At 35.3% G+C, this 57,671-nt stretch carries 59 protein-coding genes, 3 pseudogenes and 2 riboswitches (1 of these 64 running past the window's edge); of the genes and pseudogenes, 17 read left to right on the forward strand and 45 right to left on the reverse strand.

From position 1 onward, the window contains the following. From AC1DIT_RS05820 to AC1DIT_RS05885, 14 genes and pseudogenes are all read right to left on the reverse strand, one after another. Positions 1–574 (reverse strand): CaiB/BaiF CoA transferase family protein (locus AC1DIT_RS05820; protein WP_476998100.1); only part of this gene is annotated, 574 nt, incomplete at its 3' end. Positions 575–676: 102 nt separating this feature from the next. Further along, a complete protein-coding gene (locus AC1DIT_RS05825) occupies positions 677–2,056 on the reverse strand; it encodes a putrescine aminotransferase (protein ID WP_016132628.1) in 1,380 nt (459 codons plus the stop codon). Next, positions 2,057–3,550, reverse strand: a complete 1,494-nt coding sequence (locus AC1DIT_RS05830; RefSeq protein ID WP_016132627.1) for an aldehyde dehydrogenase family protein — start codon at positions 3,548–3,550, stop codon at positions 2,057–2,059. Between the two features lie 203 nt (positions 3,551–3,753). Next, entirely contained in the window at positions 3,754–5,883 is a 2,130-nt protein-coding gene (locus AC1DIT_RS05835; protein ID WP_016113954.1) for a sigma 54-interacting transcriptional regulator, read from the reverse strand. Between the two features lie 138 nt (positions 5,884–6,021). Beyond that, positions 6,022–6,270, reverse strand: a complete 249-nt coding sequence (locus AC1DIT_RS05840) for a biotin/lipoyl attachment domain-containing protein (RefSeq protein WP_016113953.1) — start codon at positions 6,268–6,270, stop codon at positions 6,022–6,024. A 27-nt stretch (positions 6,271–6,297) separates the two neighbouring features. Continuing rightward, on the reverse strand, positions 6,298–6,588 hold the full coding sequence (locus AC1DIT_RS05845) for an SAV0927 family protein (RefSeq protein ID WP_016113952.1): 291 nt from the start codon (positions 6,586–6,588) through the stop codon (positions 6,298–6,300). 18 nt (positions 6,589–6,606) lie between these two features. Next, complete coding sequence (locus tag AC1DIT_RS05850; RefSeq protein ID WP_016113951.1) at positions 6,607–7,905, reverse strand: Glu/Leu/Phe/Val family dehydrogenase; 1,299 nt, start codon at positions 7,903–7,905, stop codon at positions 6,607–6,609. Between the two features lie 219 nt (positions 7,906–8,124). Beyond that, the gene (locus AC1DIT_RS05855) at positions 8,125–9,474 is read right to left on the reverse strand and encodes an APC family permease (protein WP_016113950.1); all 1,350 of its coding nucleotides are present in this window, start codon (positions 9,472–9,474) and stop codon (positions 8,125–8,127) included. Positions 9,475–9,887: 413 nt separating this feature from the next. Then, positions 9,888–10,856, reverse strand: coding sequence for a class 1b ribonucleoside-diphosphate reductase subunit beta (nrdF, locus tag AC1DIT_RS05860; protein ID WP_016113949.1), 969 nt, complete (start codon positions 10,854–10,856; stop codon positions 9,888–9,890). 183 nt (positions 10,857–11,039) lie between these two features. Beyond that, a complete protein-coding gene (locus AC1DIT_RS05865) occupies positions 11,040–11,990 on the reverse strand; it encodes a ribonucleotide reductase large subunit (protein ID WP_306471790.1) in 951 nt (316 codons plus the stop codon). A gap of 383 nt (positions 11,991–12,373) precedes the next feature. Further along, positions 12,374–13,501: pseudogene (locus tag AC1DIT_RS05870) on the reverse strand (ribonucleotide reductase N-terminal alpha domain-containing protein); the annotation flags it as partial. Then, complete coding sequence (gene nrdI / locus AC1DIT_RS05875) at positions 13,488–13,847, reverse strand: class Ib ribonucleoside-diphosphate reductase assembly flavoprotein NrdI (RefSeq protein WP_016113946.1); 360 nt, start codon at positions 13,845–13,847, stop codon at positions 13,488–13,490. The gene nrdI and the pseudogene AC1DIT_RS05870, both read right to left, overlap by 14 nt. A 545-nt stretch (positions 13,848–14,392) precedes the next feature. Continuing rightward, positions 14,393–14,704, reverse strand: coding sequence for a hypothetical protein (locus AC1DIT_RS05880; RefSeq protein WP_016132626.1), 312 nt, complete (start codon positions 14,702–14,704; stop codon positions 14,393–14,395). Positions 14,705–14,728: 24 nt separating this feature from the next. Beyond that, complete coding sequence (locus tag AC1DIT_RS05885; protein WP_016113944.1) at positions 14,729–14,923, reverse strand: hypothetical protein; 195 nt, start codon at positions 14,921–14,923, stop codon at positions 14,729–14,731. 217 nt (positions 14,924–15,140) lie between these two features. Between AC1DIT_RS05885 and AC1DIT_RS05890 the strand changes: the two genes are divergently transcribed. Then, entirely contained in the window at positions 15,141–15,719 is a 579-nt protein-coding gene (locus AC1DIT_RS05890) for a GNAT family N-acetyltransferase (protein WP_016113943.1), read from the forward strand. Positions 15,720–15,756: 37 nt separating this feature from the next. On the opposite strand, the gene AC1DIT_RS05895 is transcribed toward AC1DIT_RS05890, so the two are convergent. Further along, positions 15,757–16,359 (reverse strand): histidine phosphatase family protein, encoded by a 603-nt coding sequence (locus AC1DIT_RS05895; RefSeq protein ID WP_016113942.1) that lies wholly within the window; start codon positions 16,357–16,359, stop codon positions 15,757–15,759. 94 nt (positions 16,360–16,453) lie between these two features. Further along, the gene (locus AC1DIT_RS05900; RefSeq protein ID WP_476998101.1) at positions 16,454–16,612 is read right to left on the reverse strand and encodes a hypothetical protein; all 159 of its coding nucleotides are present in this window, start codon (positions 16,610–16,612) and stop codon (positions 16,454–16,456) included. Between the two features lie 232 nt (positions 16,613–16,844). Between AC1DIT_RS05900 and AC1DIT_RS05905 the strand changes: the two genes are divergently transcribed. Continuing rightward, the gene (locus AC1DIT_RS05905) at positions 16,845–17,030 is read left to right on the forward strand and encodes a YkvS family protein (RefSeq protein WP_003196089.1); all 186 of its coding nucleotides are present in this window, start codon (positions 16,845–16,847) and stop codon (positions 17,028–17,030) included. 48 nt (positions 17,031–17,078) lie between these two features. Here AC1DIT_RS05905 and queF read toward each other — a convergent pair whose 3' ends face one another. The 4 genes from queF to queC are packed head-to-tail and all read right to left on the reverse strand — an operon-like array spanning position 17,079 to position 19,470. Then, positions 17,079–17,576 (reverse strand): preQ(1) synthase, encoded by a 498-nt coding sequence (gene queF / locus AC1DIT_RS05910; RefSeq protein WP_016113940.1) that lies wholly within the window; start codon positions 17,574–17,576, stop codon positions 17,079–17,081. 28 nt (positions 17,577–17,604) lie between these two features. Beyond that, complete coding sequence (gene queE / locus AC1DIT_RS05915) at positions 17,605–18,321, reverse strand: 7-carboxy-7-deazaguanine synthase QueE (protein ID WP_016113939.1); 717 nt, start codon at positions 18,319–18,321, stop codon at positions 17,605–17,607. After that, the gene (queD, locus tag AC1DIT_RS05920; protein WP_016113938.1) at positions 18,314–18,808 is read right to left on the reverse strand and encodes a 6-carboxytetrahydropterin synthase QueD; all 495 of its coding nucleotides are present in this window, start codon (positions 18,806–18,808) and stop codon (positions 18,314–18,316) included. Before queD ends, queE begins: the two co-directional genes overlap by 8 nt. Beyond that, entirely contained in the window at positions 18,808–19,470 is a 663-nt protein-coding gene (gene queC / locus AC1DIT_RS05925; RefSeq protein ID WP_016113937.1) for a 7-cyano-7-deazaguanine synthase QueC, read from the reverse strand. The genes queD and queC overlap by 1 nt, the downstream gene beginning before the upstream one ends. 93 nt (positions 19,471–19,563) lie before the next feature. Beyond that, a riboswitch (PreQ1 riboswitch) is annotated at positions 19,564–19,607 on the reverse strand. A 420-nt stretch (positions 19,608–20,027) separates the two neighbouring features. On the opposite strand from queC, the gene AC1DIT_RS05930 reads away from it, so the two are divergent. Further along, the gene (locus AC1DIT_RS05930; protein WP_476998105.1) at positions 20,028–21,236 is read left to right on the forward strand and encodes an ATP-binding protein; all 1,209 of its coding nucleotides are present in this window, start codon (positions 20,028–20,030) and stop codon (positions 21,234–21,236) included. 8 nt (positions 21,237–21,244) lie between these two features. Here AC1DIT_RS05930 and AC1DIT_RS05935 read toward each other — a convergent pair whose 3' ends face one another. The 4 genes from AC1DIT_RS05935 to AC1DIT_RS05950 all read right to left on the reverse strand — a co-directional run bounded on the left by AC1DIT_RS05935 (position 21,245) and on the right by AC1DIT_RS05950 (position 24,698). Continuing rightward, positions 21,245–21,361 (reverse strand): DUF6254 family protein, encoded by a 117-nt coding sequence (locus tag AC1DIT_RS05935; protein WP_000018497.1) that lies wholly within the window; start codon positions 21,359–21,361, stop codon positions 21,245–21,247. Positions 21,362–21,637: 276 nt separating this feature from the next. Then, complete coding sequence (locus AC1DIT_RS05940) at positions 21,638–22,171, reverse strand: DinB family protein (protein WP_016113935.1); 534 nt, start codon at positions 22,169–22,171, stop codon at positions 21,638–21,640. 139 nt (positions 22,172–22,310) lie between these two features. Then, positions 22,311–24,005: a M3 family oligoendopeptidase gene (locus tag AC1DIT_RS05945; RefSeq protein ID WP_016131266.1), complete on the reverse strand. Its 1,695-nt coding sequence runs from the start codon at positions 24,003–24,005 to the stop codon at positions 22,311–22,313. A gap of 246 nt (positions 24,006–24,251) precedes the next feature. After that, positions 24,252–24,698, reverse strand: a complete 447-nt coding sequence (locus AC1DIT_RS05950) for a MarR family winged helix-turn-helix transcriptional regulator (RefSeq protein WP_016113933.1) — start codon at positions 24,696–24,698, stop codon at positions 24,252–24,254. Positions 24,699–24,880: 182 nt separating this feature from the next. Between AC1DIT_RS05950 and AC1DIT_RS05955 the strand changes: the two are divergent. Further along, positions 24,881–26,432 (forward strand): annotated as a pseudogene (locus tag AC1DIT_RS05955) (DUF3149 domain-containing protein). A 29-nt stretch (positions 26,433–26,461) separates the two neighbouring features. Here AC1DIT_RS05955 and AC1DIT_RS05960 read toward each other — a convergent pair. Next, positions 26,462–26,743, reverse strand: a complete 282-nt coding sequence (locus AC1DIT_RS05960) for an aspartyl-phosphate phosphatase Spo0E family protein (protein WP_016113931.1) — start codon at positions 26,741–26,743, stop codon at positions 26,462–26,464. Positions 26,744–27,296: 553 nt separating this feature from the next. Between AC1DIT_RS05960 and AC1DIT_RS05965 the strand changes: the two genes are divergently transcribed. Continuing rightward, entirely contained in the window at positions 27,297–28,064 is a 768-nt protein-coding gene (locus tag AC1DIT_RS05965) for a divergent polysaccharide deacetylase family protein (protein WP_016113930.1), read from the forward strand. Between the two features lie 41 nt (positions 28,065–28,105). Here the strand turns inward: AC1DIT_RS05965 and cbpA are convergent, their stop codons facing one another. The 5 genes and pseudogenes from cbpA to AC1DIT_RS05990 all read right to left on the reverse strand — a co-directional run bounded on the left by cbpA (position 28,106) and on the right by AC1DIT_RS05990 (position 31,715). Further along, positions 28,106–28,729: a cyclic di-AMP binding protein CbpA gene (cbpA, locus tag AC1DIT_RS05970; RefSeq protein WP_016113929.1), complete on the reverse strand. Its 624-nt coding sequence runs from the start codon at positions 28,727–28,729 to the stop codon at positions 28,106–28,108. Positions 28,730–28,851: 122 nt separating this feature from the next. Continuing rightward, a complete protein-coding gene (locus AC1DIT_RS05975) occupies positions 28,852–29,481 on the reverse strand; it encodes a class II aldolase/adducin family protein (RefSeq protein WP_003196074.1) in 630 nt (209 codons plus the stop codon). 472 nt (positions 29,482–29,953) lie between these two features. Further along, a complete protein-coding gene (locus tag AC1DIT_RS05980) occupies positions 29,954–30,736 on the reverse strand; it encodes a DeoR/GlpR family DNA-binding transcription regulator (RefSeq protein WP_016131264.1) in 783 nt (260 codons plus the stop codon). Between the two features lie 26 nt (positions 30,737–30,762). Continuing rightward, positions 30,763–31,383 (reverse strand): annotated as a pseudogene (locus tag AC1DIT_RS05985) (type 2 periplasmic-binding domain-containing protein). A 179-nt stretch (positions 31,384–31,562) separates the two neighbouring features. After that, positions 31,563–31,715 carry a hypothetical protein gene (locus AC1DIT_RS05990; protein ID WP_000240797.1) on the reverse strand — a complete coding sequence of 51 codons (153 nt, stop codon included), beginning with the start codon at positions 31,713–31,715 and terminating at the stop codon, positions 31,563–31,565. Positions 31,716–31,888: 173 nt separating this feature from the next. Between AC1DIT_RS05990 and AC1DIT_RS05995 the strand changes: the two genes are divergently transcribed. Further along, positions 31,889–32,224, forward strand: coding sequence for a DUF3905 domain-containing protein (locus tag AC1DIT_RS05995; RefSeq protein ID WP_016113926.1), 336 nt, complete (start codon positions 31,889–31,891; stop codon positions 32,222–32,224). A gap of 37 nt (positions 32,225–32,261) precedes the next feature. Here the strand turns inward: AC1DIT_RS05995 and AC1DIT_RS06000 are convergent, their stop codons facing one another. The 5 genes from AC1DIT_RS06000 to phaR all read right to left on the reverse strand — a co-directional run bounded on the left by AC1DIT_RS06000 (position 32,262) and on the right by phaR (position 37,533). After that, the gene (locus AC1DIT_RS06000; RefSeq protein WP_016113925.1) at positions 32,262–33,611 is read right to left on the reverse strand and encodes a TrkH family potassium uptake protein; all 1,350 of its coding nucleotides are present in this window, start codon (positions 33,609–33,611) and stop codon (positions 32,262–32,264) included. 23 nt (positions 33,612–33,634) lie between these two features. Next, the gene (locus AC1DIT_RS06005; RefSeq protein ID WP_476998102.1) at positions 33,635–34,828 is read right to left on the reverse strand and encodes an NAD(P)/FAD-dependent oxidoreductase; all 1,194 of its coding nucleotides are present in this window, start codon (positions 34,826–34,828) and stop codon (positions 33,635–33,637) included. 149 nt (positions 34,829–34,977) lie between these two features. Then, positions 34,978–36,063 carry a class III poly(R)-hydroxyalkanoic acid synthase subunit PhaC gene (gene phaC / locus AC1DIT_RS06010; RefSeq protein WP_016113923.1) on the reverse strand — a complete coding sequence of 362 codons (1,086 nt, stop codon included), beginning with the start codon at positions 36,061–36,063 and terminating at the stop codon, positions 34,978–34,980. 83 nt (positions 36,064–36,146) lie between these two features. After that, positions 36,147–36,890, reverse strand: coding sequence for an acetoacetyl-CoA reductase (locus tag AC1DIT_RS06015; protein WP_016131263.1), 744 nt, complete (start codon positions 36,888–36,890; stop codon positions 36,147–36,149). A gap of 160 nt (positions 36,891–37,050) precedes the next feature. Continuing rightward, complete coding sequence (gene phaR, locus AC1DIT_RS06020) at positions 37,051–37,533, reverse strand: polyhydroxyalkanoic acid synthase subunit PhaR (RefSeq protein WP_016113921.1); 483 nt, start codon at positions 37,531–37,533, stop codon at positions 37,051–37,053. Between the two features lie 198 nt (positions 37,534–37,731). On the opposite strand from phaR, the gene phaQ reads away from it, so the two are divergent. The 7 genes from phaQ (at position 37,732) to AC1DIT_RS06055 (ending at position 43,366) form a co-directional block, all read left to right on the forward strand. Beyond that, the gene (gene phaQ / locus AC1DIT_RS06025; protein WP_003196063.1) at positions 37,732–38,184 is read left to right on the forward strand and encodes a poly-beta-hydroxybutyrate-responsive repressor; all 453 of its coding nucleotides are present in this window, start codon (positions 37,732–37,734) and stop codon (positions 38,182–38,184) included. A 42-nt stretch (positions 38,185–38,226) separates the two neighbouring features. Beyond that, positions 38,227–38,751: a polyhydroxyalkanoic acid inclusion protein PhaP gene (gene phaP, locus AC1DIT_RS06030; protein ID WP_016113920.1), complete on the forward strand. Its 525-nt coding sequence runs from the start codon at positions 38,227–38,229 to the stop codon at positions 38,749–38,751. A 101-nt stretch (positions 38,752–38,852) separates the two neighbouring features. Next, positions 38,853–39,296, forward strand: coding sequence for a MaoC family dehydratase (locus tag AC1DIT_RS06035; protein ID WP_016131262.1), 444 nt, complete (start codon positions 38,853–38,855; stop codon positions 39,294–39,296). Between the two features lie 185 nt (positions 39,297–39,481). Beyond that, positions 39,482–39,667, forward strand: a complete 186-nt coding sequence (locus AC1DIT_RS06040) for an alpha/beta-type small acid-soluble spore protein (protein WP_000241213.1) — start codon at positions 39,482–39,484, stop codon at positions 39,665–39,667. Between the two features lie 115 nt (positions 39,668–39,782). Next, positions 39,783–41,102, forward strand: a complete 1,320-nt coding sequence (locus tag AC1DIT_RS06045; RefSeq protein WP_476998103.1) for a TrkH family potassium uptake protein — start codon at positions 39,783–39,785, stop codon at positions 41,100–41,102. A gap of 38 nt (positions 41,103–41,140) precedes the next feature. Continuing rightward, positions 41,141–41,315: riboswitch (yybP-ykoY riboswitch) on the forward strand. Between the two features lie 83 nt (positions 41,316–41,398). Continuing rightward, positions 41,399–42,196, forward strand: a complete 798-nt coding sequence (locus tag AC1DIT_RS06050) for a TerC family protein (RefSeq protein WP_016113917.1) — start codon at positions 41,399–41,401, stop codon at positions 42,194–42,196. Positions 42,197–42,514: 318 nt separating this feature from the next. After that, positions 42,515–43,366, forward strand: a complete 852-nt coding sequence (locus AC1DIT_RS06055; protein WP_016113916.1) for a formate/nitrite transporter family protein — start codon at positions 42,515–42,517, stop codon at positions 43,364–43,366. Positions 43,367–43,395: 29 nt separating this feature from the next. Here AC1DIT_RS06055 and AC1DIT_RS06060 read toward each other — a convergent pair whose 3' ends face one another. From AC1DIT_RS06060 to AC1DIT_RS06100, 9 genes are all read right to left on the reverse strand, one after another. Beyond that, positions 43,396–43,707: a cyclic-phosphate processing receiver domain-containing protein gene (locus AC1DIT_RS06060; protein WP_016113915.1), complete on the reverse strand. Its 312-nt coding sequence runs from the start codon at positions 43,705–43,707 to the stop codon at positions 43,396–43,398. Between the two features lie 64 nt (positions 43,708–43,771). Further along, positions 43,772–44,554 carry a prepilin peptidase gene (locus AC1DIT_RS06065; RefSeq protein ID WP_044880796.1) on the reverse strand — a complete coding sequence of 261 codons (783 nt, stop codon included), beginning with the start codon at positions 44,552–44,554 and terminating at the stop codon, positions 43,772–43,774. Between the two features lie 53 nt (positions 44,555–44,607). Beyond that, the gene (locus AC1DIT_RS06070; RefSeq protein ID WP_016131260.1) at positions 44,608–45,318 is read right to left on the reverse strand and encodes a LutC/YkgG family protein; all 711 of its coding nucleotides are present in this window, start codon (positions 45,316–45,318) and stop codon (positions 44,608–44,610) included. After that, positions 45,318–46,739, reverse strand: coding sequence for a LutB/LldF family L-lactate oxidation iron-sulfur protein (locus AC1DIT_RS06075; RefSeq protein WP_016113912.1), 1,422 nt, complete (start codon positions 46,737–46,739; stop codon positions 45,318–45,320). The genes AC1DIT_RS06070 and AC1DIT_RS06075 overlap by 1 nt, the downstream gene beginning before the upstream one ends. A 16-nt stretch (positions 46,740–46,755) precedes the next feature. Next, complete coding sequence (locus AC1DIT_RS06080) at positions 46,756–47,475, reverse strand: (Fe-S)-binding protein (RefSeq protein ID WP_016113911.1); 720 nt, start codon at positions 47,473–47,475, stop codon at positions 46,756–46,758. 171 nt (positions 47,476–47,646) lie between these two features. Beyond that, on the reverse strand, positions 47,647–48,336 hold the full coding sequence (locus AC1DIT_RS06085; protein WP_255254994.1) for a FadR/GntR family transcriptional regulator: 690 nt from the start codon (positions 48,334–48,336) through the stop codon (positions 47,647–47,649). Positions 48,337–48,652: 316 nt separating this feature from the next. Continuing rightward, a complete protein-coding gene (locus AC1DIT_RS06090) occupies positions 48,653–50,053 on the reverse strand; it encodes a sensor histidine kinase (protein ID WP_016113909.1) in 1,401 nt (466 codons plus the stop codon). 1 nt (position 50,054) lies between these two features. Beyond that, a complete protein-coding gene (locus tag AC1DIT_RS06095) occupies positions 50,055–50,726 on the reverse strand; it encodes a response regulator transcription factor (RefSeq protein WP_016113908.1) in 672 nt (223 codons plus the stop codon). Beyond that, on the reverse strand, positions 50,723–51,700 hold the full coding sequence (locus tag AC1DIT_RS06100) for a YncE family protein (RefSeq protein ID WP_016113907.1): 978 nt from the start codon (positions 51,698–51,700) through the stop codon (positions 50,723–50,725). The genes AC1DIT_RS06095 and AC1DIT_RS06100 overlap by 4 nt, the downstream gene beginning before the upstream one ends. 136 nt (positions 51,701–51,836) lie before the next feature. Between AC1DIT_RS06100 and AC1DIT_RS06105 the strand changes: the two genes are divergently transcribed. The 4 genes from AC1DIT_RS06105 to AC1DIT_RS06120 all read left to right on the forward strand — a co-directional run bounded on the left by AC1DIT_RS06105 (position 51,837) and on the right by AC1DIT_RS06120 (position 57,163). After that, complete coding sequence (locus AC1DIT_RS06105; protein ID WP_016113906.1) at positions 51,837–52,952, forward strand: CdaR family transcriptional regulator; 1,116 nt, start codon at positions 51,837–51,839, stop codon at positions 52,950–52,952. A gap of 190 nt (positions 52,953–53,142) precedes the next feature. Beyond that, positions 53,143–54,555 (forward strand): glycolate oxidase subunit GlcD, encoded by a 1,413-nt coding sequence (gene glcD, locus AC1DIT_RS06110; RefSeq protein WP_016113905.1) that lies wholly within the window; start codon positions 53,143–53,145, stop codon positions 54,553–54,555. Then, positions 54,552–55,880 carry a (Fe-S)-binding protein gene (locus AC1DIT_RS06115; RefSeq protein ID WP_016113904.1) on the forward strand — a complete coding sequence of 443 codons (1,329 nt, stop codon included), beginning with the start codon at positions 54,552–54,554 and terminating at the stop codon, positions 55,878–55,880. Before glcD ends, AC1DIT_RS06115 begins: the two co-directional genes overlap by 4 nt. Before the next feature lie 458 nt (positions 55,881–56,338). Further along, complete coding sequence (locus AC1DIT_RS06120) at positions 56,339–57,163, forward strand: CAP domain-containing protein (RefSeq protein ID WP_016132622.1); 825 nt, start codon at positions 56,339–56,341, stop codon at positions 57,161–57,163. A 367-nt stretch (positions 57,164–57,530) separates the two neighbouring features. Here the strand turns inward: AC1DIT_RS06120 and AC1DIT_RS06125 are convergent, their stop codons facing one another. Next, a protein-coding gene (locus AC1DIT_RS06125) for a DUF1648 domain-containing protein (protein ID WP_016113902.1) crosses the window boundary here: on the reverse strand, positions 57,531–57,671 show its final stretch. The gene runs 465 nt beyond the window's last position; only the last 141 of its 606 coding nucleotides appear in the window; the start codon falls outside the window, past its right edge — the gene reads right to left on this strand; the stop codon is at positions 57,531–57,533.

Consider the following 57,671-nt stretch of genomic DNA (forward strand, 5'->3'; position numbering starts at 1 on the left):
CTCCCGTTCTATTCCGGTGCTGCAGAGCCGCTAAAATCCCGATACACGTAAAAAGACCTGTGAGAACATCTGAAATGGCAACCCCTACTTTTGCAGGCTCTTCATCCTTTCCTCCTGTTATACTCATAAGCCCACTCATTGCTTGAATCATATAATCATAGCCAGGAAGATGTGAAGCAGGACCCTTTTGACCAAACCCACTAATAGAAGCTAGAATAATGTCTCCCTTCACTTCCTGTAACACATCATAACCAAGTCCCATTCTTTCAAGTGTCCCAGGCTTGAAGTTTTGCACAACGATATCAGCATGAGAAACAAGCTTTTTCAAAATATCCTTTCCCATTTCTGATTTTAAATTTAATGTAAGCGACTCTTTATTGCGATTCGCACAAAGAAAATAAGCACTTTCTCCTTCTACAAAAGGCGGTCCCCATCCTCTTGTATCATCACCATTTCCTATATTCTCAACTTTAATTACCTCAGCCCCTAAATCACCGAGAATCATCGTACAAAAAGGACCGGCAAGAACCCGAGATAAATCAATAATTTTGATTCCGTGTAATGCTCCCTCCAACCCCTTCTCCTCCTATAGTAAAAACCAGTAAAACCAATGAGAAAAAAAGGAGACATGTTGGTTTTACTGGTTTGTATTTACACGCTATTGTATAAAATATTATTATGCTTTTACTTGTGATAATACGGATTTGAATGCATTGATCACTGTATCTACTTCTTCATAACTAATTGTAAGCGATGGTTCGATACGAATTGTTTTCGAATTGATTAATGTTCCTGCAACAAGAATTCCTTGATCAAACATCGCCTTCGATACTTCATAACCAATTTCATCCTTATGGAACTCAATACCAATCATTAAACCTTGGCCACGGATTTCAAATACTTTGTCTTCATGTCCTTCCGCTGCCTTTTTCAACCCTTTTAAGAAATACTCCCCAACTTCCGCAGCTCGTTCTGGTAATTTATCTTCCAATAATACATGGATTGTTGCAATTGCAGCAGCACATGCAAGTGGATTTCCACCAAACGTTGTTGTATGCATGAATGGATTTTCAAACCAGCTTTTGAATACTTTTTCTTTAGCAACAATTGCACCCGCTGGCATTACGCCCCCGCCAAATGCCTTTGCAAGACAAATAATATCCGGTACAACATCATATAATTCTGCAGCAAACATTTTCCCAGTGCGTCCCATTCCTGTTTGTACTTCATCAAAAATAAGTAGTGATCCGAATTCATCACAAAGCTCTCTCACTTGTTTCAAATAATTTTCTGGAGGTAAAATAATACCGCCCTCTCCTTGGATTGGTTCTAAAATAACAGCTGCAACATCTTCTCCAACTAACGCGCATGTTTCAAATGTTTTTCTCATCATATCAATATCACCAAATGGGACGTGACGGAAGCCTGGAATTAATGGTAAGAATGGTTTACGGAACATTCCTTTTGCTGTTCCAGATAAAGAACCAAGACTCTTACCGTGGAAAGCACGTGTTGTGGAAATGAAAGTTGTTCGCTCACTATACATTTTTGCTAATTTTAATGCTGCCTCTACACTTTCTGTCCCACTATTTGTAAAGAAAGCATATTTCAAATCACCAGGTGTAATATCCGCTAAAATTTTTGCAAGAATCGCACGAAGTGGATCTAGTAAGTCCTGACTATGCAATGCTTGACGCTTTAACTGATCCGTTACAGCTTTTACCACTTTGGGATTACGGTGTCCAACATTATAAATTCCGAATCCACCTAAACAATCAATATATTTTTTACCATTGATATCCATGAAGCAAGATCCTTCATCAGACCATTCTACTGCTGCAAATTGCCCATCTTTTGTTACTGTTTTTCTATATGCGAGGAAGCCAGGATTTACGTGTTCTCTAAATCCATCTACTGTTTCTTTTTGGATCCAGTTCGCCTCTTCTGCAGAAACTTTCTCTTTTTCAATTAGCTGCAGTACTTTTGTAATATAATCATTTACACTCGTATTCTTCACATCTTGTTCGTTAGATTTATTTTTCACATTCGTTCCCATCTATTTCACCTCTACAGTCTTTTTATTTGCAAACCAACCAATTGGTTCTACTTCTAGATTTATATTAATCTGCTTAATTTCTTGGAATTCCTCTAAACCAAACGTTCCTAAGCTACGACCGATACCACTTTGTTTATATCCGCCCCAAGGCGCCTCGTTGTATGTTGGGTGGTAACTATTAATCCACGTAATTCCTGCGCGGAGCTTACGGATTACACGCATCGCTTTAGCACCCTCAACTGTAAATACACCTCCAGCTAAGCCGTAATCTGTACCGTTTGCTAGTTCAATTGCTTCCTGTTCATTTTTGAATTTTTGGATAACTACAACAGGACCAAAAATTTCTTCCTGCACAATACGCATATCAGGTTTTACATTGACAAAGACCGTTGGTTCAATAAAGAAACCATCACCTTTCCCATCCGCCAGTATACGCTTTCCTCCGCAAACAATTTCTGCTCCTTCATCTTTTCCAATCTCTATATAGCGTAATACTTTTTCCATATGCTCTTGACTTACAAGTGGCCCCATCTCTGATTCTGGGTTATCACCAGGTCCAACATTAATTTGCTTTGCTCGTTCTACGAAACGATTAACAAATCTATCGTAAACGCTTTCTTCTACAAGAATTCTTGATCCTGCTGAACATACTTGTCCAGCACCTGCATAAATACCAAACAGAGCATAATCAACAGCTGTTTCAAAATCTGCATCTGCAAAAATAATATTTGGAGATTTCCCGCCAAGTTCTAGCGAAATCTTTTTCATATTATCTGCCGCTGTTCTCATAATGTGCTTTCCTGTTTTTGTTCCGCCCGTAAAGGAGATCATATCAACTTTATTACTTGCTGCGATCTCATTTCCTACTGTTGGCCCGGCACCCATTACCATATTGGCAACACCTTTTGGCAGCTCTACATTTTCCATTATTTCGAATAATTTTGTTGCAGTGATTGGTGTCACTTCAGAAGGTTTAAACACAATCGTGTTTCCAGCTGCTAAAGCAGGTGCAATTTTCCAGACACTCATTAATAATGGGTAATTCCAAGGAACGATTAAACCACAAACACCCACTGGCTCTCTCACTACCATAGCTTGCATCGGATCAGCTACATGATACGTTTGCCCATCCGGCTTTGTAATCAGCCCAGCATAATAGCGGAAACAAGCTGCTGCATCTCCAATATCTCCTTCAGCCTCTCGATATGTTTTTCCATTATCCATTGTTTCCAGACGCGCAAGTTCTTCCAAATTTTTATCAATTTCATCTGCTATTTTAAATAAATAAGATGCTCTTTCAGCAGCGGATGTTTCTGACCAAATCCCGCTATCAAAAGTAGCTCTTGCCACTTCAATCGCGTATTTCGCATCCTCGATCGTTCCTTCAGGTGCATATGCGATAACCTTGCCATTCGCAGGGTTAATAATCGGTCTTTTCTCTTGATTACTAGAATCTCTCCATTCACCGTTTAGATACATTTTTAAATCTAGCACTGTATATAATCCCCCTTTGTCAATCATTCATATATTATATAAGCAATAATTGTGCCAACATTTGAAATACGAAGCAATCATACAAAAACTGACGATTTCCTTAAATAACCTATACAAAGTTATGCATTTTCGCATAGATTATTACATTTCGCATAATTACAACAAAGAGAAGGGGCAGTCTATGTAGACTCCCCCTTTCTCCTTTAAAAATACGAAATTGTATCAACCGTTATTTCCTGTTCATTCATGATTTTTTGATATTTACGACTAACAGAAGACTGGCTTATCCCAAGAGCCTTCGCTGCCTTTGTTGTTGTTTTATACTGCTTCATCGCAAGTAAAATTAATTGTTCTTCTACAGAATGTAACGCTTCTTGTAATGGTAAAACTCTTGTAATCACCGGCTTTGATTTTTTAAAATCATATCCAGGAGTTAGAAATTTACTAACAAATTCAGCATCAATGACTGAATCATCTGCTGATACTACTAAACGTTCAATCATATTCTGTAATTCTCTTACATTTCCTGGCCAGGAATAAAACTCTAGTAAATTTAGTGCATCAGGAGTTAAATGATAGTTTTTATTATATTTTTCATTTAACTCTTGTAAAAAATGAAACGCGAGTAGTGGAACATCTTCCATTCGTTCTCTAAGTGGGGGAACTTGCAGCGGAATTACATTTAAGCGATAAAATAAATCTTCTCGGAACGTGCCCGCTTCGACCATTTTTTCAAGGCGTTTATTCGTGGCAGCAATAATTTGAACATTGATTTTCGTAGGTATTGTGCTTCCAATTGGAATTACCTCTTGTTCTTGCAATACTCTGAGTAATTTTACTTGCAGATGTAAAGGCATTTCTCCAATCTCATCCAAAAATAAAATCCCTTGATCCGCTCGCTTAAAATATCCTTCTTTTCCATTTTTATCAGCACCAGTAAAAGCACCTTTCGTATAACCGAACAGTTCGCTTTCTAACAACGTCTCTGGAATCGCACCGCAGTTTAATTTTAAAAACGGCTTTGAAGATCTGTTTCCAAGTTGATGAATCGCTTGTGCAATCACTTCTTTCCCAACACCTGATTCTCCAGAAATAAGAACATTTGAAGAAAAATCAGCTATTTTTTTTGCTTGAGTAATAATTTGCTCCATTTTCGGACTACAATAAATCAATTTCTTCAGAAAGCGATCTTTATTTTTAAAGCTGTCCAACTCTTTCTTATATTGTTCGGATATCTTTTTTATCTCATGCAATTCCGTCTTTAACCTTGTTGCTTCTGTAATATCTCTTGAGGCAATAATAATACGATGAAGCTCTCCATTTTCGTTAAACACAGGATTTCCAACGGCTAATATCTTTCTACCACTTTTTGTCTCTTGTACAATTGATACCTTTTTCTTTTGTTCTAGCACCAATCGCGTGACAGATGGACTAAATAATCCCTTCTTCTCTAAATCTAAAAGATTTTTTCCTAAAAGATCTTTCAAATCCCCTCCCCAAAAATCATTGATAATGGTTTCACTATAACGGATTAATTCCCCTTTATGATTAACTACTAATATTTCATCATAAATGCTAGATAAAATTGCATGTAAATCTTTATTTAAATCCTTTATATATTCAATTTCCATAGCCATATCCTCAACCATCGGTAAATCTTGCACAATAATGACCATTCCTTCAATTCTTTGATCGAAGTTTGGGATAGGACTGTAGTCAACTAATACCCCCATCTCATTTGTTATTTGTAATTGATTTAAAATCGTTTTTCCGGTTGCAAATACATTGCGAATATGTTCCCCATTAAAAATCTGTTCTGCTGGCACATTCATTACTTTTTCAGGAGTAGATTTAATCATCTTCAAACCAGATTCATTACAATTCACAATTTTCTTTTCACGGTCTACTACAAAAATCCCCATTGGAATAGACGTTAAGATGATTTTTAGTATATCTACACTTTTATTTTCTTGCTTAAATAATTCTGCAAAAACATCCTCTCTTCTTATGTATCCTGTTAACTCTCCTCTTTCATTTTTCACTATGGCAATAGGTGCCCCAATAATTTGAAAGAGAGCTGTTAAGGAAATGTTTTTGCTAAGATGACATATTGTATCTAGTGAAACAGCATTTGAAAGTAACATTTTAGTCGTTAAGCGCTTACTTCTTGATAGCAGCTCCTTAACATGGACGTATGCAAATAATTGATCTTCTCTTTTTAAAAACAGAAAAGATTCTTTCATATTTTCAGCATCTATATTCCATTCCTGTTCAGATTGATCGATCGATATGGAAACAATAGGTCTAATTTTGTTATGAGCAATGGAAAACATTCTGTTACTCCTCCTTTAAACTGCTTAACTTGTATTGTATCATTAAAATCTGATTTTTTTAATTAATCTGACAATATACTTTTTTTACTTACTTTAATAAAAAAAGGAAGATGAATAGTTCCATCTTCCTCCCTAAAATCAATCACTCCCACTAATTAAAAGATCTTCTTGAATATACGCTAATACCATACCTGGAATTACTTTATCTCCTGCTTCTACCTCTAAAGATTGTACTTCCCCACTACATCCCATTTTAATTACTTCTAGCTTACCATTCATATCTTTAATAGCAAACAATGGTTCCCATTCATAAATTCGAGAGTCCTTATCAATAGCAACTTTTTCAACTGTTCCATAGCATGGGCTCGTAACTATTTCATAATACAAAATGAATCATTCCCTTCCTTTATTCTATTAATATTGCTCTGCCAACATTTGTGACTGGAGAATCATATGAAAAAAGCTTTGAAAATCTTCTACATCTTCTATTTCAATTCCTAGCTTAGGTGCCCAGTATTGCTCTTCTTCGATATCTTCCTGACTTAATAAAATCATTCTTCCATTTTGAATAGATGTAACCATTGCTTTTCCAAAAAATTGCTGTGAATACGTGACTGCTATATCATAGCGATGATGATTCGACACAATACAGTAATAACCAATTGGTTGCTTTTCAATTTGTTCTAATAAAATGTCCAGTTTCATTTGATTCCTCCCTTTAGCTTAAAAATGCAACCATCCTCTTAGACGCGACGCTTCTACAATTTTACGAACCCCTTCTATATAAGCAGCAATTTTCATATTTACCCCAAACCGTTTTGAAGTATTAAATACATCAGAAAAGCTAGAGGTAATTTTTTCTTTTAAACATTGGTCTACATATTGCTCTGTCCAATAATATCCTTGGTTATTTTGGCACCACTCAAAATAAGAAACAATAACACCTCCAGAGTTCGCTAAAATATCCGGAACAACTAAAACATCTTTCTCTTCTAATATTGTTATCGCCTCTTTCGTTGTCGGACCATTTGCAGCCTCAATGATAATCTTACACCCAAGTCTTTCTGCATTATGTTTCGTAATTACTCCTCCAATTGCTGCTGGAATGAGTACATCACATTCTTTTTCTAGCAACTCTTGGTTAGAGATTGTTTTACTAAAGAGGTTCGATACAACACCAAAAGAATCTCGATTCTCTAATAAATAAGGAACATCTAGACCGTCTGAGTTATAAATGCCACCTAAAGCATCAGATACTCCTACTACTTTCACACCAATATCATATAAATATTTTGCCAAATGACTTCCAACGTTTCCAAACCCTTGAATGATTACCCGCATATTTTGAATTGGAATATGTTTTAATTCACTTACTAATTGGAGCGTGTATAATACCCCTTTAGAAGTAGCTGTTTCTCGCCCTTGTGATCCTCCTAGCATTAACGGCTTTCCAGTAATAAAACCAGGAGAATCAAATTCCCTAATATGATCATACTCATCCAGCATCCAAGCCATAATCTGAGCATTTGTATACATATCAGGAGCTGGAATATCTTTAGTAGGTCCAACAATTTGGCTCACTGCTCTTACATAGCCACGGCTAAGTAACTCTAATTCTCTAAAGCTCATCTTCTGCGGATCACAAATAATTCCGCCCTTTGCTCCTCCATATGGAAGTCCTGTAACTCCGCATTTTAAGCTCATCCATCCTGCCAACGCTTTTACTTCCTCTGCTGTAACATCTGGATGAAACCTGATACCACCTTTTGTTGGCCCTGCTGCATCATTATGCTGAGCGCGATATCCTTGAAATACCTTTGTTGTTCCATCATCCATTCGAACAGGAATACTTACTTCTAAAAAACGCATCGGCTTCTTAAGAAACTCGAATACTTCCTCTGGATAATGCAAAACATGGAGTGCTTCTTTTAATATGGCTTGAAATTCCTCTAAAGCATTTTCCGACTCAACTTTTTCTTGAATAGATTGTGTTACATCCTCTTTTTCTGATTGAATTGCCACGATAACACCTCATTTATTTATTTTTACTAGTGTTATAAAGCAATAATCGTGCCAACTGGAAATATAATGTTTATATTATCGTTTCAACCTCAACTCTTTCCCTTATTTACAAAATGTCTCACGTTCTTTATGAATAGTTGAATGATTTATTCATTATTGCATAATTGTAGACTCTACAAAATTAAAAACACCGGATAAATCCCGATGTTTTTTATTATTTTACATTTCCTGCACTTCTTCAAAATGCATTTGCGGAGGTGCTGAACGAAACATGTTCGTAATATATAAAAGATAACCGATTCCAATGGCAGCCCAGCTAAGTCCAAGAATAAGCGAATGAATATTGAGGTTAAACCATAACACAGCCACTGTACCTGCACCTAAAATAGGCATAACTAAGAAATTCAAAAAATCTTTTGTTGTTTTATATCTTTTTTGCTTTATAACATAGTAGGAAATTACAGATAAATTAACAAATGTAAATGCAATAAGCGCTCCGAAGTTAATAAGAGATGCTGCTGTTTCTAAATCAATAAACATAGCAGAGAGCGCAATAATTCCCACAAAAATAATGTTATATACTGGAGTTCGCAAGCGAGGATGAATGTATCCAAATATCTTCTGCGGAATTACATTATCTCGCCCCATTACGTATAATAATCGCGATACACTTGTATGAGAAGCTAAGCCTGATGCTATTGTTCCCATAAATGTTCCTACTAAAAAGAAAGTTTGAAATAATTTTCCTCCGACGTATAATGCAATTTCTGGAGCTGCTGATTCTTGATCTTTAAATACGGATGCATCTGGAAAAAAGGATTGTGTAAAGTACGTAGTGACAATGAATAAAATTCCGCCAATTAAAGCAGTAAGAAAAATAGCTCGAGGAATCGTCTTCTTTGCGTTTGGTGTTTCTTCTGAAAATGTAGTTACTGCATCAAAACCTAAAAATGAAAAACACAGAATAGTTGCCCCTGCAACTAACGGTGATATTTGTATATCTGATTGGAAAAACGGCTGAATGGAAAAGACTTCTCCGGTTCCCTCTCCTGCTATCAAACCTTTTATAACTAGAAAAACAAACACAGCCATTACTAGCACTTGAAATGTTACTAGGAACGTATTGAAATTAGCAGTAACATTTACACTAATAATATTGATAAGTGTAATAAGTAGGACAAATCCAATGACCCATGCCCAATCTGGAACACTTGGAAAAAGTGCTGACATATAAATTCTCGTTAATAGTGCGTTCACCATTGGTAAAAACAAATAATCCAATAATGCTGACCATCCAACAAGAAAACCAAGTCTTGCACTAATTGTCTTTTGTGTATAAGTATAAGCAGATCCTGCAGTAGGAAAAACCTTTACCATTTTGCCGTAGCTTGCAGCTGTAAATAACATCCCCGCTAATGCAATTAAATAAGCTCCTGGAACATGCCCGCCCGTTTTTTCAGAAACGATTCCAAATGTATCAAATCCTACCATTGGTGTCATATACCCGACACCTAGCATAACAATTGACCAAAGTCCTAATGAACGTTTTAACCCAACTCCTTTTCCCACCTATCATTCCTCCTACTTTCTCTATCTAATTTTCATGTAAAGATTGATAACTAAACAGAAAACGCTTTCAACGAACAGCGTATGTTATATATGTCATTTCAAAAACCTCCTTTATTTTTTAAATATTCATGCAATTTTCGAGCCAAAATTGCCTTTGTTAAAAAATTTACTAAACAGCCCTATTTTTTTATGGTCCAATGAAATTACGGGTGGGATTATGTTTCTAATTGCATCGTTATTTTTCTATTCATTTTGACATAACTTATTCAATCTCTCATACCAATAAATACAAATGAAGTGAAACTTTAATCAGTCGGCGAATAAAAACTTACCATGAGATAATAACATTATGTAAACTATTCATAACAAAAAAGCTGCCTTTATATGAAAGACAGCTTTTTCAATCTTATCTATTAAAAATCGAATACGAAATCATCGTCTGATAACTTTTCAACATTTGTTGCTTTTACATAACCATTCCCTTTTACAGAGAAGAAATCATGGTTTTTCGTATCTGTACGTAAACCGTTTAATACGATTGGGTTAATTTCTTCTTCCTCAAAGCGTGGTTCTAATCCTAAGTTCATAAGCCCTTTATTCGCATTGTAACGAACAAAGCGATTTACATCTTCAACAAGACCAATGGATGTATAAATTTCTTCTGTATATGCCATTTCAATTTCATACAGTTCTATCAATAACTCTTGTGTTTCTTTTTGCACTTCTTGTTTTTCTTCCGCAGAAAGTTCCGCGAAGATTTGTTGTGCTAAAATACCAACGAATACGCCGTGAATTGACTCGTCACGAATTATTAAGTTAATAATTTCACCACTCGCTGTTAACTTTCCTTGTCCTGCTAAGTAAAGCGGATAGAAAAATCCGCTATAGAACAAGTAACTTTCTAAGAATACACTTGCTACCATAGCCATGTATAATTCTTTTTTCGTTACTTGTGGCTTCAATAAACGACGATAATAACCTGTAATAATACCCGCTTTTTTCTCAAGTAATGGATGGCTATCTACCCATTCAAAGATCTCATCAATTTCTTCTTCTGTTGCGAGTGTCGTAAAGATATGACTGTAACTCTTCGCATGTACTTCTTCCATAGCACCCATGAAAGCTAATACACTTTTCGCTTGTAAATTCTCAAGATGAACAAGTACAAGTGGCATCCCTTCGCCGCCTTGCTTCGTATCTAAAAGTGTTAAACCACCTAATACACGCTTATACGCAATTTGCTCTTCTTTTGATAATTGCACCCAAGTATTTTTGTCAGAAGATACAGCGATCTCTTCTTCTGTCCAAAACTGAGCGATGTTTTGCTTCCAAAACATTAAACTAAAATCGTCTTCTTTTTTGTTCCAGTTTACCGCGCGCATTGAATCGCCCCTTCTCTCTATAATTAAGCTCTTCTAACTTGCGGTAAAGCTTTCACTTTACGATGAAAACTTAACCGCAAGTTAGACATCTTAAATTTTATAACTAAGCATGAGCAGGGTCAGAAAAACCCTGCTCATGATGTCTTACTCTTTATTTTGTATATCAATCAATTATAGTTTGCATCAAACTGTACAAGCAACGCACTCTTCCACGCTTAACTTACGTGTTCTTGTATAATACAAACTCTTTAGACCTTTTTTATGTGCATAGATGTAATAACGTGCTAATTCACGCGTAGAAATATCGCTATTTACATAAAGAATTGTACTAATTCCTTGGTCAATATGCTCTTGAATTTCTGCGATTAAATCAATTAGTTTAAACTGATTGATATCGTAAGAAGATTTATAATACCAGAACGTATCTTTTGATAAATACGGCATTGGGTAATATGTTGTCGCATTCGCATACGTTCTTGATTCAATTTGACTTACGATCGGCATTACGCTTGAAGTTGCATTTTGCACGTAACTGATCGATTGTGTCGGAGCGATAGCCAATCTATATGAGTTGTATAAACCGTGCTTCTGTACTCCCTCTTTTAGACTTGTCCAATCTTCTTTTGTTGGAATATAGATTCCTTCAAATAACTGCTGTACTTTCTCAGTTACAGGACTATAGTCTGTTGTTTCATACTTTTCAAAGTATGAGCCATTTGCATAATCCGACTTATCGAAGTCTTTAAATGTTTCGCCCTTTTCTTTCGCAATACCCATACTCTTTTCAATGGAGTAGTAATTTAACATCATAAAGAATGTACGAACAAATTCTTTCGCTTCTGCACTTTCATAAGCAATTTTATTTTTCGCTAAATATCCATGTAAGTTCATAGCACCAAGTCCAACTGAATGAAGCTCATCATTTGCTTTTTTCACAGTCGGCGCGTTTGGAATAACAGTCATATCAGAAACAGCTGTTAATGCTTCCATTCCTGCATGAACTGCTTCACGAATTTCTTTATTCTCCATTACGTTTACAATGTTTAATGATCCTAAGTTACAGTTAATATCACGGCGGATAATGTCATCTGTACCATAGTCATTAATTTCAGATGTTTCTTGTAACTGGAAGATTTCGGTCTCTAATGTTCAACTGAGGTCGCTACTCTCAATCCGTTGCTCAAGCAACTGCTGTATGTCACCATACAGGACAGACTATATCATCACCTACAGCATAACCTGATTAGGTGCTCCGCTTTTCGAACGCCAATCGCTTGCGCTCTACTCCCATATGGGATAGTCGTTAGGCTTTTACTTATCTTAATCTTTCAGAAAGTCTCTTATTATTTTATGTTGTTCTGTAATCTATGCACCATACAAAATAATAAGATACCTTCTGAATCGCATACGATTCATTCTAAGATAAGACTTAGCACGGTAGGTTACCTCTCATTGAGGCTTTCCCCGTTTAACGGAGTTTTCGACTAGCATTTCTACTAGAAGGTGCTACATATTTAACACAAGTTCGACATCTTCACAGTTCCAATATCTTTTAAAGGATGTTGCTTATTTGCATTTGATTTAAACATTAAGTATGGATAACCAGACTCAAGTTGAATCATTGCGATCTTAATGAGCATATCACGCGCACTAATATCAAGTGGCTTCTTCTTCACATTCGGATTGCTCATTAGTTCATCATACATCTCGTCGATGTCTATATCATCTAAATGTTTTCCGTACTCTTTATATACCGTATAAGGTGCGAAAACATGGAATGGTTCGTTTTTCTCTGCAAGCTCAAAGAACTTACTTGGAACGATAATACCGATTGATAGAGACTGAATACGGCTCTTCTCATCGGCATTTATTTTTTTTGTATCAAGGAATTCAATAATATCCCAATGGAAAATGTTTAAATATACCGCACCGGCACCTTTTCGTTGACCCAACTGATTCGCATATGAAAACGAATCTTCAAGCAATTTCATAACTGGTACAACACCGCTTGCTGCGTTATCAATGCCTTTAATTTGCTCACCGCGTGCGCGTAGCTTAGAAAGATTTAAAGCAACTCCGCCACCAATTTTCGATAGCTGCATCGCTGTATTGATATTAAATCCAATCGAATTTAAGCTATCATCCATCTCTAACAAGAAACAAGACACCATTTCTCCTCTTCTGCTTCTTCCTGCATTCAAAAAGGTTGGTGTCGCTGGTTGGTAGTTTTGTTTTACAATCATGCTTGCAAATTGTTTTGCTTTATTAACATCGCCGCGTCCTAAGTATAATGACACAATTGATACACGATCTTCGTAGCTTTCTAAGTATTGTTTTTGATTATTTGTTTTTAATGCATAATCCTTATAAAACTTAGATGCCGCCATATAAGATTGGAACTCGAAGTTTTCACCGTATGCAACGTTGTATACTTCCTCTACTTCCTCCAACTTATACTCGTCCAGAACGTTGTAATAGTAATCGTGCTTATTCATATACTCGATTCGCTCTGCCACGCTATCAAAATGAACGGTATTCGCTCTCGCTTCTTCCATAAAGACTTCTAATGCTTCTTTATCTTTATGAAGCTGGTAGAAACCGTCTTGCATTTGCGTGATTTCATTATTCAGTTCAATGTGTCGCAATCTCCCGCACCCTTTCTTTAAAATATTCTACATCTTTATTTGTTCCAGATAACTCAAATTTTGATACAATAGGTACTTCGTATCTGGATGAGATTTTATCTGCACTTGCTCCGAACATATCTCCCCAGTTGCGATTGCCACTTGCAGATACGCCTTTTAAATTTGTATTATTGCGTTCTAAAAATTCTAAAACACGTTCCGGCACATTTCCAAAACCTGTTGTATACGTAATAAGAACAAAATCTTCRTCTAATACTAGATCGTCATTAATTTGAACGGCCGGCATATTTAATTTGTGGATGAAACGCTTCACGTTTCCTGTCATAGAATCATATGCAACTAACATTTCCGACCCTCCCCTTCTTTCTTTAATATCTAGATGTCGTTTCATGATTTCTCTATATATTGTATTATGTTTCAAAACAAGACACAAGATATATGTATAAATTCTTTCTTTTTTTAACTTTTACTTTTCGACATGACAAGTCCTTTTTTTCAATACAAAGACTATGAAACAACATTCTAAAACTCATGTCAATAAAGTGCTTTTCGAAAAAGTTGTCAACGAATTTAATCATATTTACAAAAATGTTATCAATATGTTTTGTCAAAAAACAGTAAATGCTGGAGAAATATATTTCTCCAGCATCACATAAAAAAGAACAGAATTTACGAGATAATCTGTTCGAAACCGGTTACACATTATTCAGATCACACAAGTAAGGACTTCTCTCTCTTGTGAATTAAACATTTATTAAATCGAGTACATATACTTTCTTTTTTGTTACACAATAAAACATATCATTATAATGAAAAGGACAATTATTATGGCACACCAATTTATTCGTTAGTGTGATGAGAATTTTAAAAAGACTGTACACAAAGCATCGCTCATTCGCAATGTTCAATACGTAAAATATCCTTTATAAATAAATGATGTAAATTTTCGTCTTTATCTTGCATTGTAAATACTGGCGCTTCTTCATCAAAATATACAACTATTCCCTCTACATATTGATTCATATGCTGAAATTTCACAGTTGCTCGAATGTGAATTTCTTGCTCATATGCTACTTTCAATTTTTCTATAACTTCTTCTGTACGTTTCTCAGGAAACATAACCATTCCTACGAATCGTTTTTCTGTACCATCTTTCCACATGTAGTCCCAGTGCGGTAAAATACTTTGTTTAAATTCTCCCATAATTCTCCTCTCCTTTTCCTTCTATTAAGAACGCGGTGTTTCTATATATGTATAAATAATTTTCCCGCCGTGCTGTGCATTCCCACTGAAATGTTTAAAATCTTCTCGATTTACTACAACCTCCCGAAACGCATAAAATACATCCTTAGTTACAATATACTCTTCTATCTCTCCATTTTTCAGTTGATCTAAAATTGTATTTGCTAATTGTTTATCCATGTATTTCACCTCTCTGCAATATTTTATCCTATCTTCCACAAGTCGACAATGCTAAATTTCTTACATTCACAGCAAGTATCATATACTACCATAACGGTTCATCTATACTGAATCAATTCGATATTCAAGCTTATCCTATAAAATTCAAGAAATTGATGAATAACTGGTTGAAACTTTATTTTATGTTACAATAAGAATGACAACTAGGAGGGATACTATGATTCGGAAAGCAAAAAAGACAGATGCGAAGGCAATATCTCCTTTATTGTATAACGCTCTGCATGAAATTGCTGAAAAAATCACAGGTGGGAGAACAGGAACAGAAGTCTTGACAGGGCTTGAAACTTGGTTTTCAAAAAAAGAAAATCGACTTAGCTACGAGAACTGTTTCGTTGAAGAACAAGATGGACAAGCAATTGGAATCATCGTAGCCTATCATGGCAGCCATGCAAAACAACTAGATACTCCCATTGTAAAACACTTACGAAAAATCCATCAAGATTCATCTATTACGCTAGAAAAAGAAGCTGAGCTCGATGAATATTATATTGACACATTATCCGTTTCAAACACATATGGCGGACGAGGAATCGGCTCAAAATTGATTAAAGCAGCAGAAAATGATGCCTATGAAAAAGGCTATGAGAAAATTGCATTACTTGTAAATTTAGAAAACAATCGAGCTTTCTCTTTATATAAAAAACTTGGCTACCAAGAGGATAAAACGGTTATGCTTGTTGGAGAGCCATATGCTCATTTAGTGAAACCACTATATAAAAAAGCTTTCGTTTCTTAAAAAAAAGCACACGATTCTTTATTGTAATCGTGTGCCTTTATGTTAAATTGGTATTCAATATATTTCCATTCATCGCTTCATGAAATGTATATTCTGTACAACTCCATGGCTTCCCATAAAAAATAGGCGGACCAGACCATCCTCTAGCACGTAGCTCAGCCCCAATCATCGTATTAAAATAACTGTGCCCTATGAGCGCAATATGCCCATGTACTAACGCATATCCGACTAATGTATCAGCTGCTTGCTTCGCTCTTCCTTGTACTTCACGATAAGACTCAACACCTTTAGAATATCCAACCATCCATAATGTACGCCCAATAAATGTCCATACTTCCGGTTTGCACTTCACCCATTTCGGAACAAAGAAACTAGATGGTACTTCTGCCTCTCGAAAAAGGGAGCTTTGTATAAAAGAAAGAGAATTCGTTAATTCTGCCGCTGACTGTACCGCACGTTTTTGATTACTCGTTACAATAAGCTTCGCAGATTCGATTACTTCAACCGTCTCAATTGGTATGTCCATACTTTTTTTCATACCGTCTAAATCGTACTGCTCCATCCATTTGTGGAACGATGATACTGTCATTGATTCTGTAACATTGTTCAAGCGACCGTGACGAATAAAAGAAATTCGCATCTTCTCCACTCTCCATTCACCGCTCATCACCTATATTATTATGCACTTTTTCTTATTATCATCATACCATGGAGAAAGAGAAAGTCATACTTCCTTACATATCCGCACCGCTCTCATGAGTAACAGAAGCATGCATACCATCTAATCCATCAAAATATGTATCTGTTTCATGGAWACGAATTATTTTTAATTGCTTATATGAAAATAAGAATAAAAGGATCATTATAAAACTTCCTACAATTTCAAACAACATTTTTACCGCCCCCAGTTTATTATACCCCTATATACTGATATAAGCACTTTTTTATCAATTCCCTCTCCTAAAATAGAAAAATACTTTATACATTTCTTATGAAAAATGACTATTTTTTGAAATTTTCTTATGGAAACATTTACAAACAGGGGAATATAGTTCAAAATAAAGGGAAATAAAAAAGAACAACATTGTTCTTTTTTTGGTAAAACTGTAACAAGGAGAGTTGCTTATGAAAACCGCAGAAACTGGAGATATTATCGAATTTAAAGGTGGAATGCAAGGCCGTGTTCAAAAAGTAAATAAAAACTCCGTTATTGTCGATATAACAATCATGGAGAATTTTAGAGAACTAGATATGGAACCTCTTACAGTTGTAAATCACAAAAACTATACAGTTATCAATCAACATGCATAATATAATAGAAAAAAAGGATCTGTATGTATCATACAGATCCTTTTTTCATTAACGATTATCGATTGTTTCAGGATATAAATCGTGATTCATCATGCGATATTCTGCCATTTTTTCATATTTTGTACCAGGACGACCATAGTTACAATATGGATCAATCGAGATACCACCACGTGGTGTGAATTTCCCCCACACTTCAATATAACGTGGATCCATTAATTTGATTAAATCATTCATAATGACATTCATACAATCTTCATGAAAATCTCCATGGTTACGGAAACTAAATAAATATAATTTTAATGATTTACTCTCCACCATTTTTTGCTCTGGAATATAACTAATATAGATCGTTGCAAAATCTGGTTGTCCTGTTTTTGGACATAAGCTTGTAAATTCAGGACAGTTGAACTTTACAAAATAATCACGGTTTGGATGATTATTATCAAATATCTCTAAAATTTCTGGGCTATATTCAAATAAATATTTTGTATTTTGGTTTCCAAGTAACGTTACATCTTTTAAATCTTCATCTAATCTTCCTGCCATTTTTCATACATCCCTTCAATTCGATTCCTTATACGCCTCGTTTATTTCCCCACACTAACGCGTGAAGCTGAGGTAATACTTTTGCGTCATTCATTTCTTTGCAATGAACAGCTTTTTCAATGAGCCATTCATATTTTTGTAGTAAATTCCTGATAAGCATTGCATCATCCACTGTTTTTGTATCATCATTTCCAACTTGTAAGAAAAACGGTACGTGCGGATAACGCTCATGCACTTTTATCGCATATTCAAAATCGTGATCATCAAATACAACGACTTTTAAGCTAAAATCTTTTCCTGCTAATCTTTCAATAACAGAATCCAGCATAATAAAATCAGTTTTCATCTGTGAGCTTGGTGGCTTTGGCGAAATTGTTATTTCGTCAATATGAAGCAACCATTCCTGCCATTTACTTCCTTGCGTCTCAATGGCGGTGCGAATTTGTTTTTCTTGTAATAAAGACAGAAAATCGTCTATATTTTTCAACAACACTGGATTCCCACCTGAAATCGTTACATGTGAAAAATTTTCCCCACCAATTTCTACAAGCTCACTCCATATCTCCTCGGGAGTCATTTGCCGAATTTGTTCTTTCGCTGATCCATCCCATGTAAAGGACGAATCGCACCACGCGCAACTATAGTCACAACCTGCTGTACGAATGAACATCGTCTTTTGTCCAACAACCATTCCTTCACCTTGAATGGTCGGCCCGAAAATTTCCAGAACAGGAATTTTACTCACCGATCATCCACTCCCGTCTTACTTCCGCATAACTTGTTGGTGTTTCAAATAGACGAACAAATTCAACCCGTGCTCCTTTATATTCATTTGCACGGTCTTCTTTTGTAAGTGCCTCTACCATCTTCTCATATATCCAAACGACCATATTTTCAGCTGTCGTATTCATCGCTGGTAATGTTTCATTTAAATAACGATGATCCAAATAAATTTCTATTTCATTTTTCCAAATTTCTTTTATATCTCCAAAGTCAATAGCAAGTCCAATCTCATTTACATATCCACTAATTCCAAAAACAACTTTGTATGTGTGACCATGTAAATTTTTACATTTCCCTTCATAACAGTGCAAATGATGCGCTGCATCAAATGTAAATTCCTTACTTACCATCACTCGTTTATTATGATATTTCAGTTGTTCACGTTGAATGTCCTTGTCCACTTTTTGTAAATTTTCTACAATGCGAAATCCAAAAAAATTTTGTTCCATTATGCGTTCGCTCCTTCGCGTTCTTGTAAATACGTATCTAAACCTGCTTTACGAAGTTTACAAGCTGGACATTCACCGCAGCCATCACCGATTATTCCGTTATAACATGTTAATGTTTTTTCTCTAACAAACTCAAATGCGCCAAGTTCGTCTGACAATTTCCATGTTTCTGCTTTATCAATCCACATAAGTGGTGTATGAATAACAAATGGATAATCCATAGATAAATTTAAAGTAACGTTTAACGATTTCACAAATACATCACGACAATCAGGGTAACCGCTAAAATCTGTTTCACATACGCCCGTTACAATATGACGTGCTCCAACTTGTTTTGCTAGCACAGCTGCAAATGATAAGAATAGTAAATTTCGTCCATCTACAAATGTTGATGGCAATTCACCTTCTTCATGTGTAATCTCCATATCCGTCCTCGTTAACGCATTTGGAGCAAGTTGATTTAATAGGCTCATGTCAAGTACTGTATGTTTAATTCCTAACTCTTTCGCAATATCAGCTGCACAGTCAATTTCTAACTTATGACGTTGATTATAATTAAATGTCACAGTTTCGACCTCTGCGAACTGCTGCATTGCCCAAAACAAACATGTTGTACTATCCTGGCCACCACTAAAAACGACAACTGCTTTTTCTTTTTTCATCTCACTCATTCTCCTTCTCTACTACGAATAAGAAGAAAGAACGTTCTTGAACTGTCACAATAAAAAAACAAAACAATACCTAAGGATATTGTTGTTTCCATAGTTTTTTATAGAGGGAGTTCGCGAACCTCTCCCATGTTATACATGGAATTTCTTCTTTCATTAACAACACATATTGTAACATACTGCACATATCCAGAAAAACATCTGATTTTTCTGTCTTTTTTTCAGGATTAAGATTCATTTTCTTGTATTTTAATAGTATGATTATACTTATATAAATCCATTTTGATTTTCCAACATATAAGTCGCTGCTATAAAGAACAAAAGGTGACCGCTACTTATTTTCTCTCTTTGTTTTCACTTTGCATGGGGCAGAAAGAAGGGCTGACTGCTTCTATGCATGGCCGGATGCTCTCTCACCTAAAAGGAAAGGTTTTATGTCGGTTTTTCAATTTGTACTTATATAACACCATACATATGAAAATAGGGAGGAGATAAACCTGAAACTCTTTATTATTTATCTCTTTTTAAACATATTATCCATCCTCGTTATGATGCTAATATACCACTCATTTTGGAATCAAAAAGGGAAACATTCACCTAAATTAAATTCAACCGTATTTATATTATTTTGCAGTGCTGCAACAATTCTTTGTATTTCTTTTGCAGCAAGGATGGATAATGGATTTCAATTTGATATGCGTCATATTGTATTAATTGTTAGTACATTAACAGGAGGTCCTATTGCGGGTGGATCGATTTTAGCTGTATTAAACATATACCGTTTTTTATTAGGAGGCATAGGAGTTTTTCCATCTATTATAGCTTCCATTTTCTTATATATTATTCTCCTTGCCACATACAGACTCTTTCAAAGAGGGAGCAATCATATAAAAGTAGTACTTGCTATTTTATATAGTTTTGTATACGTATTTAGCTGGATTCCTTTTTTCCTTGCTGAAGTTCCTAACAATGAATATTACCTCACTTATATTATTGTGTATGAATTATGTACCATCATTGGTACCATTCTTATTCTTTATTTACTAAACGTACTACAATTACAAATACGCCTACAAGAAGAACTGATTAACRCTGAAAAATTTCACCTAATCGGAGAAATGGCTGCCTCTATCTCTCATGAAGTTCGTAATCCTTTAACTTCARCGAAAGGTTTTTTACAACTCCTACAATCCGAAGAATGCTCTGAAGAAGATCGAAAATTATATACAGAAATTGCTATACGTGGTATTGAACAAGCAAATCACGTACTCACAGATTATCTAACATTTGCAAAACCAAGTATAGAAAAAGAACAAGTATTACAAATCGAAGATGAATTACTTCATGCTGTATCTCTCATTACTCCACTAGCTAATTTGACAAATGTTCGTATAACTTACACAAAGCAAAGCAATATCTTTTGTATTTCTGGAGAAAAACAAAAATTTAACCAATGCTTATTAAACATTTTAAAAAATTGTATTGAAGCCATGCCAAAAGGGGGAGATCTTATTCTCACATTAATACCGAGTCATACACAGATACAGTTGTCCATAAAAGATACTGGTATTGGCATGGATCTAGAACAACTAAAACGTCTTGGTTCTCCCTTCTATTCAACGAAAGAAAAAGGCACTGGACTTGGGATGATGGTCGTATTCAGCATCGTAAAAGCAATGGGTGGAAAAATCGATATTACAAGTGAAAAAGACATTGGTACAACCTTTCTATTAACTTTCCCACTCATACAAAAAACGTGATGAAATCATCACGTTTTTTCCGTTTCATCAACAAGTTCCGCAAAAGTCTTTACTTTCCCATGCGGTTTTTGATTTTCTTTTCGTGCCTTCCAACTACGCTCTTGCTCTTTCTTTTTGTGTGACATGCTTTCAACTCCTTCTATGTTCTCTTTATGTATTATTCCAAAATAAAAGATAAAAATATGCATCAATCCAGTTTCTTCATCCTCCACTAATAATTAGTCCTCATTAATTAGGATTTTATAAGTGGTTTATCCCCTACCCATCTTCTTTTTCTGCATCTTGAGGAGTGGATATTACTACCCTCGAAGAGCCGGGATAAATAAGAAGAAGCGGGATAATTACTACCTCGCTTCTTCTTATTTATTCAATATAGTTCCCATGTAAATGGGAATTTTTCTTTACCTTTGCAAAATCGCATATTTTGCTTCTTTTAACTGTGTAAGATGGCGTTGTTCATGTAAATCAAGGAATTGAATCCATTGATATAGATTAAGCTCCTGAAACACAGGATGTTTTAACGAATTTTCGAACAATTCTTTTTCGTCTATAATACTATGCAGCGTATGCAATAATTCTGCGCGTGAATGTTCGAGTAATTGAATTCCTTGTTGTTTTTTCATTAATGTTTCTGTTGGTTGCATTTGTTGAGGAGCTTCTCGTTTATATGTTCGATCAAGAGTAAGTTGGAGATCCTTGAGTGGAACTACTTTTCTGTCTTTTTTCTGTAAAGCATACACAAGGGATGAAGTGACAGATTGTTCAATTAGGTGTAGATGATGCATAATTTGAATGATACTCCATTTATCACGGCGCGGTTTTACATTCACTTCCGTATCATTTAACATCTCAATTTCTGATAATAGTGTGTTTCTTGTAGATTGTAACGATTGCAGCAAAGTTTCCAAACTAACATTCATATTAGATTGAAGCATAATTCTCCCCCCTCTTTTTTGGTAAAAAAGGGTGTTTCCAACTTAGAAACACCCTTTGAATAAATCTGAATTTTCTTATATTATCTCATTGTTTTATGAATGTGTCGATTACAAAATGTGAAAAAAACAAGGTTGATTTTTACAATTTTGTGTCATCCACTGCATGTAACCACGCTTGAATCTCAGTGATTACGCCTTGCACACACCCATCTGTAAATGGAGATGTCAAATTCGCAATTTCTACTAATTGTAAGAAGGATTGACTTCCACCCTTTTGACAAAGGTTCACATAGTCTTCCCACGCTTCTTGTCTATTGTCTCTTGCTCGCTTCCAAAATTGCAGTGCACAAATTTGAGCCAATGTATAATCAATATAGTAGAAAGGTGAGCTATAAATATGCCCTTGACGCTGCCAGAAACCACCGCGTTCTAAATAATCATTGTCTTCATAGTCTCGATGTGGTAAGTACTTTCTTTCAATATTACGCCATGCCGCTTTGCGATCCTCTGGAGATGCTTCCGGATTTTCATATACATAATGTTGATATTCATCAACAGATACACCGTATGGTAAAAATAGAAGTGCTGAACTTAAATGAGAGAAATAATATTTATCCGTATCTTCCTCAAAGAATAATTTCATCCATGGCCACGTGAAAAATTCCATACTCATAGAATGAATTTCACACGCTTCGTACGTTGGCCAATTGTACTCTGGAATTTCAAACTTCCGGCTCTCATATACTTGAAACGCATGACCTGCCTCGTGTGTTAACACATCAATATCACCTGATGTCCCATTAAAGTTCGAGAAAATAAACGGAGCTTTATAATTTTCAATGTATGTACAATAACCGCCACCAGCTTTTCCTTTTTTCGCAACTAAGTCTAATAATTCATTATCTAACATAAAGTTGAAAAACTCATCTGTTTCTTTTGATAATTCTTTATACATTGTCTTCCCATGATTAATAATCCACTCTGCATCTCCCTTTGGAGTCGGATTACCTGTTGCATATTCAAAATTCTCATCATAGTAAGCAAGCTTTTCTACACCAATGCGTGCTTGCTGCCTTTTTCGTAATTCTGTCGCAACTGGAACGATGTAATCTAGTACTTGTTTACGATAATTTGCAACCATTTCCGCATTATAATCTGTGCGATACATTCTTGCATATCCAAGTTCAACAAAGTTTTTAAAACCAAGTGTTTTCGCAATCTTCGTTCTTACTTTTACAAGTTCATCATAAATACGGTCTAACTCTTCTTCATGCTCTTCTAAAAAACCATAATAAGCTTCACTTGCTCTTTTACGCATATCTCTATCCGTATGTTGCATAAAAGGTCCAAGTTGTGATAATGTTCTCTCTTCTCCTTCAAAATCAATTTTTGCAGCCGCTAAAAGTTGTGTATATTGCGAAGATAATTTATTTTCTAATTGTAAATCTTTCACAACCTCATCTGAATATGTTTTTGAATCACATTCTGCTAAAGCAAATAATTGTTTCCCATAATAAGCCTCCAATTCATCACGAAACGGAGAATTCATCAATGCTTTATAATATTTCGTTACATAGCCTTGTACAATCGGAGAATACTCATCAAAAAAATCTTGTTCTTCCTTATAAAACGGATCCGTTGTATCAACAGAATGGCGGATATGACAAATATTTCCCATTGTACCAAAATCATTGCGAATCTCATTAATTACACCAATTACTTGCTTTTGCTCTTCTACCGTCTTTACATTCTCAAACTGTTCTAAAGCTACAGTGAATTTTTCTTGCAACTCTTCCGTATTTGGGCGTTTATATTCATAGTTCTTAAATGACATGAATATGCCTCCTCTCAATTATATGTATCCTTACTATAATTCCATTTCCTTTTCTGAATCTCCTTTTATTCTTCAACAGAATCCATTAGAAACTGTAACATTCCATCCATACTTCTTGTAGAACAGTGAATGAAATTACTATTCATTTTCTCCTTTTGTTTTCACTTGGCATGAGGCTGAAAAAGGATCTGACCGCTTCTACGCATGGCCGGTCGCTCTCTCCCATCAAAAAAGAAAGGTTTTCTATCACTTTTCATATTTCCCAACTTGTTTAAGCAAAGATAACAGCTCATTTTTCTCATCTTTTGTTAACATTCCAAAGGAATCCTGTATAACTTTTTCATGCTTTGGAAAAATAGAAGCGATGAAGGTCTCCCCTTCTCCTGTTAACTGTGCATATATAACACGGCGATCATTCGGGCATGGAATTCGTTTCACAAGCCCCTTTTTTTCTAACTTATCAACAACATACGTAATACTTCCACTTGCAATTAAAATACGCTCTCCAATTTGTTGAAGCGGCTGACTTCCTTTATGATATATCAATTCTAATACAGCAAACTCAGTTGGATTTAGTCCGTTACTTTGTATTGATTTATTTGTAGCATCCATAACAAAGCGGTGCACACGCGATAATGCAATAAACAATTTTAAAGATTGAGAAATCTCTTCCCTCTCATCATTCAACTTCATACGATTTCAACCCTTCACTTAAATTCACAAAAATCCGAGACAATCTACCAAATAAAAAGGTTTTCCATAAAGCAAAATAGCTATCAATGGTTCATCTTTGTCTCCGAATGATCGCTCAATCATTTCTCAGTTTTACTCTTTCACACATGCTAAGTACTAACTTTCACACATGAAATAAAAACATGACAATTTTAACACAGTTTATATATAATGATAATAAAAAAGGAGTAGCAATCTTGAATGGAAAATTACGAAGCATAACTTTTTATATACTGCTTGTTATATTACCGACACTGGGAATCGGTGCAACTTTCTATTCTTATCACACCTACCAAATGCAACAGGAAAACAAACAAGCTGCTCATACTGTTTTATTTTTATATAGGGACTACTTAGATCACCATATTGGCGAAGCAATTTCCGCCTTAGAGATGCTTGCTATGGTCGTAAATACAGAAACAGAAAATACAAACGGAATTCAGCAAATATTACACGATACCGATGAAAAAGACGAGCGTTTTTCCGGATTATATTATACAAATAAAAACGGCCTAATCACTGTAGCATCAAAAGGTTTAACAACACCAATTCATGTTGCAGATCGGTATTATATAGCAGAAGCTTTTAAATCAAAAAAAACAACTGTATCATCTGTCATTACAGATCGGGTTCTTGGACACCAAGCTATTATGATTGCCACACCCATTTTTACAAAACACAAACAAATTTCTGGTTTATTGTTGGCCAGTTTACGCTTTGATTATATATCGTCTGCTTTAAATGCTATTAAACCACAATATCATTTTGAAGTAACCGATGAGCATGATGTAGTCTTTTTAACAGATGATAATAGCCGAACCAACTGGGCAACATACAAACAAAATTTCTACTCCACTACAAAAATTAAAATGGAAAGTTGCTGTTTCTCCATTACCTATTCATAAAACAACTTTATACAAAACCGTTGCGGTAGAATGTATGGTTACTTTATTTTTAATGACAATTTTATTTTTACTCGTTCAATATATTTTGCTGAAACGACAAACAAGATTAGAGAGACAACAAAATGAAATACAAAAAATTGAATTAGTTGGTACTTTTGCAGCTAGTACAGCTCATGAAATCCGTAATCCACTTACTGGAATTAAAGGTCTTGTAACACTCTTAAAGGAAAAACATATACAAGAACAAGACTAATTTTATTTTTCTGTTATCGAACAAGAAATAAAACGTATCAATGAAATTGTTAGCGAATTTCTTATTCTTGGTAAACCAACAGCGATTATCGAAAAAAAGTATGATGTAAGGGATATTATCAAAGAGGTCTCATTAATTATTCGATCGGAAGCAAATTTACATAATATTATATTCACCTTGCAGTTACCAGACCATCCTGTTCATATCCGTTGTTCAAAAGATCATATGAAACAAGTGGTTTTAAATATTACAAAAAATGCAATTGAAGCTATGTCATCTGGTGATGTATTAACAATTCAGGTAACCAGTAATAAAGAGCACGCAAAATTACACATTGTTGACACAGGAAAAGGTATTCCAAAACATATTCAAAAACACCTCTTTCATCCGTTCTTTACCAGTAAAGACACCGGAACAGGTCTTGGTCTTGTCATATGCAAACGAATTATAGAAATGTATGATGGACAAATTGTGATTGATAGCACAGAAAATAAAGGAACCACAGTTCATATAAAGCTTCCATTAGATTCAGCATAATTATCCTTCTCTGCGGAGGGTAATTATGTTTATTTCATAAAAGCAGTCACAAACATTTTCCAAAAAGCACTTGTTTTTCCTTCATATTCCATTTGGGAAAAGGGTACCTTCATAAATGCGAACCATCTTGGTGTTTTTTGTTCTTTATATCGTTGATACTGTACAATAAGCTTGTCCAATTCTTGACTCACTTGAATTGTTTCAGTACTGTTTAATCCGTTTGTTAAACCTAAATGAATCATTTCTTCACGTTTCATATGAATATCACGCGAAAGTTTTTCCATTGTATACTCCCGTTTTGCTGTAAACATCCATATCCCCCTCATTATTCTTCCATACTCTCTACTTCATTTTCACTCCATACATTGAGGCTACAAATGTATATTGCAATCGAATTAGAATACTCAGAAATTTTAACATTTTCTCCCTGTAATTTACAAATCTTTATCCTCACTTTGAGAATTATTACAAATTATTCTATCTTTGTAAATACATTCGCAATAATAGACATTTTTTTCATATTATTTTTTCCAAACGACAAATAAACCCTTCTTTTACATTTTTTAATTTCCAGCACTTCGACATTTTTCTCGTTTAATTTATGTAAAAAACGCAAATCATAATTATAGATTTGCGTGTCCATCTTCACAAATACAGTACCTTATTTTATTAAAAAAGATAAATTTTCTATAAAGTGAAACCTTAATCAGTGCGAGCTTTCTTCATCCCCACTGATTATTAGCACTTACCAATCAGGATTTTAGTGCAGTTCATGCAAATTACATATCTAATTTGTTTTACTAACTAGAAATTTGATAAAACTTTATTTATAACAAATCACCCACTCAGAAAGGAACTTTTTATATGCGTAAACATATCATTATTTTTTTCATTTTATTATCTACTGTCATTTTTCCTTTTCAAACGTATGCCCATACAAATAAAGTTGCCATTGTAATCGACGACTTTGGAAATAATATGAAGGGAACTGAAAGGATGTTATCACTTCCCATTCCACTTACTGTAGCTGTTATGCCCTTTCTTCCATCTACAAAACAAGATGCAGTAGCTGCACATCAAAAAGGGCATGAAGTTATTATTCATATGCCAATGGAGCCTATTAAAGGAAAAAAAGAATGGCTTGGTCCTAAAGCTATTACAACTGATTTAAGTGATCATGAAATTGAAAGTCGGGTCGAACAAGCGATTCAAGAAGTACCACATGCAATTGGGATGAATAATCATATGGGTTCTAAAGTAACAGCTGATGAAAGAATTATGCGAATCATACTATCAGTATGTAAAAAACATGGCCTATTTTATTTAGATAGTAAAACAAATCCCAATAGCGTAGTACCAAAAATCGGAAAGGAATTAGAAGTTCCTATTGTAGAAAATCAATTATTCTTTGATGATGTTTATACATCATCTCATATTACAAAGCAAGCACAGTTACTTCTACAAAAAATTAAAGAAAAACCTGTCGTAGTAGCAATTGGTCATGTCGGCCCTCCTGGGGAAATTACTTCTCGTGTTATTGAGTCCACCATTCCTAAAGTACGTGAACATGCAGACTTTATTTTCTTATCCGACCTTGTCCTCTCACCACCACCTGTCTCCAAACAAAAATAGAGAGCAGCTATATGCTGCTCTCTATTTTTCATACTACTACCTTATATATAATCTACATGACTCACGCGAAATCCTTTTTTCTCTATTTTTGCAATTAATGATTCTAATGCTTTTTCACTTAAGTCATCTGTAATGTTCACAATAACACGACGAATATATTGATCACCATTGTCCAATGTAAATAATCCACCAATATGATAAGACCTGAGCAACGTTCCTAACTCCTTAATTGTCCCCTTACAATCTTGCGTTGCGATTGTTATTATATAACCACCCGTTTGCATCCCAAATGAATCTTCAATGACATCAAATATATTAGAATGTGTTAAAATGCCAACAAATTCATTGTACTCATTCAATACAGCTAAAAATGGAAGACGCCTAATTACATAAAAGGCTCGAAAAAAAGAATCCTTTTCAAAAATAAATGCAGATTTATCTTCCATAATATCTTTCACACATACATCTTCTAAACCCTCATTACATTTACGTTCTAAAATATCTACTTTATAAATGATCCCTTTAAATCTCTTCTCATCTTCTGCAAGTACAGGGATCGCTCTATATCCCTTCACGTTCATAATTTTTAACGCCTGTTCCCCCGAATCATTATCCTTACAAAATGTCACCTGTTGTTTCGGCAGAAAATGATATTTAACTCGCAAAATACGTTCCTCCTCACATGACGACATGTAATCTATATATAATAAGGAGACCCATATTTTATGAGTGAAATTATTTTTAAAACGCTTTCATTTATTAGTTTGCACGTAACGAATTGTTCTCTTTATATAACTGAACTCTTAGTTCCTTTAATCATCAATAATTTCACGTGATAATTCATTAAATACTCTAACCCCTCTAACCATTTTTTCGTCTCTTCTGGCGAGTTTCCCCATACAATCATTCCGTAATTATGAACAAGTATAGCACCGCCGCCTTCTATAAAATTAGGAACATGATTCTCTAATAAATCAGCAAACTTCTTTTCATTTTCTACAATCGGAATCGTAATCTCTGTAATTCCTTCTTTTCCAAAAACACGTTCTACAGTGCGTTTTTCAAATGTAACTGCTCCTTCTTTTCCATATAACTCTGATATTAAATGACTATCTACAGTTTGAACTTGCAAAATACACTCCGCATTACCTTTTTTATAAATATCTGCATGCATAAACGATTCAACTGCTGGTTTTTCATCATTTGCAAATACAGGCTCGCACATACTATTTACTACAATAAAATCCTCTTCTGCAAATAACCCTTTGTCTCTTCCTTCAATATTTACTAAAAATGTTAATGGTTCTTGTGATGTCCGCATAGATAAACTAATTTTTGTACCATAAAACCAATCACGGAGAGCCAATTCCATTTTTACATCTCTTAACTCTTTCCACTTCTTTAAAAAAAATAACATTTCGTCACCCCCATGAGAATATCACTGTAATGGTTTAGCCATTTCTATGTAAAAGAATTATTTTTTGATTATTCCAAAAATTTAATTGAATTATCACATGAGAATCTCTTTTTGTCAATACAATTTCTTCATCTACCTGAAAATTAGGCACATGTTACACAACAAAAAAAGCTCTTTCACAGAGCCTTTTTGTTCATCATTTGAAGCATCTCACTCTTCTCTTGCTCATTAATAATGCCGATCTTTTGTAATATATTTGTATACAATATAAGTTTATTATACAAGCGTTCCGACACCTTTTCCCCTTCTTTCCTCCAGTCAACTTTTTTTCTGTTGGTAAATTATATGAAGGGAACCGAAAAATGTGTCCATTTTTTTTGCACTGATACAAAACTTTTCAAAGTACCTCTCTTATCTACGTGTAAAATAATAAAACAGTAGGCCCTACAACTTTCGGATTGGAAACCTATATTTAACTAATCGTCCAGCGAATATTATTTTTTGTAATAAATTCTTCAAAACTATGCGGCATTTTTTTATCGCAAATTACGTGCCCCATATCAGAAAAACCGGCGATTCGATAATTTCCTTTTACCCCCATTTTTGTATGATCACATAAAATAAATGTCTTTTCCGCTAATTGAATCATCGCTTCTGATAACTTAGCTTTTTCCAATTCAAAACTCGAGATTCCAAAACTAGGTAACAAGCCATCAATTGAAATAAATGCCTTATGAAAATGAAACTGACGAATGACTTGCTGTGAAATAGATCCTGATACACGACAGTGTTTTGGCGATACCTTTCCTCCAATAAATAATACTTCACCATCAAACATTTTTTTATTTATAGAAGAAATTAATTGGGCTGCAACAGGAAATGAACTCGTCACAACAGTTAAGTTTTTCCGATGAACGAGATACGGGACCATTTGCAGGGGCGTGCTTCCATCATCGATAACAATGACATCYCCATCTTCTACAAAAGTTGCTGCTTTATAGCCAATTCTTTTCTTTTCCTCAATATATAGCATTTCTCTTTCTAGCATAGGGGGCTCTATCCCTGCTCCCGGAAGTTGAACCGCTCCCCCGTATACTTTCTTCAACTTTTTTTCCCGATCAAGCTCTTCTAAATATCTGCGAATGGTTTCTGTTGATACTGAAAATTCACTTGCTAGCTCTGAAACTTTCACTTTTCCCTTAAACTCTACTTTTTCAAGAATACTACGCTTTCTCTCTTCTCCAACAATAGACATAACTTCACCTCATTTTTCTCTCCCACTTACTTTTTCGGTTCTGCTTTTTGACCAAATTCTTTTTCCCAACGTTCTAAAATTTTATCGCGATTATCAGCCGCCCATTTAAAATCGTTATTTTTATATAACTTGTCTGTTGCATCTTTTGGGAAACCATCCGGAAGTTTATAATCATTTTTAATCGTCGCGAATCCATTTTTCTGGCTTTTTATCATCTTTAATTGCGGAAGTACATGATCTACACCTTTTGGAGAATATTCTTTTAACATTTCTTTCTTGTCTAAAGCCAGAAGACTAGAAGCCGCTGTTCCCCATACAACATCCGCTTGTGTATTTTTCCCTTCTGCTAACAATTTTGCTGTAATAACCCCAGTTGAATCACGAGCGATATTTAATTTCACATCTGCGTATTTCTTTTTAAAGGAATCAAGATAAATAGGTGCAAGCTCTTCTTCAATTGCTGTGTAAACTGTTAATAATCCAGACAATTTGTCATCTTTCACTTTCGCCCCCGCAGTTTCTTCTTTCTTGGCACCACACCCCATTAATAAAGAAAATACTCCCCCGGTTGCTACAGCTTTAAAGAATGTTTTTTCACTGTTTCTCTCTCCTTTTATTTTTCTTATGTACAACTTAAATATAAACATCAAGTGTAAAAGCAGTATTAAACCAACATTAATCTTTTGTTTGTTGTTTGTTTTGGTGTAATACGTTGGTACTTCAATGTTTTTTCTATTTTTTCTTTTCTAGAAAGACAGGAAGTTTACAAATAATTAAAAAAAGATTAAAAATCCCACAAAAAAACGAGGCGTTTGTAAAAAACGCCTCATTTTTGCTTACCCTTTTTTGAATTACGATTTGCATATTTCGCTGGATTTTCATTTTCATACTCTACCGCAAATTCCGCATCCGGTAGACTTTCTTTTGGAGTTTTATTATGATTCATTGCCGCATGTTGTTTTACTTTTCGTTTTACCATCAATAATACCTTCCTTCCCTGTAATGACATCTTACTTTCTATATTAGTTTGAGAAAACTTTCAAAAATTATTGATGGGAAGTGTTAACAAGTACAAAGCAACGTATATAGGGAAACACTATATCTGAACAGGAAATTTATATTTCCTACTATAATAAAGAAGGAACGATTACTTTGAAGAAAAAACAACAAATTCATTCACCCATTTTAGATGAAACTTTGCCACATCAAATGAATTTCCCCTCCTTTAAAGGAACAGGAAAACAAATGCAACAGCCCTTTATTAATCAATACGATGTTGTAATTGGAGATAGTAAATACAATTCTAAAAATAGCCCACTTAACAATTGGAGTGATGAAGTTGATCCGGCCATTATGGCTGGCGAAGAATGGATTCATCCAACAAATGATATCGGATGGATTTCAGAAGAAAATCAAGAAGTGTTACGAAACAAAACAGACGGGGTTGAAGATTCATTTATGCACCCTCAATTTGGTATTAACGATTAAAAAACCATTCTACCTTTATAGGTAGAATGGTTTCATGTTATCCAATAATAATTCTCTCTTTGGGATATTTATAGCGAGGCGGTTGTTCCCTTCCACCACTTGCTAAAATAAATGTTAAAATACCAACACGACCAATAAACATAAGAACAATTAATACAAGTTTTCCAGCAGTTGTTAAATCAGAAGTGATACCTGTTGATAACCCAGTCGTTCCAAATGCAGAACATACTTCAACAATTAAACTCATAAATGGTGCATTTTCAGTCATCGATAAAATAAATAAAGCAGAAGCACATAATAAAATCCCCATAGTCATAACAACGGACGCTTTTAAAACGTCTTCCTCATGCAATTGCCGTTTAAAAACACGTACCGTTCTACCACCTTTTGCAAACGTATATAGGGAAAGAATATTCACAGCAAACGTCGTTGTACGTATTCCCCCTCCAACTGAACTTGGAGAAGCACCAATAAACATTAAAACACTCATAAATAAAAGCGTCGGCTGTGACAAGTCACGTATATCCATTGTCGCTAATCCACCACTTCTCGTTGTAACGGATTGAAACAACGTATAAAATACCGTTTCATGCCAGGATTTCCCTAACAAAAACTGATTTCGCTCCAATAAAAAAATAACGATTGTTCCCACAATAATAAGCGAGAAAAATGTCGTTGTTGTCAATTTTGTAAATAGTGAAAAACGAAACAATTGATGTTTTTCCTTACTCAAATACTGTTTTACTTCCATTAGCACAGGAAATCCAATTGCTCCTAAAATAATAAGAAGCATATGAATTATTTGTACAATATAGTCTTTCTGATATGGTATAAGCGACTGACCAGTTAAATCAAATCCACCATTGGTTGTTGCACTAACAGCGGCAAAAAAACCATGAAAATACGCTTCTTTCCAACTTGGGAAATAGAGTAAAAATCTTGTTCCTAATAGAAGCGCCCCAACCACTTCTATCGAAATAATCAAAATTAAAATAGACCGCATCAACTCAACAAGTCCTGATAAATTTCCTTGGTTATGATCTGCCATAATTAATCGTCTTCGCTGCAAACCTATTTTCTTACCTGTTATCATCCAAACAAATGTACCAAGTGCCATAATTCCTAAACCGCCTAATTGTAATACGAGCGCTAAAATCATAATACCTGCCGTATTTAACGTATCTGGAATAGAAACCACTGAAAGCCCCGTAACACTAACAGCGCTAACAGATATAAATAACGCATCTATAAAAGTCCATTTTACACCTGGCTTAATGACAAATGGTAAACTTAATAAAATTACAGAAACAATTACTGCCATGAAATAAAATAAAACAATAAGCTGTACCGGACGCAATTTTCGCAAAAATTTCTTTATATCTCTCATCCCATCACTTCGCTACCTTTTTTCTATCGATTAAACAAAGAAAAATCATCATTTTCTTTATTTGTAAATAACTGCTGAAATAGTTTTGCAAATACCATTCCATATACAGTTCCATTTCCCCCATACGGTAATGCATAATACAAATTAGAGACTTTATCATCTTTTTTACAAATAGGAAGACCATCATGACTTCCGCCAAATGCAGCAGCCCAATAATATTCAGCTCTAACATTTGAAATATTCGGAAACATCTCTTGTATAATTTTAGTTAGCAATTCTCGTTTATGCAATAACTTTGTATCACCAAATTTCTGAAGTTGCATCGCTTCATCTAATCCGCCTACAATAATTCTGTTTTTGTACGTACGAAAATACAAATACGGCCGAGCAGTTTCCCAAATTAATGATTGTTCGTGCCACCCATTAAAATGCTCTTGCTCATTTGTAACAATAGCATAAGAGGTTTCTACCGTTGTATTTGCTTCTTTTTTCCCAAATAGTGTTTCATATCCTGTAGCCATAATCACTGCTTTCGCTACAATTTTCTTACCTATTTTTGTGTAAGAAACCAAATCTTTTTGAACAGGCTTAATATGCACAACCTCTGTATTTTCAAAAATAGAAGCACCTAGCTGGTTTGCTTTATGTATAAGACCATGAGCTAACATATACGGGTTCACTTCTGCATCCCCTCGTGTATATAATGCTGCCGGTTTTGTAAATGAATATCGTTTCTTAATATCAGATTCTGTAAAATACTCAACAGGAAATCCGTAACGTTGTAATGTACGATACTCTTCTTGAAGGAATGAAATATCTTCATTTTGACTTGCATAATATAAGCTTCTTCTCGGAATAAAACAAKGATCAATATCTAACATTGGAACAACCTGTTCCAATGTTCGCAGTGCCTCGTAACAAAGCTGATAAGCTCGCACCCCTTTTGCTTCCCCAAATGTATGAATCAAAGATGTCAATGACTTATCATGAACAAATTGTAGTAATCCTGTATTAGCAGCTGTGCTTCCGTGTGCAATTTTTCGTTTATCAATCAACGTGACACTCATTCCTAATTTTGTTAAAAAATATGCAATTTGAGCGCCTGATTCTCCACTTCCAACAATAAGCACATCACATATCATATCATTTTCTAATATCGGATAACAAGGCATACAAGCTTCTTCATTCCAGTATAACTTTCCTAATGCTAATTTCATAACTACTCTCCTACAATTGAATTTCCTACCTTTTATTTTTTGTTACTTTACATAAAAAAATCCAGCTAGCCTGTGCTAGCTGGATTTTCCATTTCATTCGTATGAACAAAAAAGATATTTGTTCAAGCCATATTAATCACTTTTTCACTTCAATTAGAGCGTTCCTCAAGCCAATTTCCAACTGTAGGATACGTTTGTTTTACAGCCGTTCCACCGTATACAACTGACATATGTCCTGTCGGCAAGCACACATACTGTTTGTCTGTACTAGAAATATGATCTAAGAGCGCCTCTACTTGACATGGCAATGCAATATGATCACGTTTTGCAGAAATATTTAAGACATTTGCCTTAATGTTTTCAAGTTTTACTTTTTGACCTCGAATCACGAGCTCACCTTTAACCAATTTATTATTTTGATAAAAATCGCGAATCCATTGTCGATACGATTCACCTGGGAATGGGATACCATCTCCAACCCATTTTTGAATTAGCTTCCAGCTTTCAACAAAGCGCTCATTTTCTGAGCGGTCAAGTAAAGCAACATACGGACCAACAAAGTTTGTAACTGGCTTTAACATTTTATTTCCGAAATCAATCATTTCCGGCGGTATATTTCCAAATGTATCAACTGCTTTGTCTAAGTTAAAATACTTTTCATCTAATAATGGACCATATAATCCTGTTTCAGAGAAATCAAATGGACTTGTCATAAAAATTAAATTTCGAATCGGCATATGTGGATGAAGTGCCGCATAAATGGATGTTAGCGTACCACCCATACAATATCCGAGTAGAGATACCTCGTCCGCTTTTGCAGTTCGCATTACTTTTTTAACTGCTTTTGCAATATAGTCGAACACAAAATCATCAAACTTTAAATGACTATCTTCTAAACCGAATGTGCCCCAATCAAGCATATACACATCAAAACCACGATCTACTAAATATTCCACCAAACTATTTCCTGGTGTCAAATCCATAATATATGGTTTATTAATTAGCGCATAGATCAATAAAATGGGAACTGAATGTGTTTTTTCCTGCTTTGGAATGTAACGATACAGCTTCGTTTTATTTTTCGTCCAAATGACCTCTTTTGGAGTTAAACCAACTTGTGGCTCTGGTTCACGTAGTAAAACTTCACTCGCTCTTTTAAAACGACGGTATGCTTTTCGATATTCTTCTGGGTATAGTTCCAATTGCTTTTCCCATTCTGTTACGAATGTAGTCATTTTCCTATCTCCTTTTTAATTGATTTCCTTCTTCAAGAAAGAAGTGCACTCCTGCTATGGATATGCACTTTCTCTTTGCTTCATTACATATATAATCCGCCGTTAATATTTAACTGTTGACCAGTGATATACGCTCCATCACGGCACAAGTATACAACACCTTTTGCAATTTCATCCGCTTGTCCGAAACGTTTCTTTGGAATCTTAGAAACGATTTTTTGACGAACATCTTCCGGCACTTCTGCTACCATTTCTGTATCAATGAATCCTGGGCAAATCGCATTCACTGTTACATTTGTTTTCGCAAGTTCTAGCGCTAATGACTTTGTAAATCCTAACATACCAGCTTTTGCTGCTGAATAGTTTGTTTGTCCAAATCCACCAGCTTGTCCAATAATAGAAGAAATGCTAATGATTCTACCCTCTTCTGATTCTGTTATGTAAGGAAGTGCCGCACTCGTTGTATTAAATATACTACTTAAGTTTACATCGATTACGCGATCCCAATCTTCACGGTTTAATTTTTTGAAAGTACGGTCTCTTGTAATACCAGCATTATTTACAAGAATATCTACCTTACCAAAATGATTCACAGCTTCATCTACAAGGCGCTTCGCATCTTCTAGCTTAGAAACATCTGCCTGAACTGCATATACATCATGACCTTCTGTTCCTAATTCATTCGCTAGATTTTCAGCCGCTTCTTTACTGCTATTATAGTTAATAACAACCTTTGCGCCCTCTTTTGCTAATGCTACTGTAATCGCTTTACCAATCCCTTTTGCCCCACCTGTTACGATTGCTACTTTACCATTTAATTGAACCATTTCTATTCCCCCTTTATTGAACTTGTTAGATATAAGAATGCATCACCCTGATACATATTTTAAAACGATATTCTACATACAAACTATTTTCAGCTGTTCATACCATTCGTAAAAGAGGTTCTCCCTTTCCCTTTTTGAACGTATAAACAACACTTCTTAACTACTTTTTATTCTCTGGTTTCAGAGGCGCTTTCGCCACTTCTTTCGCTGGTTCCTGTAATTTTGCTAACACTTCATTTTGTTTTTCAAGTAATTCTAAAATCTTATCCACTTTATCTTCTAATGTACGAATATCTTGTTTCACTTTTATTACATCACGTTTTAGCGTAGGAGATTGTCCTAAAGAATCTGCTTTTTCTTCCAAAAACTCTTCGATGTTATCAACTTTATTTTCTAAGTTAATAACAAGCGTAGCCACTCTTGCGATATCGTCTTGGGTTGGCATGTTCACTTTTTCTAAATAACCTTTTGTTGCATCATTCAACATCTTCTGATAAAACAAATTCAAATCTAGAACGCTTCCCATCCAAGCAGAATACTCTTCTGTTTTGATTGTTTCATTGAGCGCTTTTCCCCAAAATGTTTCGGTCTGTTCATAAGCTTCTTTCCATGCTTGTAGTGGATCGAATTTTTGATCAATCACTTCTCCTACACTCCTTTATTCGTTTTTGAAACAATTCAACCTATTCACTATTTTCCAATATTCTGAATAAAACTTCAAGTCTGTATTTTGTTTTTTTCTATATTCCAACAAATGTATTGACATAGAAAACAGATAGGTGTAAATTGCACTTATAAGCAAAAAATTCCATCTAACTGATTCATGAGGTGATGCACAATCATGCTACATAATGAACCAGAACAACAAGAAAGTTTGGAAACAAACCAAGCGAAACAACCAAACTCCATGCCAAAAAACTTCTTAGTTCCCTTCTTACTTCTCTGTCTAAAAGACTGGAGTCTTCACGGTTACAAACTCATTCAAATGCTAATGGATATTGGCTTTTCTTCCGTTGACCAAGGTAATGTTTATAGAACCTTGCGCAAGTTAGAAAAAGAAAACCTCATATCTTCCACTTGGGATACAAGTGAAGGAGGGCCAGCAAAGCGAATTTATTCTTTAACAGAATATGGAGAGCAATATTTAGCAACATGCGCGACCTCTTTTGAACATTATCAAAATATGTTGCGAACATTCTTCACGTTATACACCAATGCATTCTTTCCATTTTCTACTTCTCCAGAAAAGGATGAAAAAAAATCTTCATCTTCACCTGGTGGTACAGCAGAATAATCTGCGTTCACAATATGCAAAAAAATATTTGGAGGTCAAACCATGGAAACTAAACCATACGAACTGGTCGATGCATTTTGGAAAAATTGGTCACATTCTCTTTCCCTTTTCTCTTCAGCAGGGAAACAATTGGAGCAACTTACTTTAGAAACTTTAAAACAACAGCAGGATGCTTTGCATAAATTAACAGCAGGAGTAGATGAACTCGAAAAAGAACTACAACAATTCACTACTCAATTTAATAGTCAATATACAGAATACGTGAAGCAATTCACAGGCAACTCCTTAAATGAACAAATTAACGAATGGCAAGAAAAATGGAACGAACTCTCTAATCATCTTCATCAACTTACTGTGTCTCCAACAAAAACATCTTTGACAATTCTTACTCAAACGAGCGGCCAGTTTGAAGAAACAACAAAACAATTCATTGAACAACAACAACTTCAACGTGACGAGGTTCAAAAACAATTAGAAGGTTTTTTGGAAGAATTCAAATCTACACAACTGGAACTCGTAAAAAAGTTCGAGGAAAACTCAAAAAATCTATTTACTTCCATCAAGTAAGGAAAATGTGGCAGCTTACCGCAGAACAAACTAGACTCTTTCTTCCTCCCATTACATCAAGATGGCTTACATTTTTCGATATGGAAAAGAAGGAGGAAAACATGAATCTATTTCAAGAAGCGCAGTCTGTTCCAGAGCTTCATTATGATGAGATTCAAGTTGGCGATCAAGCATCCTTAACAAAAACGATTACCAATGAAGATATTATCACTTTTGCAAAACTGACCGGGGATGTGAATCCAATTCATATTCTGGACTCTTTTGCAAAAACAACAATGTTTAAAGAAAGAATTGCACATGGTATGCTTGTTTCAGGATTTATTTCGACCATTCTCGGAACAAAATTACCAGGAAAAAACACAATTTATTTATCACAAAATGTATCATTTCGTGCACCTGTAAAAATTGGTGATACCTTACGCGTAGTCGCAGAAGTTATCAAAAAACGTGATGATAAAAAAATTATTACGTTGCAAACAAATGTATATAATCAATGGAATGATATAGTTGTCGAAGGTACAGCAACAATAATGAAAAAAGAGTAGCATGTGTGCTACTCTTTTTTCGTATCCAATAACTTCTAATCTCACCGATTACTTCCGTGTATGACCAAACATATAACACATACACTAACGATACCAGTTTATACAGTGAGCTTGTATCAGCAAAACATTCCTTTACTGCTCATTAAAAACAAATAAACTGGAATATAAATTAGGATGTGTTATCAATGGTAAAAACAAATAAATTACTTGTTCCTGGTGCTGAGCAAGCCCTAGAACAATTTAAATATGAAATTGCACAAGAGTTTGGTGTAAGCTTAGGTTCGAATACAGCATCTCGTTCTAACGGATCTGTCGGTGGCGAAGTAACAAAACGTCTCGTTTCCTTAGCACAACAACAATTACGTGGATAATTCTATAAATAATTGATTCAGGGGCAGATATATTCTGCCTCTTTTCCTTTTCAACATACATTGTAATTCTTTTTGACATACTACAAAGAGCACGCCGAAAGGAAAGGTATATAATATGAAACGGATTAATATTAAAATGAGTCCTCCTCGTGTACTTACGTTATCTTTTATTGCACTATCCATTATCGGAACATGCCTATTAAAACTGCCTATCTCCACTACAACTTCAATTTCTTGGCTAGATGCATTATTTACAACTGTTTCTGCATTTACAGTTACAGGGCTCGGCGTTGTTGACACCGGAAAAGTGTTCACCCTATTTGGGCAACTTGTTATTTTAACACTCATACAAGTTGGCGGTCTCGGCATTATGAGCTTTGCTATATTAATCGCGATTATGCTCGGGAGAAAAATCGGTCTCCAAAATCGAATTTTACTACAGCAAGCATTAAATCAAACAAATATCGGCGGAGTGATTCGTCTCGCAAAATCATTATTTCTATTTTCTTTTAYCATTGAATGTTTCGCTACTCTTCTTCTTGCTTTTGAATGGGTTCCAAAATACGGTGTTTCTAACGGACTATATTATAGTTTTTTTCATGCCATTTCAGCATTTAACAACGCCGGGTTTTCCATTTGGACTGATAATTTAATGTCACAATCTCATAGTATACTCGTCAACATAGTCATTTCTTCTCTCATTATTTTAGGCGGAATTGGTTTCACAGTCATAGTGGATATAAAAAGAAAACGCAACTTTAAGAACCTTACATTACACTCTAAACTTATGCTCTCATCTACTCTTATTGTAAATATTGCTGCTACAATTTTAATTTTTATATTTGAATTCCATAATCCAATTTCTATGAAAGGATTTACACCGTTTGAAGAAGGACTAGCAGCCTATTTCCAAGCTGTTTCCACACGTACAGCTGGCTTTAATACTGTAGACATGGCACAATTAACAAAACCATCCCTTTTACTAATGATGTTGCTCATGTTCATTGGAGCTGGTAGTGCTTCAACAGGTGGCGGCATTAAATTAACAACTTTTTTAATTATGCTACTCGGGGTTCTTAAATTTTTACAAGAGCAAGATGACATTGTTATCTTTAAAAAATCAATAAAAGATGGTTTGATTGTAAAATCACTTGCCATTGTAGTCATTTCAATCTCATTTATTTTTTTCGCCATATTAATTTTAAGTATCACCGAACAAGTTCCCCTCTTAATGAGTGCCTTTGAAGTATTTTCGGCATTTGGGACTGTTGGTCTCAGTATGGGACTTACCTCAAAATTGACAATAATCGGGAAGATAACCATTATATTTATGATGTTTTTTGGAAAAATGGGTCCTTTAACATTAGCATTTTCTTTTGCACATAAAAAACAAAGAAAGATAAAATATCCAAACGAAGACATTTTAACAGGTTGACAAACATTTACATTATCCATATAATGAAAATACAATAGCATATTTCCAAAGGGGAGTAGCGTCCAAGAATATATTCTTGGAAACAAAGTCGTCATTACGTAGAACTCAGTTCTTCCGGCTTTGTTGGCATTTTCATTACATATGTCTAGCAAGACCTTTGCCTATCAACGGCAGAGGTCTTTTTTGTATTCTTTTCCAATCCCTTTCATCGTTGATAGGTTGGAGTATGGGGAAGCTAAACAGTGGGGAAACCTCTTCACTTGTTTAGGATTTATACAATTGAGAGGAGAATGTACATGGATGTATCATTATTATTGGAGTATGGTTGGGTATTGCTTATCTTAATTGCACTAGAAGGAATTTTAGCAGCAGATAACGCGCTMGTYCTYGCMATTATGGTMAAACATTTACCAGAAGAAAAAAGAAAAAAAGCATTGTTTTATGGATTAGCAGGAGCTTTCGTGTTCCGCTTCGGATCATTATTTATGATTTCCTTCTTAGTCGACGTATGGCAAGTGCAAGCAATCGGTGCCATTTACTTAATGTTTATCGCTGGTAACCATTTATTCAAAACATACGTTAAAAAGAATTCGCATGAGGAAAATGAAGAGAAAGAATCAAAGAAAAAACAAGAAAACTTTTGGTGGACAGTATTTAAAGTTGAAGTTGCTGACATTGCGTTTGCTGTTGATTCTATTTTAGCAGCTGTAGCATTAGCGATGACTTTACCAAAAACAGGTCTTGGTACAATTGGTAGCCTTGATACTGGACAATTCCTGGTTATTTTTGCAGGTGGTATGATTGGATTGATTATTATGCGATTTGCTGCATCTGCTTTCGTACAACTATTAAAACGCAAACCAGGTTTAGAAACTGCCGCTTTCTTAATTGTTGGTTGGGTTGGTGTTAAATTAGCTGTTTATACATTGGCTCATCCTGCTTTAGGCGTTATTCCACACAGTTTCCCAGAATCAGCACCATGGAAAATTGGATTTTGGATTGTACTAATTGGAATTGCAATGGGTGGTTGGTTCTTATCTAAAGATACAAGTGTCCAAAATACACAAAAGAATTTGGATGAAAAAGCGCTGTAACAACAGCGTTTTTTCATTTACCTCACACTAAATCGTCCCCCCTTCAAAAATAGATAGATGGAGGATAACTAATCCTTTTACCATCCTTGAAAGATAACGCCCCAATGATAGAAGTTTCATTTTATTACATAAAAGGTTGCCATTCCCCTCTATTTTTACAAACATATGATATCATACCACAATTTGTTAACGCTTTCATTTGGAAGGTATGTCCTTTTTGTGAAACATTGCACAAACTTATTGAAACTAAGAGTAAATACGTGTACCTTATTCATATGAGGAGTACTTACAGACAATGTACTAAAGGAGCGTATTATTATGCTAGAACAAGGATTAGCTTACGTTGTACAACTTGCGCAGAAAAAGAAACAAATGTTGGATGCAAATCCAATGCAATATTTCATTCGCGCTGCACTAGCTGGCATCTATATTGGTTTTACTATTGTACTATGTTTTAAATTAGGAAATTTTTTCAATGTTGTAAATTCACCCGCAACATATTTAGCATCTTCTATGTTTTTTGGAATTGCACTCATATTAATTATATATGGTGGAGCTGAATTATTCACAGGAAATACAATGTATTTTACAGTCGCAACTCTGCGAAAAGAAACAACAATTGGCGATACACTTCGTAATTGGGTTGCTTGTTATGCAGGTAACTTAGCAGGTGCAGTATTTTTTGCATTGTTATTTTATGCAACTGGTATTTTCCAATCAATCGATCATAAACATTTAATGAATATAGTCGTTGCAGGAAAAATGGGAACACCTACAATGCAATTATTTTTCAAAGCGATTTTATGTAACTGGCTTGTGTGCCTTGCATGTTTCCTTCCTTCTCAAGTAAAAGGAGATACAGCAAAAATACTTATGATGATGTTTCTTGTCTTTACTTTCTTCTTATCCGGTTATGAACATAGTATTGCAAACTTATCATTATTTGCACTATCTTTAGTATCACCACATCCTGATACAATTTCTTTCGCTGGTGCTATCCATAACCTAATTCCGGTTACAATTGGCAACATTATCGGCGGATCCGTATTCGTTGGGATGGTATATCATTATTTAACTCAAAAAAGTCCAGAACCTAAAGCGGCAGAAGATAACCTAGAAGCAGTTCAACAAGAAGAAATCATCCCTTTACAAGCACAGATGAAACACTAAAAAAGTTCCAAGGATCCCCTTGGAGCTTTTTAACTTCCAGTGCATTTCACCTGTATATTTGAGGAAATCTCTCTCGTTTCTTTTCCTTTATTTATCCGCTCTAACATGTACTGCATACCAATTGAATCATTTGTATGTAAATGAATTTCCTGTACATAAAGGCCTTCCGTACAAAAAACTTCTAAAAAATCCAAACCATTTTTCTGACGCCATCCCATATTATAATCGAGCGATATAATATCTACATCAGAATTGCGCAAAAAATTTAAAGCAGTTTCGACTGTTGTCGCTAAGACATAACCGAAGGGGCAAGGTCTTTGATCATCCATATACACTTTCATTTTCTACTTCTCCTTTATCCCGCTATTTGCGGACAGTAATACCTCCACTGATTACAGTTTCACTTTATTCCAGATATATCATAGCCAAATAACATATTGTTCCAAGTGCAATAAACGGTCCGAATGGAAATGGTTGTCTTGATGTAATACGCTTAAGTAACATACCAATTCCAAAGAAACAAAGACTCAAACTAGAAGCACAACAAAGCACAATAAAAATTGCTTTCGCCCCTATTATAAATCCAAGTAGCGAAAGTAATTTCACATCACCTCCTCCAAGTCCATTCGGAAATAGAATTTGAACGAGATATAACACAATAAATATCGTTCCTCCACCAATCAAGCCCTCCCACCAAGGAACGAGTGAAATAAAAATATGTTCTAGTACAAATAAACAAGCAAAAGAGAATAAAATTACATCCGGGATTAACATATAGAACAAATCTGTCATTGTAATAATAATGAGTAAAGAAAGTAACGTCCATATAAGAATTAGTTCTTTATCCATTCCAATCACATACGTAAAAAAAAGAAATGCTCCCCCTGTTATCACCTCAAACAATGTATAAATAAAGGGTACTTTCATTTTACAATGAATGCAGCGACCTCTTTGTAAACAAAAAGAAATAATTGGAATAAGCTCTTTCGACCTTAGCGTATGACGACAATAGTCACAATAAGAACGAGGAGCAATAATAGATTGTCCAATAGGAATGCGTACTGCTACAACCGTATAAAAAGAACCTAGCACCGTCCCTATTAAAAAAGCATATAAATAAAATATCACACCATCCTCTCCTTCCCCCAAAAAATATAGCAAAAAGAGAGCGACACTTCCATTTCGCATTATCTTTGTTCTAATAAAAAAGCAGGCCATTTCTTGGCCTGCTTTTCCCCATTTTACACTACAAAATAATATGCTTTTAATGGTCCATGTACACCTACAACAAGATTCATTTCAATATCAGCTGAGTTACTTGGACCTGTAATAAAGTTAATACAAGATGCAACTTCTTCTCCATTCTCTACACGCGTATTCATATCATGAACCGCTTGTGTAATACGTGGTACAATTGTTTCACGTGGAATGATTGCAAAATAAATCGTAGGCAAGAAGTGTAAAGAACGACCTTGTCCTTTATGACTTTGCACGACAATTGTACCGGATTCTGCTAATGTGTAATCACTAAAAGCAATACCGATATTTGCTTTTTCAGCCAAGCGAATATTTTCTTCTTTTTTCTCTGGATCCCAAGTGTTTACTTCAACATTTTCGTTCTGAAGTTCTGTAGAAAATAGAGTATTCAAACCGTACGTATCAAAACGTTCGTCCCCCGATAATAAAATAGGTCCGCCGCCGTTTTCAGTAATTACTTTTCGAACTACTGCACTCAGTTCATCCTTTGTTGTTTCAATTACAGTCGTATGAATGTTGGTACATTGTTTTTTGAATACTGCTAACAATTCTTCCTCTGAATAATCTTTCAACGTTTCTACGTTTACATTATTCTTCCATACTGGACGCTGTACTCCTTCTGTTTTACGCGCACGCCCAAGTTCTTTCGCAATGTTGTCTAAAAAGGAATCACGGTTTTGAATTGTCCCTGTCATCAGTCATTCCCGCCTTTCTTATGATCTTTATACCAATCACGGAATCTTTCTTTACTTGGAGCTGGGAACTCGCGAATATCCGTCCAGTTTTTCAGCGGTCCTACACCTTTCGTTACACGATTACCAGACGTAAATGGACTCATAGCAGCCGGAGCAATTTTAGATCCCATTTTGTATAAAGATGCGGAAGACGCACCCATACTAAACATCTTCATTGCTAATTTTTCTGCAAGTGGCGCTCGCCCTTCTTGCTCAACAATGACTTGGCGATGTTTTAATAACAAGTCATGCAATGGAATTTTTACCGGACAAGCTTCTGTACACGCTCCGCATAAACTAGAAGCATACGGAAGCTCTTTATAATCATCATATCCACCTAAAAGTGGTGTTAATACTGCCCCAATTGGACCAGAATAGATGGATCCATAAGAGTGACCACCAACATGACGATATACAGGACATACGTTTACACAAGCTGCACAGCGAATACATTGCAACACTTGACGGAATTCAGAACCTAAAATTGTAGAACGTCCATTATCAACAACAACTAAATGGAATTCTTCTGGTCCGTCTACTTCCTCTTCCTGAATTGGTCCTGCTACCGTTACATAACTCGTTAATTTTTGACCAACCGCACTGCGGCACAGTAAACCAACAAGAACATCTAGTTCTTCCATAGTTGGAACCATACGTTCCATACCCATTACCGCGATTTGTGTTTTGGGAATAGACATAACAAGGTCAGCATTTCCTTCGTTTGTTACTAGACAAAGAGAGCCTGTATTTGCAACTGCAAAGTTACATCCCGTTACCCCAATTTCAGCATCCATAAATTTTTCACGAAGTTGTTTACGAACAAACTTTGTCATTTCATATGGATCATCAGAATTTTCATACCCAAGCTTTTCTTTAAACACATCACGAATTTGCGTTCTGTTTTTATGAAGTGCTGGCGCAATGATATGAGATGGTGGATCATTATCTACTTGTAAAATGTACTCACCTAAGTCACTCTCTAATACTTCACAGCCAATTTCTTCAAGTGCATGGTTCATGCTAATTTCTTCCGTTACCATCGACTTTGATTTTACAATTTTTTTTGCTTGCTTCTTCTTCGCTACCTCTTGAATATACTGTGCTGCTTCTTCTTTCGTTTTTGCAAAGAAAACATGCCCGCCTCTTTTAGATACATTTTCACTCAGTTGCATTAAATAGTAGTCTAAGTTTTCTAACGTATGCTGACGAATTTGTTCACCAAGTTCACGCCATTCTTCCCAGTTTCCTAATTCATCGGCTGCTTTTAAGCGATTTGTATATAAACGCGTTTGTGCAGAAGATACTGCCCCGCGCATAAATGAATCTTGAATTCCATCGCCAACGCGATCATTAAATTTTTTCTCACTGATTTTCATAGACATAGCTTATGTTCCCCCTTCATGAGCGACTATTCAATACCTCAGCAATATGCATTACTTTTACTTCTTTACCTAAGCGCTCAATACGTCCGCCAATGTTTAACAAACACCCACAGTCAGCACCAATTAAATAATCAGCACCTGTTTCCATCACACTATCCACTTTCTCATCTACCATTTGTTCAGAGATTGGTGTCATTTTAACTGAAAACGTTCCCCCAAAACCACAACAATTTTGTGCGTTTGGTAGTTCTTTTACAGTTAGCCCTTTTACATTTGATAGTAAAATCCCTGGAGCTTCTTTTACTCCTAGCAAACGTGTCATATGACAAGATTTGTGAACAGTCGCTGTTCCTTCTAAGTGCGCACCAACATCTGTAACTTTTAACACATCAACAATAAATTGTGTTAATTCATATGTTTTATCTGCCACTTTTTGTGCACGAGGTGCCCATTTTGGATCATCTTTAAAAACGTGTGGATACTCATGAAACATTGTCGCACAAGAACCAGATGGTGTAACGATATATTCTGCATCTTCGAAAGTTTCAATCATATGCTTCATCGCTTCTTTTGCTGCTTCTACATGACCGCTGTTATATGCTGGTTGTCCACAGCAAACTTGAGCTTCTGGAAATTCAATTTCACACCCTAAATGCTCCAACAATTCAACCGTTGCTTTACCAACATTTGTTTCAAACATATCGACTAAGCAAGTAACAAACAAAGTAACTTTCATAATTATAATTCCCCCTCATTACAACTTTGCCAACAATCATATGGTCATCAGATGACTTGACGGAAAGAAGAAGCTAGGCATAATTGACCTACCTGAACCTCTCCCTAAAAAGAAAACGCTTACTCAATCTTTCTCTATTCTATCAGAAAAATGAAATTTTGAAAGACTAAATCACGAATTTATATCTTGTCTACCTGTGACAATATGCTCTACATTTGTTAAATGATTTAGCATTGCTTGCTGTGCAAATTCCACATCTTGTTTCAATACCGCATCATAAATAACTTGATGCTCTTCTAAAAGTCGTTCTGCTGTTGTTTGTTCACCATATAAAATAATGCGTCTCGACTCACCAATCGTCTCAGCAATCATTTCCGAAACATGATTCATAAGTTCGAGTAAGATGTTGTTATGTGAAGATTCTGCAATTCCCATATGAAAATGAAAGTCCGCTTTTTCACCAGCTCTTTCATTCCCCATGCTTTTTTCCATTTCATCTAACCAATGCTTCATATTTTTCAAATTATCTTCTGTACGTTTTACTGCTGCTGCCCGAACTGCCCCGACTTCAAGCACTTTTCGTACTTCCAATAAATCTAAAATATCTTCCTTCTTCATTAACAACATGTTATTTAAAGGTTTTGTCAATGCTGAAGAATCGAAGTTCTTCACATATGTTCCTTCCCCTTGTTTCATTTCAATTAACCCCATAGCTCGCAAGGCACTGAGCGCTTCACGAACTGCAGATCTGCCAACTTGAAACTGCTCGGCTAATTGATGAACAGGAAGAAGTTTGTCACCAGGTTTTAATGTACCATTTTTTATCATCGTTAAAATGGCTTCAGATACCTCTTCGTAAATTTTTTTCGGCTTAATAGATTTGTACTCCAGTTAAATCACCTCAGTATCATCCAAACAACAATTCAAACGATTTATAAGAACATAGCATCCATAACCATTTTAGAACGAATTAGTAAGAAGTACAAATGTTTTGTTCATAAAATCGCCAAATTTTTGTTATATGGAGGGAATTAATGGATATTATACCCAGTAGCGGGTTGTAACTGGTATTTAATCTGGTATTATTCTCCTTCATTTCCTATTTCCCCCCCTCTATTCACGGATAGTAAGACCCCCCACTTCAAAACGTGTTACGTTTAAGTGGGGAAATTGACAACTAAAACATACTTCCTTCTTCATTCGCAGGTAATTTTATAATAACTGTTGTTCCCTTCCCTTTTTCACTTTCGACTCGCCATTCTCCATCATGGATATGCACGATTTGTTTGACAATCGCAAGACCAAGACCTGTTCCACCATGCCTACGACTTCGCGCTTTATCAACCCGATAGAAACGTTCGCCAAGCTGCTCTAAATACTCAACATCAATACCAATTCCCGTATCCTTTATTTTCAATTCACACTGCCTATCTTTTTTCTGCAATTGTATAGAAATGTTTCCATTTTGATTTGTATAACGAATAGCGTTGTCTAGCAAGTTATGAAGCACCTGTTGCATCCGATCCTCATCAATCGTTACAATAATATCTGGATCAAGATCCGTTGAAATATACAGCTCTTTTTCCATACATTTCAATTCGTACGTTTCTAATACATCTTCAATAAGCTGCGCAAATACAATCGGTTGTTTTTTTAATGGAAAATGGTCTCCTTCAAGTTGCGCCAAATCCAATAAATCATGAACAAGCCGTTGCATACGACCAGCTTCTTTATGAATGAGCTGTGTAAATTTTGATTGTTGCTGTCCCTTTGCGATCCCATCTAATATCGCTTCACTATACCCCTTAATATAACTCAGTGGCGTCCGCAGTTCATGAGAAACATTTGCTAAAAATTCCTTACGTTTGACATCTTCCATTTCTAATGAATTTGCCATTTTATTAAACGCTTTCCCTAAACGTCCGATTTCATCTTCCGACGAAATCGTAATACGCTCAGAAAAATCTCCTGTTGCCATATGATTTGCAACCCGTTCCATTTGTGAGAGCGGTTTTGTAATCGCAATAATAATTTTTCTACCAATCCATATTGTAAGTAAAATCATAACGAAAGCTAATGGCGCTAAAATAAGTCCCATATCATAGATTAAATCTTTAATACTCTTTAATGGAATATATGAGTACACAATCCCAACTAATTTCTTTTCTTCTAAAACAGGAATGACAACTCCCATAATATTACGCTCGAAATGTTCTTCATATCCAACCTTCGTAACGGTCTTTCCATCTAACAATGTTTGTCTATCACTCTCACTAATAAGGGAATGATGATGTACATCAAAAGGTATACAAGCACTTAAATCACGAGGATTACTAACAAAAAGTACATCCGCACTCGAGATACGATCAAATGCCTGAACTTTCTCTCCAAACGCTAACGTACCCTCGTCCTTTTTATATTGCGATACGAGCCTTTTCCCTTCCATTACTAACGAATCTTCAATGTTTTGAACATATAACTTTTCATATGAATATAAGGACACGAAATAAAGAAAAGAAACTGTTACACATACTGCACATACCACCGTAAGCCAAAGCTTTTGTACCATCGTAAACATGTTACACCTCAAATTTATAACCTACACCCCAAACTGTTTGAATGTAGTTTCCACTTTCTCCAAGTTTTAAACGCATCGTTTTCACATGTGTATCTACCGTTCTCGTACTTCCTGCGTAATCATATCCCCATACTTTTTCAAGTAATTGCTCACGACTAAACACTTGTCCATTATGCCCACAAAGAAAATAAAGTAGATCAAACTCTTTTACAGTAAGAGAAATAGGCTCTCCGTCTATTTCAATTCGGCGACTTTTTTCGTTAATTACGATTGGACCAAATTGAAGTTCTTCTTGTTGTTCTTGCTTCGTATATCTTCTTAATACAGCTTCCATACGAGCAACGAGCTCACCTGGACTAAATGGCTTTACAATATAATCGTCCGCTCCCATCCGCAAACCATTAACGCGGTTCCATTCTTCTCCTTTTGCTGTTAAAAAAATAATCGGTACATCCGATATTTTTCGAATTTCTTTACAGACTGAAATTCCATCCATCTGTGGCATCATAATATCTAAAATAACAAAATCGTAATGATCTGTATCAAGCATATGAAGTGCATCTTTTCCGTTCTCTGCTTCTCCCCATTCATATCCGAAATTATCTAAATACATGCCAACAAGCTGTCTCATATCACTTTCATCATCTACAAGTAACACTTTATGTTTGTTCATCTCTCTCCCTCTCTCCCTTCTCGCTGCGTAAGTTGAAACGGTCCCTTTCCAACCGCAATCGTTTGTTTCACCTTCATTTTCTGAATATCAATTACATACACTTCATTACTATCATAGCTAGCTACATAACCTTCTTTCCCACTTTTCAAAAAAGCAAATGGATTAGATCCTGCCTCAAGAGCTCCTACTTCTTGATATGTTCGCGCATCAAATTTTCTTAATGTATTTGATCCATGACTTAATGCATACACGAATTTTTCATCTCCTGCAAGACTAACTGGCATAAATGGTGCATGTAAAGAGCGAACCATCTGTCCATCTGCTAAAGAATAAACCAATACTTTCTCATTCACTTGCTTCCCATCTCCATGTCCACCAATCCATATTTCCTTTCCATCAGCGCTGACCATTGCCCCTGTTGATGCTGGTGGTACCATAAATGAATGCACAACTTTCTTTTGGTCTAAGTCAATTGTTGATAACTGTGTATCATAAAAATTTAATACATGTAATTGTTTATCATTCTGCACCATTGTTAGCGGACCTTTTCCTACCGAAACACCCCCTGTCTCTTTTCCATTTATTGTAAATAATCGCACTTTTTGTTCATTTTGATCAGCCATAAATAATTGTTTTCCATCAATTGATACGATGACATTCGTAATTCCTTTTCCCGTTTTCCATTTGTTCACTTCGTTTCCTTTTGTTAACGAGTATATATATACATATTCTAACTGCTTACCATATACAAGCATGTCTTCCCCACTTGGCAGCAGCACGATTCCTGTAATAGGTTCTTTTAATTCCCATGTTGTTAATGTCTTTTTCGACTTTTCATCAATAAAACTAACGCTACCTTCTTTAATATTTGTTGTTATGATGATACTTTTATTTTTAGCAATCGGTGTATATGAATTCCCCTGACATCCTGCTAACAGAAACAAAAAACATAGCAGAAAAAAGTATTTCTTCAAAAGATTCCCTCCATCTTTAGATGATTTCGTTATAATTGTAAAATAGCAAATATTTGTGAGGAAAGTGTGAAATCTTCCTATCTTAATAAAACTACATATATAATGTACAACAAATAGAACTAGAGGTGTGCAAATTATGCTTTTTCCCGATTTAGCAAACAAAATTGTCCGTGAAGTTCGAAGGCTAATTACTGAAAATATTATAATAATTGATATACAAGGTACAATTATCGCTAGCACAAATGCAGCACGCATTGGACAATTTCATGAAGGTGCTCTTCGCTGTGCGAAAGAAAAGAAAACTGTCATTATTACAAAAGAAGATGAGCGGTATTTACAAGGAGTAAAAGCAGGAATGAATCTGCCTCTCCTTTTCCATGATGAAGTAATCGGCGTTATTGGTATTACAGGTGAACCTGAAAGCATTTCACAATACGGAGAAATATTACGAAAAATGACCGAATTATTAATTCATGAAAATTATTTTTTAGAACAACTAGAACTAGAACAACGTTCATATGAAGCTTTTGTTTTTGATTGGTTACAAAGCAATGATTGGTCTCCTAGTTTTCTCGATCGTGCGAAAACACTCGGTATTGATTTACATAAGAAAAAACAACTTATTTTATTTTCAATTGATCAAGATGATACGATGCTACAACGAAAAATTTGGCAGCATATTCGTAACTTGTTAGCTAAAGAGGAACTATTTGTACGCTGGGGAAATGATCGTTTCATACTATTTACAGCAATGGAAGCAAAGAAAAGAATGTTTCAATTTTTAAAGAAATTGAAACACGATTGTGAATCTTTATTTCCGATTACACTATATATTGGTATTGGACAAACAGTAATGCCAAATGAAATGCATGTATCATACGAACAAGCATTGCGTGCGCTTTCGGTTGCCTTTGAAACGAAAGGCATTATATTTAATGAAGATTTACGTTTAGAAATGTGTTTACAAGATATTACTGCTGACACTCGCGAAGAATTTCTTCAACGCACCATTTATCGCTTGCTACCTGCAACTGAACTCATGCAAACACTACGCTTATTTATCGATCATAATCAATCCTATAAACAAACAGCAGAAATGTTACACATTCATATTAATACATTACATTACAGACTTAAAAAAATAGAAGATTACACAGGACTTGCCCCAAAACAATTTAAAGATTTAATCATTTTATACTTTGCACTGCTTTTATTAGATAATCATACAAAAAAAGACAGTAAAATCAATTAATCTTTAGTTAATTATACATAGAAAGAAACCCCCTACTTTTTTATGATTATAATGAAAACACTGTTACAACGTGTATATTCTTATTTTCTTACTATCAGTAATTTTCTTTGCAACACACCACTGAATAATGAAATGAGTCAAACTCTTATGAATAGGATAAACAAGTTAACAGTTTGAGGGGGATTTTCTAATGTTAGAACAACATATTATTGATTCGTTCGTATCTATTGTTGGCAAAGATAATGTAGATACATCCAACATGGGACGTTTAACGTATAGTTACGATGCAACTCCAAATTTCCAAGCGATGCCTGATGCGGTTGTCGCACCACGCAATACGAACGAAGTAGCTGAAATATTAAAAGTATGTAACGATCATAAAGTTCCAGTTTACGTTCGGGGCTCTGGAACAAACCTTTGCGCAGGAACATGTCCACTTGAAGGCGGAGTTGTTCTTCTCTTCCGCCATATGAATCATATTTTAGAAATAGATGAAGAAAACTTAACAATTACCGTGCAAGCTGGTGTCATTACACTTGATATTATTAAAGCAGTGGAAGAAAAAGGGCTATTTTATCCACCAGATCCAAGCTCTATGAAGATTTCTACAATCGGTGGGAATATCAATGAAAATTCCGGTGGCTTACGCGGTTTAAAATACGGTGTAACACGAGATTATATTATGGGCCTTGAGATTGTCTTGCCAAATGGTGATATCATTCGCACCGGTGGTAAATTAGCAAAAGATGTAGCTGGCTATGATTTAACTCGCCTATTCATCGGCTCTGAAGGCACACTTGGTGTTGTAACAGAAGCCATTTTAAAACTTGTTCCAATGCCTGAAACAAAGAAAACAATGCTTGCATTATATCAAGACATCAATGAAGCTGCTCGTGCTGTATCAGCAATTATTGCCAATAAAATTATTCCAGCAACACTTGAATTTTTAGATCAACCAACAATTGAAGTGGTAGAAGAATTTGCACAGATTGGTTTACCAACAGATGTAAAAGCAATTCTCCTAATCGAACAAGATGGCTCTCCTGAAGTTGTGAACCGCGATATTGAAAAAATGGCTGAAGTTTGCCGTTCTATGCATGCGGTTGATGTTCGTGTTGCAAAGGATGAAACAGAAGCAGATGCACTCCGTACAGCGCGTCGCAGTGCGCTCTCTGCTTTAGCAAGACTGAAACCTACCACAATTTTAGAAGATGCTACTGTACCACGTTCTCAAATTGCTCCTATGGTTGAAGCAATTAATGCCATCGCTAAAAAATATGATATTTCTATTTGTACATTCGGGCATGCTGGTGATGGAAACTTACATCCAACATGTATGACCGATGCTCGTAATGCTGAAGAAATGCACCGTGCTGAACAAGCCTTTGCAGAAATTTTCGAAAAGGCAATTGAACTTGGTGGTACCATTACAGGTGAACATGGCGTTGGTGCCATGAAAGCTCCTTATTTAGAGTTGAAATTAGGAAAAGAAGGCATCGCTGCTATGAAAGGTATTAAGCAAGCTTTCGATCCACATAACATTATGAATCCTGGAAAAATGTTTGCCAAGGACTCTCGTAAAAGAGTGGTGGTAGAAAGATGACAACATTAAATAAGGAACAGATTCAAAAAGAATTTAAAGAACGCCTGAATGAAGATGAATTATTAAACTGTATGCGATGTGGATTTTGTCTACCAACTTGTCCTACCTATATTCAATCTGGATATAAAGAGTCTCATTCCCCGCGCGGTCGTATCGCTTTAATGAAGGGCGTTGTCGATGGATTAATTGAGCCGGATGAAGATGTTGAAAACACATTAAATGTTTGCCTTGGGTGCCGCGCTTGTGAACCTGTTTGCCCATCTGGCGTAAATTACGGACATTTATTAGAAGAAGCACGCGATATTATGAATCAAAATAAAAAGTTCTCTATGCCAGTCAAAGCTGTTCGCAAAATTGTATTCGAGGGCTTATTTCCTCACCAAAATCGCATGCGAACATTAACAGGACTAATCGGTTTTTATCAACGCTCTGGCTTACAAACGTTAACACATAAAACAGGCATTATGAAGTTGTTCCCAGAAACACTCGCAACAATGGATCTCGTCTTACCAAAAGTACCTAAGATGAAAGAAATGAAAAATCGCCCTGAATTTTTACCAGCTGAAACAACAAAGAAAAAACGTGTTGCTTTCTTTACTGGCTGTTTAATGGATACAATGTTTTTGGAAACAAACAACGCTACGATGAAACTCCTTCAGCTTGCTGGCTGTGATGTTGTGATCCCAAAAGAACAAAGTTGCTGCGGAGCACTACATGGTCATGCCGGGGAAAAAGGTGGCGCAAAAGAGCTTGCAAAACGAAACATCCAAGCCTTTGAAGATTTAAAAATTGATTATATTATTACAAACGCCGGTGGTTGCGGCGCGTATCTCGTAGATTATGACTACTTATTAAAAGATGATCCAAAATGGGCAGAACGCGCAAAACAATTTGTTGCGAAAATAAAAGATATCACTGCTATTTTAGTAGAATTAGATTTTCATAAACGAACTGATTTACGCCTTCCTCCGCAAATTATTACGTATCAAGACTCTTGTCACTTGCGTAATGTCATGCGGACATCTTCTCAACCTCGTATGCTCTTACAAGCAATTCAAGGTGTGACATATCGTGAAATGAAAGAAGCGGATCGTTGCTGCGGTTCTGCTGGTATTTATAATATTGTACATTCGGAATTATCCATGGAATTTTTAAATTACAAAATGGAACGTGTTCATGAAACCGAGGCAACAACAATTGTCACTGCAAATCCAGGGTGCTTACTACAAATGAAACTCGGCATTGAACGTGAAAAGCTTTCTCATAAAATGAGAGGTATTCATATTGTAGATTTATTATTAGAAGCAATTGAATCAAACTCGTAATATATGTAACAATGTGAAAACGGCTATCTCTTTCTTCTATGTAAAGAGATAGCCGCTTTTTTATTCACTACAAGATTAAAAATATGTTACCGTCTATAAAAAAAGAACAACAAAAAGATTACAGCCTTGTAAAAAAGCATCCATTATATCCCTCAAAAAAATGGTGAAACCCTTGGTGTGAATGGTTTTCATCTTTCCTAAATAGGTAATTATAACCAAAATATTACCTCTATAAGCAAAGCAGGAAATGCTGAAAATTCCTTTTACAATCTAGTTTTCTCGCATTTCACCTCATATTGAAATCTAGGATAAAATAGGTAATTTTATAGTCTATGTATTTTTTTCCATCTTTTTTCCGGCAATTTGTATGCTACGATGAATTTGTCAGTCGGACAGGCTGTCAAAAATAAATCTGTGTGAGAACAGTTAAAAAACTTTTACATAGGGGGACACATATCATGAAAAAGCGTGTTTTATTATCTGTAGCAGCAGCAACTGCATTTACATTCGGAGCATCTACTCTTAGTGCCCAGGCAGCAACGGTACAACCATCTACAATGAAGGTTCAAAATATTCAGCAATCTAAAGTCTTTATGCAACATATGAATCAACAAGAATTACAAAAATACTTACAATCTATGGGAATTAACTCTCTAGCACAATGGAATCAAGTAAAATTCCAACAAGGTAACTGCTTCATTCCTGGTCAGCAACCAAACGTACCTACTACACCAGAGGTTACTAAACCAGAAACTACTAAACCGGTAGAACAAAAACCGGCTGAAGAAACAGCAAAACCAGAGGCTCAAAAGCCAGCTGAAAACAACAACAACAACAACAATACTAATAACAATGAAGCACAAAAACCGGCTGAAAATAAGCCAGCTGAAGAAGCAAAAGGCTCTTTAAGCGAATTTGAACAACGCGTTGTTGAATTAACAAATGCTGAGCGTGCAAAACAAGGCTTACCAGCATTAAAAGTTGACGCTGAATTAAGTAAAGTTGCACGTACTAAATCTGAAGATATGCAAAAAAATAACTACTTCGATCATACTAGCCCAACATACGGATCTCCATTCGATATGATGAAGAAGTTCGGTATTTCTTATAAATCTGCAGGTGAAAACATCGCACAAGGCCAACGTACACCAGAAGAAGTTGTACAAGCTTGGATGAATAGTGAAGGTCACCGTGCAAATATTTTAAATAGTGGTTACACTCACATCGGTGTTGGTTATGTTGAAAGTGGAAACTACTGGACACAACAATTTATCACGAAGTAAGTATATGAATTAAAACCTTTCTTTTTAGAGGGGGAGAGAGGATTCGGCCGTACATAGAAGCGGTCGGATCCTTTTTCTGTCCCATGCCATGTGAAACCAAAAGGAGACAATGAGTACAGGTCTCCTTTTGTTCTTCATAGCAGCGACTTATATATTGGAAAATCAAAGTGGATTTATATATATAAGGAGTCTCCTATTACAGAAGACTCCTTTTTTCCCTCTATTCGCGAGCAGTAAGACCCCCACCTCAAAATCCAGCGAAAACAAGACGTTAGGTTTTGGGATCAACTGCCCGTAAAAGCCCGATTGATGAGGGCTGATAATCAGCGGGGGAATAAAGAAGCCTCCCACTGATTAAAGTTTTACTTTATGTTTCATAATTTTCTAGTATATATGAATACAAAATACAACACATAAAAGCAATAGACCCACAGCTAATCACACCGATTAGTAGATAAAATCCCCATTGTAGTTTCAAAAACAAACAAATTAATATGATAAGCGACAT

Source organism: Bacillus sp. 05T22 (assembly GCF_056396765.1).

Excerpts from the sequence above, each read along its gene's own strand:
- AC1DIT_RS05835 (WP_016113954.1), bottom strand. The coding sequence starts at position 5,883 with ATGTTTTCCATTGCTCATAACAAAATTAGACCTATTGTTTCCATATCG.
- AC1DIT_RS06090 (WP_016113909.1), bottom strand. The coding sequence starts at position 50,053 with ATGTTTACGATGGTACAAAAGCTTTGGCTTACGGTGGTATGTGCAGTA.
- AC1DIT_RS05965 (WP_016113930.1), top strand. The coding sequence starts at position 27,297 with ATGCGTAAACATATCATTATTTTTTTCATTTTATTATCTACTGTCATT.
- AC1DIT_RS05945 (WP_016131266.1), bottom strand. The coding sequence starts at position 24,005 with ATGTCATTTAAGAACTATGAATATAAACGCCCAAATACGGAAGAGTTG.
- AC1DIT_RS06120 (WP_016132622.1), top strand. The coding sequence starts at position 56,339 with ATGAAAAAGCGTGTTTTATTATCTGTAGCAGCAGCAACTGCATTTACA.
- AC1DIT_RS05845 (WP_016113952.1), bottom strand. The coding sequence starts at position 6,588 with ATGAAACTGGACATTTTATTAGAACAAATTGAAAAGCAACCAATTGGT.
- AC1DIT_RS06000 (WP_016113925.1), bottom strand. The coding sequence starts at position 33,611 with ATGAGAGATATAAAGAAATTTTTGCGAAAATTGCGTCCGGTACAGCTT.
- nrdF (WP_016113949.1), bottom strand. The coding sequence starts at position 10,856 with ATGCGCGCGGTAAACTGGAACAAAAAAGAAGACGATTTTAGTTTAATG.
- queF (WP_016113940.1), bottom strand. The coding sequence starts at position 17,576 with ATGGCAGGAAGATTAGATGAAGATTTAAAAGATGTAACGTTACTTGGA.
- AC1DIT_RS05940 (WP_016113935.1), bottom strand. The coding sequence starts at position 22,171 with ATGCTTCAATCTAATATGAATGTTAGTTTGGAAACTTTGCTGCAATCG.
- AC1DIT_RS05895 (WP_016113942.1), bottom strand. The coding sequence starts at position 16,359 with ATGCGAATTTCTTTTATTCGTCACGGTCGCTTGAACAATGTTACAGAA.
- AC1DIT_RS06055 (WP_016113916.1), top strand. The coding sequence starts at position 42,515 with ATGCTAGAACAAGGATTAGCTTACGTTGTACAACTTGCGCAGAAAAAG.
- AC1DIT_RS05890 (WP_016113943.1), top strand. The coding sequence starts at position 15,141 with ATGATTCGGAAAGCAAAAAAGACAGATGCGAAGGCAATATCTCCTTTA.
- AC1DIT_RS06035 (WP_016131262.1), top strand. The coding sequence starts at position 38,853 with ATGAATCTATTTCAAGAAGCGCAGTCTGTTCCAGAGCTTCATTATGAT.
- AC1DIT_RS05825 (WP_016132628.1), bottom strand. The coding sequence starts at position 2,056 with ATGGGAACGAATGTGAAAAATAAATCTAACGAACAAGATGTGAAGAAT.
- AC1DIT_RS05975 (WP_003196074.1), bottom strand. The coding sequence starts at position 29,481 with ATGTTATTTTTTTTAAAGAAGTGGAAAGAGTTAAGAGATGTAAAAATG.
- glcD (WP_016113905.1), top strand. The coding sequence starts at position 53,143 with ATGTTAGAACAACATATTATTGATTCGTTCGTATCTATTGTTGGCAAA.
- AC1DIT_RS05950 (WP_016113933.1), bottom strand. The coding sequence starts at position 24,698 with ATGAAGTTGAATGATGAGAGGGAAGAGATTTCTCAATCTTTAAAATTG.
- AC1DIT_RS05935 (WP_000018497.1), bottom strand. The coding sequence starts at position 21,361 with ATGTCACACAAAAAGAAAGAGCAAGAGCGTAGTTGGAAGGCACGAAAA.
- AC1DIT_RS06080 (WP_016113911.1), bottom strand. The coding sequence starts at position 47,475 with ATGAAAGTTACTTTGTTTGTTACTTGCTTAGTCGATATGTTTGAAACA.
- AC1DIT_RS06065 (WP_044880796.1), bottom strand. The coding sequence starts at position 44,554 with ATGCGAAATGGAAGTGTCGCTCTCTTTTTGCTATATTTTTTGGGGGAA.
- queC (WP_016113937.1), bottom strand. The coding sequence starts at position 19,470 with ATGAAAAAAGAAAAAGCAGTTGTCGTTTTTAGTGGTGGCCAGGATAGT.
- phaP (WP_016113920.1), top strand. The coding sequence starts at position 38,227 with ATGGAAACTAAACCATACGAACTGGTCGATGCATTTTGGAAAAATTGG.
- AC1DIT_RS06095 (WP_016113908.1), bottom strand. The coding sequence starts at position 50,726 with ATGAACAAACATAAAGTGTTACTTGTAGATGATGAAAGTGATATGAGA.
- phaQ (WP_003196063.1), top strand. The coding sequence starts at position 37,732 with ATGCTACATAATGAACCAGAACAACAAGAAAGTTTGGAAACAAACCAA.
- AC1DIT_RS06070 (WP_016131260.1), bottom strand. The coding sequence starts at position 45,318 with ATGACAGGGACAATTCAAAACCGTGATTCCTTTTTAGACAACATTGCG.
- queD (WP_016113938.1), bottom strand. The coding sequence starts at position 18,808 with ATGGAACAAAATTTTTTTGGATTTCGCATTGTAGAAAATTTACAAAAA.
- AC1DIT_RS05960 (WP_016113931.1), bottom strand. The coding sequence starts at position 26,743 with ATGTTTACAGCAAAACGGGAGTATACAATGGAAAAACTTTCGCGTGAT.
- AC1DIT_RS05990 (WP_000240797.1), bottom strand. The coding sequence starts at position 31,715 with ATGGTAAAACGAAAAGTAAAACAACATGCGGCAATGAATCATAATAAA.
- AC1DIT_RS06060 (WP_016113915.1), bottom strand. The coding sequence starts at position 43,707 with ATGAAAGTGTATATGGATGATCAAAGACCTTGCCCCTTCGGTTATGTC.
- AC1DIT_RS05885 (WP_016113944.1), bottom strand. The coding sequence starts at position 14,923 with ATGGATAAACAATTAGCAAATACAATTTTAGATCAACTGAAAAATGGA.
- phaC (WP_016113923.1), bottom strand. The coding sequence starts at position 36,063 with ATGACTACATTCGTAACAGAATGGGAAAAGCAATTGGAACTATACCCA.
- AC1DIT_RS05905 (WP_003196089.1), top strand. The coding sequence starts at position 16,845 with ATGAAAACCGCAGAAACTGGAGATATTATCGAATTTAAAGGTGGAATG.
- AC1DIT_RS06075 (WP_016113912.1), bottom strand. The coding sequence starts at position 46,739 with ATGTCTATGAAAATCAGTGAGAAAAAATTTAATGATCGCGTTGGCGAT.
- AC1DIT_RS06105 (WP_016113906.1), top strand. The coding sequence starts at position 51,837 with ATGCTTTTTCCCGATTTAGCAAACAAAATTGTCCGTGAAGTTCGAAGG.
- AC1DIT_RS05880 (WP_016132626.1), bottom strand. The coding sequence starts at position 14,704 with ATGGGAGAATTTAAACAAAGTATTTTACCGCACTGGGACTACATGTGG.
- AC1DIT_RS06040 (WP_000241213.1), top strand. The coding sequence starts at position 39,482 with ATGGTAAAAACAAATAAATTACTTGTTCCTGGTGCTGAGCAAGCCCTA.
- AC1DIT_RS06115 (WP_016113904.1), top strand. The coding sequence starts at position 54,552 with ATGACAACATTAAATAAGGAACAGATTCAAAAAGAATTTAAAGAACGC.
- AC1DIT_RS06015 (WP_016131263.1), bottom strand. The coding sequence starts at position 36,890 with ATGGTTCAATTAAATGGTAAAGTAGCAATCGTAACAGGTGGGGCAAAA.